We start from the raw sequence: 56,033 nt of genomic DNA, 5'->3' as shown, positions 1-56,033 counted from the left end.
TTTGGGAAGCAGTTTTCTCCACCACGCGCAGCGGACGCAAGGCTCTGTGGATGAGCCACATACCCACCAACGCGATGATGAGCATGACCAACGCCGCGATAATGACCTGGACAATGGCCAGGCCTTTAAGGATGGAGTTCTCCGTCGTCATGTCTTTGGCCACGACGACCACGGAACCATCCGATTTGAGCTTCGCCACGGCCCGCCATTCGGTTTCGCCTTGAACCGAGCGGACACTCGTGGGCTCGCCGCCGACGACCACCGAGCGGGCATCCGGCAACGCCGCCATCGGCCGCGTGGTCACCACGGAACCATCGGGATAGTACGCCAGTGCTACATAGTCCGTCGGGGGTCGGCGGCTTCCGTCCTGCGGGGTATAAAAGGCCGCGTCGAGGTTGCTGGCCCAGGAGCCAATCGCGTCATTGAGCTCAGTGTCCACGCGGGTGTAGAGCACATTGCGCATGATCGACGACACCGCCAGGGAGGACATAGCCAGGCCCAAGCCCGAAACCAGAACCATGAGGACGAGCAGCCACGTGCGCAGGGGCAGCGCTTTAGGACGTTGCATGCGCCGGCGCAGGGCGCTATTCCGCACCAAAGAGGATCCAGAATCCGAGCCCTGAGTGTTCGCGGGGGATTCGCTCATAGTGGATGAGCCTACGTGCGCGGTGTGCGCAGCACATAACCAACGCCGCGGACGGTGTGGATCAGCGGTGTATCGCCGGTATCAATCTTGCGGCGCAGGTAGGAGATGTAGGACTCGACCACGTTGCCATCGCCGCCGAAATCGTAGTGCCAGACGTTGTCCAGAATCTTGGACTTGGACAGCACCACCTCACGGTTTTGCATGAGGTAGCGCAGCAGGTTGAACTCGGTGGGCGAAAGCTCCACGATCTCCCCGGCCTTGGTGACCTCATGGGTGTCATCGTTGAGAGTGAGGTCGGCATAGGTCATGGTGGCGCTGCCATCCTGATCATCCACCGCATTGCCGCGGCGCAGGATCACGCGCAGGCGGGTGATGACCTCCTCCAGGCTGAAGGGTTTGGTGACGTAATCATCCGCACCGATGGTCAAGCCATGGATGCGCTGATCCACGCTGTCCTTAGCGGTGAGGTAGAGGACGGGGCCGTCGAGGCCTTCTGCGCGCAGCTTGCCCAGCAGCTCAAAACCGTCCATGCCCGGCATCATGACGTCCATAATGTAGGCGTCGGGATTGATCTCACGCGCGATGCGCAGAGCCTCGTTGCCGGAGTTGGCGCTGTGTACATCGAAGCCCTGAAACTTCAGGGAGACAGTAAGTAGTTCAACGATATTGGGCTCGTCATCGACGACAAGTACCTTGACGTCCTTTGAATCATCCATGGTCCCGCTTTGGTCCTTTCTCCGCTGTTCCTATACCTAGGTGGCGTGGGGGTTTCTCATTCAAAGTGAGAAGTATTGCACTACGCCTTCCCAGGGTACTGAGCGGAGTCTGGACGTGCGCTGTGAACACATTAGTCCCACACGAGATTATCCAGATCTAGCCCTTCTGCTTGGGCTTGAGCCTCGATCAGCTGGCGCAGGTAGTCGGCGTTGCCACGGTAGGTCTCATCGAAGCGCGGATCCTCGCAATACAGGCGCGCCAGGAGCACTTGCTTGGACCTCGACACCGGGTACCACTGGGCGATGAGGGCACGGTGCTTGTCGACGATCTCCTTCGCCTCCTCGCTGCCTGCCTCAAGTCCCGCTTTCGCGGCCTCCTCTAGCTCGGCCGCAAAGTGTTCATGCTCCACGGAGAATTCCTCCCAGTCCTTCTTTCCCATCGATTCCGCGACGGCCGCACTGGCCGCCCACTCTGTGCTGTCTCCCCACTTCTCGTGGGCTTCTTCCTGCAATTGGGGCCATGCGTCACCCAGGTTGCGCATTTTTTGGCTGGGGCTTAGGTTCTTATCCATTTCAGTCTCCTCAATTAGTCTTTCCACTGCGTACAACATGGCATCGACGTCGGCTCGCCGCTTCTGCAAAGCCTCGTGTTGGGCACGGAGGCGGGCCAGGGTGGCGGAGGAAGGGGCATCGAGAAGCACTGCGATGTCCTTCAGTTCAATTCCCACGCTGCGATAAATCAGGATGTCCATCCCGCGTTGCACGTCATCTTCGGTGTACAGGCGGTGATCACCCCCAGTGCGCCACTGTGGGCTGAGCAGCCCAATGTCATCCCAGTGCCGCAACGTGCGGGTGGTGACTTTGAGGATTTCGGCAACGTCGCCGATGCTGTAGTCGTTACGCATGCCGTTGAGCCTAAAAGTTGACGTCGCGTTAAGTGCAACTCCTGCCACTCAGCACATGTTTTTGCCTACGATAATGAAGCATGACTCACGCCTCGACACGCACTGACCGCCTCACCGTGGCTGCTTGGGCCCTGTGGGATTGGGGTTCGGCAGCTTTCAACGCGGTTCTCGTGACGTTTATTTTCTCGGTCTACCTCACCGACTCGGTGGGCCAGCAGATTGATTCGCAGTTCACACCGGCACAATGGTTGTCGTGGTCCATGACGGTGGCGGGGCTGGTGATTTTTGCGGTCACCCCCGTGATGGGCCAGCGCTCTGACCGGCTGGGCACGCGGCGGCGCGCGCTGGGTTTCTGGTCCCTGCTGACGTTCTTGGTCATGGCTAGCTTATTCTTCATCCGCAATGATGCGCCCGCGTATTTCTGGCTCGGGCTTATCGGCCTGGCGGTAGGTTCGGTGACCATCCAATTCGCCGAAGTCAATTACTTTGCCCAGCTCAATCAAGTGGCCTCCGAGGACAAGGTGGGCCGGGTATCCGGCTTGGGATGGTCGGCGGGCTATTTCGGCGGCATCGCGCTGCTGCTCATCTGCTATTTCGGATTCGTCTCCGGCGAGGGCGGCGCACTAGGGCTAAACACGGAGGGCGGCTGGAATATCCGGCTCGTAGCGTTACTTTCAGCAGCGTGGTTTGGGTTGTCTGCCATTCCTGTGTTGCTGCGTGTGCCGGAGATTGCGCCGTCGGGTGAATCGACGGGTGGTGTGGCGGCGTCTTACCGCGAGCTGTGGCGAACGGTGGTGACGCTGTGGCGGGAGGACCGCAATGCCTTTGCTTTCCTCTTCGCTTCGGCCATTTTCCGCGATGGGCTCTCGGCCGTGTTCAGCTTCGGGGCGGTGCTGGGGGTGTCCGTCTATGGATTGTCTCCCGGTGACGTGCTCATCTTCGGCGTTGCCGCCAACGTTGCGGCCGCGCTCGGCGCGGTGGCGGGCGGGCTGATCGACGACCACGTGGGCCCCAAAGCCATCATCCTCACCTGCCTGGCTATCTTGACGCTCATGGCCGGCATCATGTTCGTGGCGCAGGGGCCGACGGCCTTCTGGATCTGCGGACTCATCTTGTGCCTATGTGTGGGACCAGCCCAGGCTTCCGCCCGCGGTTTCTTGGCGCGCGTTGCCCCGCCAGGGCGCGAAGGCGAGATGTTCGGCCTCTACGCCACGACCGGGCGGGCCGTGGCGTGGTTGACGCCTTTCCTGTTCGGTGTCTTCGTCTCACTGTTGGGCCAAGGCGACCGGGGAGGCGTGCTCGCCATTGGGCTGGTCCTGCTCGTAGGAGCCCTCGTGCTCATCCCGGTCAAAGACCCCGCCAAGGTGTGAGCTCCTTCGACGTAGCCCCCTTTTAATGTGTGGCGCTTAACGCCGGCACATTAAAAGTCCTGCGGGCGCGGGATGTTGCGCAGGTTGGACTTCGCCATGGTGAGCATTTGGCCCACGCCGCCGCCGAAGACGGTGCGGGTTGCCGCCTTGGAGAAGCCGAGCAGCTGCTCAAAGGTCAGTGTGGGTGGCAGGGAGAGGGCGTTGGGGTCGGTGACGACGTCGATAAGCGCAGGCCCGTCGTAGGCCAAGGCCTCCTTGATGAGGCGCGGCGCTTCCTTCGGGTCCTCGATGCGGAAGTGCTTGATGCCCGCGCCCTCCGCAATCTTGGCGTAGTTGACGTGCTCGTGGTCGGTCTCGTGCTCCGGGAGGCCCTGGACCAGCATCTCCAGCTTGACCATGCCGAGGGAAGAGTTATTGAACACGAACATCTTCACCGGCAGGTTGTGCAGCTTCACCGTGAGGAGCTCGCCCATGAGCATGGACAGACCGCCGTCACCAGAGAACGTAATGACCTGGCGGCCCGGGTTCGCCGCCTGCGCGCCGAGGGCCATCGGCAGAGCATTGGCCATGGTGCCGTGGCGGAAGGAACCAATCTGCTCGCGCTTACCATTCGGGGTGATGTAGCGCGCGCCCCAGACATTGCACATGCCGGTATCGACGGTGAAGATGGCGTCCTCATCGGCCTGCTGATCGATGAGATCGGCAATGTACTCCGGGTGGATCGGGGTGTGCTTCTCCACGCCGGAGGTATAGGCCTCGACAACGTGATTCAGCTTGTCGTAGTGCTTCTTGAGCATCTTGTCCAGGAAGGAGCGGTCCTTCTTCTCCTCCACGTGCGGCAGGATGTTCTCGATGGTGGCGGCAACATCACCGGTCACCGGGTACTTGATGCGGGTGCGGCGGCCGATGTGGGAGCCGTCGATGTCAACCTGCGCCACGTTGGCATCCGGCAGGAAGTCGTTGTAGGGGAAATCCGTGCCCAGCAGGATGAGCAGGTCTGCTTCGTGGGTGGCCTCGTGGGCTGCACCATAGCCGAGCAGGCCGGACATGCCGACGTCGAAGGGGTTGTCGTACTGGATGTACATCTTGCCACCCAGGGCGTGGCCGATGGGGGCCTTGATCTTTTCGGCGAGCGCGAGGACCTGCTCGCGGGCGTTCTTCACGCCGGCGCCGACGAAGAGGGCGACGGTCTTGGCCCCATTGATGGCCTGGGTCAATGCGGCGGCCTCGGCAGGATCCGGGAAGACGACCGGGCTGCCGGCGGAAATAACAGAGGAGGTGAAGGTATCATCCTCGGCCTCCTGCGTGGACACATCGCCCGGGATAACGAGGACGGACACTCCTTTGCCCGCCATGGTGCTCTGGATGGCGTGGTGCAAGACCACGGCACCTTGGTCAGCGGAGTTCACCATCTCGCAGTAGCTCGAGCACTCTTGGAAGATGGCCTCCGGGTGGGTCTCCTGGAAGAACTTCGAGCCGATCTGGCGGGAAGGAATGTGGCTGGCCAGGGCGAGGACCTTGGCGCCGTTGCGGTGGGCGTCATAAAGTCCCTGAATAAGGTGCGTATTTCCCGGGCCGCAGGATGCGGCGCACACGGCAAGGTTGCCGGTGGTGAGGGAATCGGCCTCCGCAGCAAACGCTGCGGCCTCCTCGTTGCGAACGTGAACCCATTCGATGGAGGACTTCCGCACTGCGTCCACGATGGGGTTGAGGGAATCGCCGACGAGGCCGTAGATGCGTTTCACACCCTGGGCTTCCAAGGTTTCTACTAATTGTGTGGCGTAATTGCGTGCCATGATTTACCTCTCTAACTTTTGCCGTTAACGGCCCCCAGTGTTCCCCCTTTAAGGCGCGTTTCGCCACCATAAAGCTGACTTCTCACGTCCTAGAAACTTTGTGACTGCGACAACAACTCGACCTTCTAAGCTTTGAAACTGTAACGACCGTTCGCTATAGTTTCGAACCATGTCAGACCTCCACGTGAAAGCCTCCGCCGAATCCCTCCGCGCCTCCGCTACGCGCCGGTGGACCTTTTTTGGCGTCATTTCCCTGGGCCTGCTCATGATCGGCTTAGACAACTCAATCCTCTACACCGCGCTACCGGTGCTCTCCGATCAGCTCCACGCCACCTCGCTGCAGCAGCTGTGGATCATCAACGCCTACGCGCTCATGCTGGCCGGCCTCCTGCTGGGAACCGGCACGTTGGGCGATAAAATCGGGCACCGCCGCATGTTCGTCATCGGCCTGTGGATCTTCGGCATCGCATCACTGGCCGCAGCGCTAGCGCCCGGCGCGTGGGAATTAGCCGCGGCTCGCGCCTTTTTGGGCCTCGGGGCCTCCATCATGATGCCCGCGACCCTCGCTCTCATCCGGTTGACCTTTGAGGATGAGATTGAGCGCAATACAGCCATCGGCATTTGGGGCTCCATCGCCGTCGTGGGTGCGGCGGCCGGCCCCACGGTGGGTGGCTTCTTGCTGGAGCATTTTTGGTGGGGCTCGGTCTTCTTGGTCAACGTGCCCATCGTCATCATCGCGCTCATCCTCACGGCCTTCCTCGCCCCGCCGAATATGGCGAACCCGGCGAAGCACTGGGATTTCCTCTCCTCGCTGTATGCGCTCATCACGCTGGCCTCGCTGATACTCGTCATCAAGTCGGTGGCCAGCGCCCACCTCAACGCCATGCTCATCGGCGGCGCGCTAGCCGCCTGCCTCATCGGTGCCATCCTCTTCACCCGCCGCCAGCACAAGCTGGAGGAACCACTCCTCACCTTCGATATTTTCCGCTCCCCCATCTTCAGCGGCGGCGTCTTGGCTGCGGCGGGCGCCATGTTTGGCATGGCGGGACTAGAGATGACCACAACGCAGAAGCTCCAGCTGGTGGACCTGTATTCCCCGCTTCATGCCGGGCTCATCATTTCCCTCATCGCGCTGGCGGCGCTGCCAATGTCCGCGTTGGGTGGTGCCAACCTCCACCGTTGGGGTTTCTTGCCGATCATCGCCGGTGGCTTCCTCTTCATGGCGGCGGGCATCGGCTGCGTGGTGTGGGGCGGCACGCACAACATCTTCCCCGCATACCTGGCGGGCCTATTCATCACCGGAATCGGCGCGGGGCTTGTCATGTCAGTCTCCTCCACCGCCATCATCGGCGCCGCCCCCGCCTCGCGCTCCGGCATGGCCGCCGGCGTAGAGGAGGTCTCCTATGAATTCGGCACGCTGCTCTCGATTGCGATCACCGGTTCCGTACTCCCCATGGTGTACAAGAGCGGTCTGCCCGAAGACGTCCAAGACCTAGGCATGGAAGCGCTCCACACCCCGGCGCTCGCGGAGGTTGCCGGCCCCGCCTATACCGACGCTTACCTGGCCACCGCCGCAGGACTCGGCGTAGTCATGCTCGTCTTCGCCGCGGTCACCGGCTGGTGCTTCCGCACCAACCCCACGTCAGGAGGTGCCGATGCCTCGCACTAGTAAAAAGGTCGAAGCGCTCGACATGGCGCTCACCATCATCGAGAAGGACGGCGTCCACGCGCTCACTTATGATTCCTTGGCCACGGCCACGGGCATGAGCAAGTCTGGGCTCATCTACCACTTCCCCACCCGGCACCAGCTGCTCATAGACTGCCATTCGTTGTGCGCGGAGCGCTGGGAGGAGGAGCTTATCGCACTCTCCGACGGCAAGACGGCCGAGGAATTAAGCCCGCGCCAGCGCTACCGTGCCGCGTTGGAATCAATGGGCAAGAATGATCCGCTCATTGAGCTGCTGATGTCCATCCACGCGCAGTCCCATCCGGATTTTCAGAAGGTGTGGAGGGATGTCGACGAGCGTTGGCTCCCCGATCCCGCTACGGAGGATGAATCCGTGGCGCTCGCGATGGTGATAGCGAACGGCCTGTGGGTCCATGATCACCTCACCGAGCGCCCCCTGTCACCGCAGCGACGCCGGGCGCTTATCGACGTCGCCCTAGGCCACCTCGCCGACTAAGAAAAATGGGCCTTTAAAAAGGCCCTTTTGAGCTGGAGACGAGACTTGAACTCGCAACCTACGCATTACAAGTGCGTTGCGCTACCAATTGCGCCACTCCAGCACCGCGGCTAATCCGCTAGAGGGAATCGTACCTGAGACCACCCCTCGGAAGGAAAGCCAGGGTGCTTGCGCTGCGAAAAAGCGAGTGCGAGGACCCCGAAAAGCACTGGCAGGTGCATAAATCGGCGGCAGTTACTAAAGTGCTGACTTACCGAACCCAGAAGTGTTGATGAGGTCTTTCTTTTCCGTGTCTGTTCTTTCTTCCTTGCGCCAGCGCCTGCTGTACCGTTCGGCCCCCGTCGCCACCATTGACGCCGCGAAGGCCGCACCACCGCCCTCCCCTCTTGCCCCGGTCGATCTTACCGACCCGGCCCAGGTCACGGGCGTCATGGAGATCGCCGCGCGCGTCGGGGAAATCCTGATTGCGGCTGGCTCCGCCAATACCGACGTCCAGGCGCAGATTCACCTCGTCGCATCCTCTTATGGTCTGCACTACTGTCACGTGTCCATCCTGATGAACACGATCACTATCCACACGGCTATCGGCACGGGCCCGGACCGGCGAAACCTCCACGTCTTCCGCGTGGCGCCGAGCATCGCTGTGGACTTCACCAAGCTGTCCGCCGTCGACCGCCTCATCCGCTCCATCCACTCCGGTGCCACGCCGCCGGCCATGGCGGAGAAGGTCCTGGATGATATCGACGCGATGAAGAACCCCTATTCCACAACCACCATCGTCAGCGCCTGGGGAGCCATGGGTGGGTTTATCGCCGTCATGCTCGGTGGTGATCTCCTCGTCGGCGTCATCACGTTCCTCATTTCGGCGCTCATCATGGGCACGAACATGTTCCTGGCCGGCTACCGCTTGCCGCCCTTCTATCAGAACCTCGTCGGTGGCCTGCTTGCCGTTGTCCCCGCGGCCATTCTCTACAACGTCTTCGCGGGTTTTGGTATCCACATTCTGCCCTCCCAGATCATCGGTTCGGGCATCATCGTGCTGGTGGCGGGACTGACCTTGGTGCAGTGCCTGGTGGACGGCATCACGCGCGCGCCCGTGACCTCCTCCGCCAAGTTCTTCGAGGCCCTCATGTCCACCGGCGCCATCATCGCCGGCGTGGGCCTGGGTATCCAGGTTGCCTCATGGGTGGGCTTTAGCCTGCCGCCGCTGGCGACGCTCGCGCCACCCGTCTATCACCAGATCCCGCTTCTGGTGCTGTGCGGCGGAATCGGCTCCGCCGCCTTCGCGTTGGCCTTGGGGGCTTCGTGGTCGGAGGTCACCATCTCCGGGCTCACGGCGGCCGCCGGTATGGTTTTCTACTACTTCCTCGTCGTCTTTTTCGGCGTTGGCGCTGTCGTCGCCTCCGGATTCTCGGCCGTGGCGGTAGGCCTCGCGGGTGGTCTCCTTTCCCGCCGCTACATGATGCCACCGCTCATCACCATGATCGTGGGCTATACCCCCATGCTGCCGGGCCTGACCTTGTATCGCGGCATGTACGCCATGCTCAACGAACAGCTCATCACCGGCCTGACCAACCTGGCCAGTGCGCTTGCCATTTCCGGCGCGCTCGCCGCCGGCGTGGTCTTCGGTGAGCGCGTCGCCCGCCGCCTGCGCCGCCCGCAGTACTTCCGGCCTTATACCGCCTTCAAGCGCCTGGGAACCTTTTCCTTTTCACGGGCCACCCGTTTGGCGCAGCGAGCACGCATCCCCCGCGTCCCCATGTCCCCCTTCGCACCGCGCCACAACCTGCCGGCCCCGCCGCCGCAGTATGGCCCCAAGCCACCGACGCCCGCGCAGCAGGCGCGCTTCCAGCAGGGTGATGCCGTCACGGACATGTGGCCCGTCACCACGGAGTTTCCAGCGCAGCGCCCCACCTACACGGTGCCCGGCAAAGATGACCCGAGCGCCCCATCGGCGTCGCAATAGCGTAGAATAGCCGGTCTGAAAGCTTTCACACTTCATCCCAGGAGGACTCCGTGCCACCAAAGGTCACAGATACTCAGCCAGCGGCTGACCAGACTCATGCAGTAGAGGAAGAGACCGCCCGCTCCGCGCGCCGCGTCGTTGCCACCTATGCGGAGGATTTCCTTGACGGCGTGACTCTTATGTCGATGCTGGGCGTCGAACCGGAAGGCTTGGTGCACCGCAAGGTCTTGGCCGAGCAAGCCGACGCTGCTCCGAAGAAGTCCAGCAAGAAGTCAACGAAGAAGGCCTCCAAGAAGTCCAGCAAGAAGGCGACCAAGAAGGCTACGAAGAAAGCCTCAAAGAAGGCGACTAAGAAGAGCACCAAGAAGTCGACGAAGAAGGCGTCTAAAAAGTCCGCGAAGAAGGCCTAGCTATGTCCGGGCGCAGCAATAGCTTCGTAGTCGTGGCCAACCGCCTGCCGGTGGACCTCGAGACCTCCGCCGACGGCACCCGTGAATGGAAGGCCTCCCCCGGCGGTCTCGTCACCGCGCTTTCCCCTGTCTTGGAAGAACACCAGGGCTGTTGGGTGGGTTGGCCGGGCGTGGCCGACGAGGCCCCTGAGCCTTTCACCACCGACAACGGCGTCCTGCTTCACCCGGTACGCCTCACGCAAGAGGATTATGAAGCCTTCTACGAGGGCTTTTCCAATGCCACCCTGTGGCCGCTCTACCACGACCTCATCGTCACCCCCGTTTACAACCGCGATTGGTGGGATGCTTACCGCGAGGTCAACCTGCGTTTTGCCAACGAGGTAGCGGCTGTCGCCGCGGAGAATGCCACGGTGTGGGTTCAGGACTATCAGCTGCAGCTCGTGCCCGGCATCCTGCGCCAGCTGCGCCCCGATCTCACCATCGGCTTCTTCCTCCACATCCCTTTCCCCTCCCCGGATCTCTTCCGCCAGCTGCCGTGGCGTGAGGAGTTGGTGCGGGGGCTTCTCGACGCCAACCTGATCGGCTTCCACCTCGAATCCAACGCCCGCAATTTCCTAGAGCTCGCCCGCACCCAGGGCCTGAAGGTCGAAGGTGAAGTGAGCACCCGCGCGGTCACCGCGCGCATCGTGACCAGTAGTGGGCATTCCGTCGGAATCGGTGCCTTTCCCATCTCCATTGCGGCGGGTGAGTTCGCTGAAGGCGGTGATGCGGGGGACATCGCCCAGCTACGTGCGGAGTTGGGTAACCCCACGCACGTCATTTTGGGAGTCGACCGCCTCGACTACACAAAGGGCATCCTGCAGCGTCTTACTGCCTTCGAGGAGCTCCTCGAAACCGGGGCGCTGGACCCAGAAGAGGTGACCTTCGTGCAGCTGGCCACGCCCTCGCGCGAGCGCATCGACCACTACCGCGCCACGCGCTCGAAGGTGGAGGAAGCCGTAGGCCGCATCAATGGGCGCTTCGGGCGCCTCGGTGCGCCGGTGGTGCACTATCAGCACAGCTCCGTTCCGAAGGAGGTCCTGCGCCGCTACTACAGGCTCGCGGACATCATGCTGGTCACGCCATTTAAGGACGGCATGAACCTAGTGGCCAAGGAATACGTGGCCTCCCACGGCGATGGCTCCGGCGCGCTCGTGCTCTCCGAGTTCGCAGGTGCGGCGGCAGAGCTTACTCAAGCTAACCTGTGCAACCCCTTCGACATCGAATCCATCAAGCGCGCCCTGCTCTCCGCGGTCAAGGCGCTGGAGGAATCGCCTGAGACCATGCGCGAGCGCATGACTGCCATGAACGAGCAGGTGCGCCAGCATGATATCGCTTTGTGGTCGCAGTCCTTCCTCGGCGCGTTGGATCAGGAGGAAGCATGATGCGACGCCGCCCCGCCGCAGCGCTCACCGCTGTGCTCACCTCGGCGCTGCTCGCAAGTGGCCTCACCGGGTGCGGCTCCGCGGACGAGGAGCCCACGCCGCGCGGCGATGATCGCATCGTGGGCAAGGATTGGCAGGTCATCAACCTTTATACCTCCCCGGACGCGCCATCCTCCCTCCCAGCCGATACCGCGCAAGTGCCGCACATGAGTTTCGGTGAGCACACTGCCGTGGGCTCGACCGGCTGCGTCCCCTTCACCGCCGAGGTCTCCTTCCACAAAGGGAACAAGGCCTCCACGATCTGGGAGGGTGACGTGATGAGGGTAGAAAAAGCCACCTACGAGAGCCCACCGAACGGTGAAGACTGCGAGGGCTCGGTCAGGTGGGCCGATTCGCTCATGCGCAACCTCATCGCCGAAGGCCATGAATTCGACTTTGCGCTTAACCCCAACAACCAACTCGTATTGACGCTGCGCACCGACAAAGTGGATTCACCGATCATCCGGATGGCTTCGCTGTAGCCCTGAAGTTTTCAGCGCTAGGGTGGGGAGCATGATTGATGCTCTCGCCTCCACTGAACACCTCGCGGTTGTGTCCGATTTTGATGGCACCTTAGCGGGCTTCGCGCGCAACGCGTATGACGTAAAGCCGGAGCAGCGCTCACTCGACGCCCTGGCCACCCTAGCGGAGCTCCCGAACACCACCGCCGCGGTACTCTCCGGTCGGCATCTCGAAGGCTTAAAGCGGGTTTGCCCGCTGCGTGAACCGGTACTTTTGGGCGGCTCGCATGGCGCAGAGTCCTCTTGGGAGGATTCCGCCCTCACTCCGGAGATGGAAGCTCACCTGGCGAAGAAAGAAGCAGAACTCAAAGAAATCATCGCGCGCCACCCCGGCGCGGAACTGGAGGTCAAACCCTTCCAGCGCGTGCTGCACCTGCGGACGCTAGAGTTGCAGGATCCTGACGCGGCGGCCGCGGCCTATGCAGAAGGCGAGGCTCTCAGCGCCGATGGCTTCCCTAAGACTGCGGGCAAGTGCGTCGTCGAATTTTCCGCTACGCAGGCCACGAAAGGCACGTGGCTTGAGAAGCTTCGCCAGCGCGTCGGCGCCACGGCAGTGGTCTTCGTGGGGGACGACACCACCGATGAAGACGGCTTCGCCATGCTCAACCAACCGCCGGACCTCGGCGTCAAGGTCGGTGAGGGCGCAACGCAAGCGGCGCTACGCGTGCCCGATATCGCGGCGGTGACGGAGTTCCTCGAAGAACTCGCCGCCGCCCGCGCGCAGCACAGCGCTTAAGCCCCAGCCGGGGCCACGGTCCGCCCAGGATGGAAGGTGGTCTCCAACAACGCGCGCGGTACGTCGCCGCGCCCATCGATGAGACTGGCCAGCATGCGCCCGGCTGCCGCCCCCTTCTCCTTATTCGGCTGTACGACGGTACTCAGTCCCAGTGCTAGGGCCGGCGCGATGCCGTCGAATCCGGTGACGGAAAGCTGCTCCGGAACAGCAATTCCATGATCGCGGGCATAAGCTATCACGCCGAGCGCCATCGAGTCCGTCGTGCACAGCACCGCGGTGAGTTCGGGGTGGGCGCTCAGCAACTCTTCGGCTGCCGCATAGGCGGTACGCGAATCGTTGATATGGCGTGTCACCACGGGGATATCTGAAGGATCGAGACCCGCCCGCGCGAAGACGTCCAGCGCACCCAACACGCGCGAGCGCTGGACGTGCATGTCCGCCGCGGCGAGCTGTTCGGTCGTCACTTCGCCGTCGAGGCGCTCACGGTGCAGACGGATGGTGAGGATGCCGATGCGGGTATGGGAGGCGTCGACAAGCGCCTGCGCCGCCGGGGCAATCGCGGCGCGGTCATCGATGCCCACGAAGGGCAGGCCCGAATCCGTGGGCTGGTCGCACACCACCACCGGCAAGCCGCGGCGGCGCACGGCCTCCAGATAAGCATCGCCCGCCGCCACGGAATAGACCACGAAGCCGTCAACCGCCGCCGACCCTACGAGTTGCGCCGCCTGGGCATCGTTGGGGGCGCCCACGGTATCCGGGCCGGCGGGGATCAAGGTAAGGGTCGTGCTCGCCCCCGCTGAAGCCTCCGCCATGCCGGCCAGGAAATCCACGGAAGCCATGTCCTCGAAGGCATAGGACAGGTGCTCAGTCAGCAACACCCCCAGCGACCCCTGGCGGCGCGTGCGCAGGCTGCGCGCGGTGGGATCCGGGCCGGTGTAGCCGCGCTCAGCCGCGGCAGCGAGGATGCGCTCGCGGGTGGCAGGCGCCAGCTGGTCCGGGCGGTTATACGCGTTGGACACCGTGGTGGGCGAAACCCCGAGTTCGGCAGCCAGGGAGGCCAGCGTCGTGCTGCGTTTGGACATGACGGTAACACTACCCGTTTTCAACTCATTATCATTTGACAACAATTTTCACTAAAGCGTAGAAATAGGGACATGACCACTTCCCACTCACGCCGTGCTTTCCGACGTCCCACCGCCCTCCTCTTCGCCGCCACCCTGGGTGCCGCAGCGCTGAGTGCCTGCTCCTCCGGTGATGACAACGCCGCCGGCGGCTCGGATGCCGGCTCCGACAAGGAGACCATCCACGTCGTGGCCTCGACCTCCATCTGGGCCGACGTTGCCCAGGCCGTCGTCGATACCGCACAGACCGACGTCAACATCGACGTCCGCCCGATCGTGAGTGGCAATGGCGTGGACCCCCATCACTTCGAGCCCACCGCGGCTGACATCGCGCGCGCTAACGACGCCGACGTCATCATCGCCGGTGGCGGCGGCTACGACGCATGGCTCTACCAGGCAGTCAAGAACCAGGATGAGATCATCCACGCCCTGCCGCTGACCGCGCATGACCATGGCGATCATGATCATGACGAGCACGATCATGGAGAAGAACACGACCATGCGCACGAGGAACACGCGCATGACCACGACGAACATGGTCATGACGAGCATGACCATGGAGAAGGTCATGATCATGACCACGCTCACGAAGGCGAAACCGTGACCATGGACGAGGCCAAGAAGATCGCCGCCGAGCACCCCGAGCAGATCACCAACATCGATGGCAACGAGCACGTGTGGTACGACGCCGCGGCCATCGAAAAGGTGGCGACCGACGTAGCCAATCTCGTCAACGAGGCCAACCCGGAGGCCAAGGCCACCGCCGATCCTCTGGTCGAGCGCGTGGAGGGCCTGAAGGCACGCATCGAGAAGCTGCCTCAGCACAACTACGCGCAGACCGAGCCCATCGCGGACTACATCTTCAAATACACCGAGAGCACCGACGCCACCCCGGAGGGCTACCGCAAGGCCACCGTTGCTGAGGGCGAGCCCACCGCCGCCGACCTGGCGCACTTCCTCGAGGACATCAAGCAGGACAAGATCGACCTGCTCATCTTTAACCCGCAGACCGAAACCGACATGACCAAGCGCATTCGCACCGCCGCCGAGGACAAGAACATCCCGGTCGTCGAAATCGGTGAAACCCCGCCGGAGAAGACCAACTTCCTTGACTACTATGAAGAAGTCGTCAGCGCACTCGAGGCCGCATAAGTGCTCATTTCCTTTAAGAATGCCGCAGTAGAACCACTGTGGTCGGATATGAACCTCGCCGTAGACCGCGGCGAGTTCATCGCCGTTTTAGGCCCCAATGGCGTGGGCAAGTCCACGCTGCTGGGAACTATCCTGGGTACCCGCCAGCTCACCGCGGGCAGCGTGGACGTCGCGTGCCGCGTGGGCTTTATCCCACAGCAAAGAATGTTCCCCCAGGACCTGCCCCTGCGCGCCCGGGATCTGGTGTCACTGTCCCTCGCCCACGGCACCCTGCGCAACCGACGGCCTGCTCGGGGCCGCGTCGACGAGCTCCTCGCCGAGGTCGGCGCCACCGGAATTGCCAACCGCCGCGTGGGCCAGCTCTCCGGCGGCCAGCAGCAGCTCATCCGCCAGGCGCAAGCCCTCGCCAACGACCCAGAACTCATCCTTGCCGATGAGCCGCTGCTGTCGCTGGACCCGGGAAGGCAGCAGGCGACCGTCGAGAAGCTCAATGCGTGGCGTCACGAACGCGGCACCTCCATCCTCTTCGTCACCCACGGCATCAATCCCGTGCTGGGTGTGGTGGACAAGGTGCTCTACCTCGCGCCCAACGGGCACATGTTCGGCACGGTGGATGAGGTCATGCGCTCGGAGGTGCTCTCGGAGCTGTACGGCTCGTCCGTGAAGGTCCTCAACGTCGATGGGAGGCTCATCGTTGTCTAAGTTCCTCGAGGACACCCAGTACCTGCTGGGCGTCGATTTCGTACAGGATGCACTGGTTGCTTGTGCGCTGCTGGGCATCCTGTCCGGAGTGATGACCTCGCTCATCGTGCTGCGCCAGATGTCTTTTTCCGTGCATGCCACCTCGGAGCTCGCGCTCATGGGTGCGGCCGCAGCGCTGTTGTTCGGACTGAACATCGGCTTCGGCGCGATTGCCGGCGCCATCGTCGCCGCCATCATCCTGGCGGTGCTGGGCTTGAAAGGCCAACAAGACAGCGCCATCGGCGTGGTCATGAGCTTCGGCCTGGGCCTCTCGGTGCTCTTTTTGCACCTCTACCCCGGCAACGCCAAGACCGCGATGACGCTCCTGACGGGACAAATCGTCGGCGTCTCCTCCGCTTCGGTGTGGTTACTCGCCGCCACGACCGCCATCATCGTCGCCGTAGTGGCGCTGTTCTGGCGCCCGCTGCTCTTCGCCTCTGCGGATCCCGTCATGGCCCAAGCCGCCGGCGTGCCGGTGAAGTCCCTAGCGGTCTGCTTCGCCATCCTCGTTGGTCTGACGGCCGCGCAGTCCGTACAGATCGTCGGTTCCCTACTCGTCATGGCGCTGCTCATCACCCCGGGCGCAGCGGCGGTACAGATTACCTCCTCCCCGCTGCGCGCGGTGGTGTGGTCCACCATCTTCGCGGAGGTCTCCGCCGTGGGCGGCCTGGTCCTCTCCCTGGCGCCGGGCCTGCCCGTCTCGGTCTTCGTCACGAGCATCTCTTTTGTTATTTACCTGGTCTGCCGCGGCATCGGCTGGGCTCGCAGCCGCAAGGCCGTCCGCGACGACGTCGCCGCCCGCCGCGCCTCCCAGGAACACTTCCGCGCCGCCACCGATCGCGCCGACGCCGAGACACACCACACCTCGACGCACGATGAGCACTGCGCGCATCAGGATTAGGCTAGATGCGTGACTTTGGAACGCCGTAGCCTCGAATTACAAGACCGCACCCGCACGTACCTCGTGTACCGCCCGAATGATGACGTCGAGCGCCAGAGAGACCTCCTCCTGTTCTTCCACGGCTCCCTGCAATCCGCGAACGTCATCCGCCGCTTCACTAACGGCACGTTCGATGACCTCGCCACCCGCCACGGCATGCTTGCGGTCTACCCCACCGGCGTGGAACAGCACTTTAACGATGCCCGCGCCACCCTGCCCGTCGCCGCGCGCGAGCTGGGCATCGATGACGTCGCCTTCACGCGCGCCATCCTCGACGAGCTGCGCGCGGAGCAGGAGATTAGCCGCGTGTTCCTCTGCGGCTTCTCCAACGGCGGGCAGATGGTTATCCGCTTGCTCTTCGACGCCCCCGGGCTTGCCGATGCCGCCTGCATCTTCGCCTCCACTCTCGGCGCCGGCGCCAACCATGCGCCCACCAATCCGGACTCGGCGTACCAACCCACCCCGGTCATGTTCGTCCACGGCACGGGCGACCGGCTCGCGCCCTATACGGGCGGAACGGCGGGCATTGACCCGAAGCGCACCCGCGGTGCCGTCACCGGCGCGCAGGAGAACGCCGCACGCTTCGCGGAGCTCAACCATGCCGCCGGCCCAGAGCGCACCCACCTTTTCCCCGACACCGTTGTCGACCGCTGGGAGCCGGCAGACGCCACCGGCGCGCCGGTCGAGCTCGTGAGCGTCGAGGGCATGGGCCACGTCATCCCGTCGGGCAACGAGCTGGACCCACGCCTGGGTAAAAACACGGATTCCTTCATCGCTGCCGAGCTCGTGGAGGAATTCTTCGGGCTCTAGACTGCACGTGCGCCCCATCGTGTCTCACTCCACTCAGCCCCAACCTCGGGTCGAGGCCGTTCGTAGGTGAGCGTCGAGAAGCAATAATTGTGGATTACCGACCAGTGCTTTGGCGATTCCTAGACGCTGTTTCATACCGAGCGAAGCATGCTCGCAGGAAACACTGTGGTGCAATGAAAGGCCTACAAGGGATAAAAGATCCTTCAGTTCATCATTCAGTGAACCTTGTTGTAGTGGTCGGCAATGTCGTTGACGATCGCGTAGAGGTCGCGTTCCATCGCGTAGGTTTTCTTTTCTCGCGTACTGACTAATCACACTTGCGACCCGTTGTTATCTAGAGAATTATTACGTCCCAGCGTGATGTTGCACACGTCTGTGCATGTATGTACTCTCGATGTCACGGTTTGCTGGCGAAGATTCTTCAAGTTACCCGCAGCTGAATCTGTACAAGGTGAAAACGGCAGGCAAAGGACCGAGTTGTCCTCGTCTCTAAGCCGTGGAACCCCAATCCTCCAGAACCTTGTATTCGGCACACGCACGCAATCTGAATGTTCAAGATGTGAAGTACTGGCCAGCAACCAAGAAGTAAAGATCGCCATCCAGCTTTCTCGGCCCTGAATCTAGCATCCGGAGGCGTAGAGAAACTCACGCAACGACTGAAACGCCAGCGTCTGTGTCACGTCGCGCAGCTCAAGGAAGAACCCATCTTCTGTAATTTCAACAATCCGCGCACCGGGGATGGCTGCCACAATCGGTGAGTGCGTCACCACGATGAACTGCGCACCCGCCTCCGCGGCGCGATGGATTTCCGCCATGAGCGTCATCTGCCGCACGAGCGAAAGCCCAGATTCCGGCTCGTCGAGGATGTAGAGCCCGCGCCCATCAAAGGAACGCTGCACGACGTCCATGACGGACTCGCCATGCGACATCGCGGTCGAACCAACGTTGTAGTGCGCCTCCGCTCGCAGGAAGTAGCCGTCCTTGGGCGCGGTACCTAGCCGCAGGCTCGCCCACCTCCGGAGGGGATTGATGGGACCGGCGGAGCGCTGCACACCCCATATCCCACCGCGCTCAGGAAAGCCGTACTCGAAGGCAATGCCCTCGGCGAGCGTCGACTTTCCTACCCCGTTGTCCCCGGTCAGCACGGTCACCGGCGCACGCAGGTCCAGTCCTTGGCGTCGCAGCGCCACGAAACCAGGAACGGAGGACACCCACTCAGGTCCGTGGCCGCCGTCCAGCGCGGCATAGGCGTCGACATAGAAGTCTCTCATTCGCCCTCCCCAATAAGAAACGCGGCGGTTCCCAATGGATCGGCAAGGAACTCGCGCGCGGCGTGGACAGCTTCCGTCGCTTCGGGAGCGACGGGCGCAATCCCCTTGTCGCCGAACGCGTAGACGGTCGCGCCTTGCATGCTGAGGAAGACTGGCGAGTGCGTCGCGAGGATGACCTGCGCGCCCTGGGCGGCGAGGCGCTCGAGCTGCGTGACAACCTCGACCTGCCGGGGATAGGACAAGCCGTCTTCCGGCTCGTCGAGAATGATCATTCCGTCAGAATGGAAGCGTCTCTCGACGAGGGCGAGCAGACCCTGGCCGTGGCTGAGAAACGGCAGGTCACTGAGCGGATCGGGATTCTCCGGGCTGTGGATCTGGTGGTGATACTCGCTCAAGTTGAGGAAGGTCTCGCCGCGCAAGAAGTACACGTCGCGCGGGTTGTGCGCCCGCGAGCAGATGAGCCACTCGGGATAGTCCTCGTCGCCGGTGGCAAACCGGGCGTGGCGCGAGCCGCCCTCGGGATTGACGCCAAGCCCCACGGCGATGGCCTCGAGCAGCGTGGATTTTCCGGCGCCGTTATCCCCCACGACGACGGTCACGGGCGTAGGCAAACGCAAGGCGCCGCCGGGCAGCGCTGCGATGAGCACGCCCAGGCGGCGCATGTGTTCCGGCACGCCGGGCAGTCCTTCCCCAATAAGCTCCGGGGCGGGACGCACACTCGTGAGGAACATGGCGACGAAAGCGTGAGCCTACTTCTGGGCCGCGCGGCGCTGGCGGGCGAACTCGGAAAGCACCGCACCTGCCGCCACGGAGGCGTTGAGGGATTCAACCCAGTCGGTCATGGGGATGGACATGATGGCATCGCAGTTCTCGCGGACGAGGCGCGAAATGCCTTTGCCCTCAGAGCCGATGACGATGACAACGGGGTCGGTGCCACCGTTGTAAGTATCGAGGGTGTGCTCGCCTCCCGCATCCAGGCCAACAACCTGGTAGCCGGCCTTCTGGAAGTCCTGGACCGTGCGGGTCACGTTGGTCACGCGAGCCACCGGCAGGCGCGCGGCAGTGCCCGCCGAGGTACGCCAGGCCACCGCGGTAACGGAGGCCGAGCGACGCTCCGGAATGATGACGCCATGGCCGCCAAAAGCGGCAACGGAGCGGATGACCGCGCCGAGGTTGCGGGGGTCGGTGATGTTATCGAGGATGACGAACATGCCCGGTTCCTGGGCATCGCGTGCGCGATCCATCAGGTCATGGACGTCGGCATACTTATATGGCGGGATCTGCAGACCAATGCCCTGATGCATGCCGTTGCCGGTCATGCGGTCCATCTCGTGGCGCTGGACCTCAAGAATCGGGATGTTGCGGGTATTGCACATGGCTACGGCCTCAGACAGGCGGGCGTCGTTGCGCGTTCCCTGCACAATGTAGAGCGACGTTGCCGGAACCTTAGCGTGGAGGCACTCGATGACCGGGTTGCGGCCGACGACCATCTCCGCGGTCTCCTTGTGGTGGCGGCCCGAGTTGCGGCGTTCGCGCTCCAGCTTCGCCTTGTGCTTGGCGTGGTAGACGCGGTCCTCCGCCTTCGGCGTGGGCCCCTTGCCGGCTAGGCCCTTGCGGCGCTGACCGCCAGAGCCCTTCGTGGCGCCCTTCTTATTCGTCTTGCGAATACCTGCGCCGCCGCGGCCATGGGTACGTGCCATAGTTCTTCTCCTTATTTTGTCCTCGGCCTATGCAGAGGACGTTAATCCGCCAGGGACCAGGTGGGGCCGTCGGCGGTGTCGGTGATGCTAATACCCGCGGCTGCAAGGCGGTCGCGCACGGCGTCCGCAGTAGCCCAATCCTTTTCTGCGCGGGCGGTGGTGCGGCGCTCAAGTTCGGCCTGAACCAGGATGTCCAGGGCCGCATCAGCGCCGCTCGTTTCGCCACTATCTTTCCACTGTTCATCCAAGGGATCAAAGCCAAGCACTGCGGCCATGGCGCGCACGGCACCGGCAAGGCGCTCGGCTTCCTCCCGGTTGCCTTCTCCCAGCGCCTTATTGCCCGCGCGCACGGTGGTGTGGATTTCCGCCAGCGCCTTCGGCACAGCGATGTCATCATTCATCACCTCTTCGAAGGCCGGGGTCCACTGGCCCTTCTCGATGCCTTCGAACTTGCCCACGAAATCCTCGATGCGACGGTAGCCCGCGGCGGCCTCGGTCAGCGCCGCTTCGGAGTATTCCAGCACCGAGCGGTAGTGCGCGGAACCCAGGTAGTAACGCAACTCCACCGGGCGGACGATCTCCAGCATGTTGGCGATGGAAAGCACGTTGCCTAAGGACTTCGACATCTTCTCACCGGCCATGGTGACCCAGTGGTTGTGCATCCAGTAGTTGGCAAACTTGTCACCCGCCGCATGCGACTGCGCAATCTCGTTCTCGTGGTGCGGGAACTGCAGGTCCAAGCCACCGCAGTGGATATCGAACTCGCCGCCTAGGTAGTAAGTCGACATGGCCGAGCACTCAAGGTGCCAGCCCGGGCGGCCCTTGCCCCACGGGGTGGGCCAAGAAGGCTCGCCCAGCTTAGCCGCCTTCCACAGCGCGAAGTCCTGCGGGCTGCGCTTGCCCACGGCATCGGACTCACCCTGCTCCATATCCTCGACGCGGTTGCCAGATAACGCGCCATAGTCCGAGCCTTCCGTGGCATTCCACGCGGCGACATCAAAGTAGACGGAACCAGCACCGTCCTCGCCAGGCACGGCATATGCGAAGCCGGCGTCGATAAGCCGTTGCATGTACTCCACCATCTGCGTCACAAAGCCCGTCGCGCGCGGCTCCACGGAGGGCTGCAAAACGCCCAGGGTGTTATAAGCCTTGGTGAACTCGCGCTCATAGGTGGATACCCACTCCCACCAAGGGCGCTTATTCTCGGCTGCCTTGGTCAGGATCTTGTCATCGATATCGGTGACGTTGCGCACCAAGGCCACGTCATAGCCCTGCGCAAGCAGCCAGCGACGCAGGATGTCAAAGGCAACGCCGGAGCGCAGGTGCCCAATGTGCGGCTGGGACTGCGGGGTGGCACCACACAGGTAGATCGACGCATGGCCGGGACGAACCGGCTCGAACTCACGTTGGCTGCGGGTGGCGGTATCAAAAATGCGCAAAGTACTCACCCGGCCCAGTCTAATTGACCCCTTGATAGGATTTCACCACGGCCGATAGTCACACGGAGCAGGACTGGGCGCAGTGCCTGTCCATTCAACCCGATTTAGGTCGCGGATGGATGAGCAACGTCATTTTTAACACTGATACCTGGCGGCTTACAGCAGCGTGATGGGATTGTTCCGCACTCAATTGACCTAAGACAGGAAGGCGTCCCGTAAAAGGCATCTGTCACAAGGCATCTTTGGGTCCAAACGCCATCTGTAACGAATAAATGGCGTTTTCAGCCGTGAAAACGCCATTTGATTGATGCCTTTTGTCAGACGCCCTTTGCCAGATGCCTCCAGCACGTCGACGGAGGCACGCAACTGTTCACGGAGCTAACGGTAAAGCATAAGCTCGACGCGTCGGAGCTCGTCATATAAAGCGCGTTCTGCTTCCGAAAAGCGACCGGAGTCTGCAAGCATCCGCATATCTTCAGAGCTAAGGTTTTCACCAACCGCAGCTTCCAAGGCGTGCAGGAGTTCGTCGTGCCGAGCACGAAGTGCCTCGGTATTGGTAATTCGCATTGTCAAAGCCACAGCGTCCTCCTTTTCTGATGACTTTACGTTAGGAATTGGGAGCGCGCCAGACCACGGCGGTGGCCACGGCTGCGCGGCCTTCCTTGCGTCCGGTGAAGCCAAGGTGATCCGTCGTCGTGGCCGAAACAGACACAGGGGCGCCGAGGATGTCGCTCAGCACGGACTCGGCCTCTTTCCGCCGCGGGCCCATCTTGGGGCTCTGCCCAACCAACTGTGCGGCGGCGTTGCCGATAATGAAGCCTTCCTTCTCTAGCAGCTCGCGGCACTCGCGCAGCAACTGGGCACCGGAGACCCCGTCGTACTCTGGCCGGCCCACGCCGACGAAGGAGCCGAGGTCGCCGAGGTTGGAGGCGGAGAGCAAGGCGTCGACAAGCGCGTGGCTCACCACGTCACCATCGGAGTGGCCCTCGCAGCCATCCACGTCCTCGAAGAGGAGACCTGCGATCCAGCAGGGTTTTCCGGACTCGATCTGGTGGGCGTCGGTGGCGATTCCCACGCGCGGGATAATCGGGTTAGTCACTAGGCACCTCGAAGATGGTCGGTTCGGCCTCATCCGTCACGGCCTTGGCCAGGACGAGGTCAATGGGGGTGGTGATCTTGAAGGCGAAGGTATCTCCCTGCACGGTCTCCACGCGCTCGCCGTGCCATTCCATGAGGCTGGCGTCATCGGTGGCGACGAAGTCAGGGTCCTGCGCCCAATAGTCTAGGTTGGCGCGGCGCAGCGCGGCCAAGTTAAAACCCTGCGGCGTTTGCACGGCGCGCAGACGGGAACGGTCTGGGGTGGACAGGACCGTCTGGCCCTCCACCTCTTTGATGGTGTCTGCCACGGGAAGGACCGGGATGACTGCGGTGGCGCCGTCGAGCACGCGCTTGGCGACGCGCGCGATCATCCCCGGCGGCGTCAATGCCCGGGCGGCGTCGTGGATGAGCACCACGGCGTCCTCCTCCGGGATTGCTTGCAGTCCCGCCCAGACGGAATCGGCGCGCTCGCCCCCGCCGTGGACGATGCGAATGGGTACGTCAGAATCGATGCGGCCGAGGATGCTGGAGGCATAATCTTCCATGGCCGGGCTGACCAGCACGATGATCTCATCAACGAATTCGGAGGTGATCATCGCCCGAACGGAGCGCTCCAAGAGGGTGCGCCCGCGTAGCTCCACGTAGGCCTTGGGAACGTCTGCGCCGAGGCGTGTGCCCTGCCCGGCAGCCGCGACGAGAGCAATGACGCGGGGGGTGGGCTGGTCCTTAGTCTTCGTCGTCGAAGGAGAGGTCATCGAGATCGACGTCATTGTCAATGTCGGTGGTAATGGACTTGTCATCCACCAGGCCAGCGGCGCGGTGACGCTCGATGGTGGCGTTGATTTCCTCCATCATGGTGTCAGCCTTCTTCTCATCAACCGGCTTGGCCAGGGAGAGCTCACCGACCAGAATCTGGCGGGCCTTGGCCAGCATGCGCTTCTCACCAGCGGACAGGCCGCGGTCCTGGTCGCGGCGCCACAGGTCACGCACAACCTCGGCCACCTTGTTGATGTCGCCGGAGGCGAGGCGCTCCTGGTTGGCCTTGTAGCGGCGGGACCAGTTGCCGGCTTCCTCAACGTCTACTTCGCGCAGAACGGAAAAGACCTTCTCGAGGCCTTCCTTGCCCACGACATCACGCACGCCGACCATCTCAACGTTCTTGGAAGGCACGCGGACCACGAGGTCGGACTGGTTGATTTGGAGAACGAGGTATTCGAGCTCCTCGCCGCCCATCTCCCGGGTTTCAATCGCCGTAATCTTGGCGGCGCCGTGGTGGGGGTAGACGACGACCTCTCCGACCTTAAATTCCATTGCCACTCCTTGTGAAGCCTTTGAGACGGTGCCCATCGTGTGCTCTCGGCGTACTCTCGGTGGGCCGCATATACAGGGAATCTATTCTAGCACGCAGCCATCGTGCCCCGCTCCCCCGCCCGGGTACCGCCTGCCCGCCGCTTTACACCACGGTGACGCCCCATAGAAAGCTCGGCTACCCCCGGTCTACCCAAGGGGTTTGCTGGAAACTGTGTGCTTTCTCCCCAGAGGTACTAGGCTAAAGCGTTGATAAGCTTTGTGATCGCAATTCAATGGAGGACACTCACAGTGCAGTCCCTGAAGTCCGCCGCTCGCTGCGGTGCCATCATGTCAGTTACCGCCCTCTCCGCGCTGGCCTTGGCGTCCTGCTCGGCCGGTCATGTTGCTCAGACCGCGGAAAAGGTGATTGCTGTCGACGGCGCATCCGCAAGCTCCGAAGATGGAAAGGTGGCCGTGCGTGACGTCACCATTCAGGTTGAGCCGGACACCGGTGAGACCTCCCTCAAGTTCGTCGCCGTCAACCAGGGCTACAAGGTCAACGACGTCGTCCTCGAGTCTGTCAGCGTCGACGGCCAGGATGTTCCTCTGGAGGGCGTCGAGCCGCTCCCCCGCGATCATTCCCTCTTTGCTGATTCCCAGACGAACCTGGACCGCCTCCCCAAGGACGGCAAGGATAAGAACATCACTTACGTGACCACCTCCCTGGAGAACGAGGACTACGCCTTCGGCGGCTCCCGCCCGGTGACCTTCACCTTCAACACCGGCACCATTGAGGTTGATGCCACCGTGTCCGCCTCCCCGCTGCAGTCCGGTGACTTCGACCGCGACCCGCAGTCCACCGAAGGCTACGCCGAGAACAAGTAGGCCTTCTCCTCAAAGCACAACCGCCCCAGCTGCCAAAGTTTTCCCGGATCTTCGAATCAGGGGATTCAACTCCGTCAGTTGGGGCGGTTGCGTTTCGTATTAGTGCTTCCGTAGATGCACAAAGGCCACCGCATGAGATACACGCGGTGGCCTTTTCTACAGCGCCAGTGAGGTGCTTAGGCCTGAGAAGAGGTCATAGCCAGCACAACGATGGAGTTCACGATGCCCAGGGAGGACAGAGCAGCCGGAACCAGAAGAAGGTTCGGCGCCTGCGGGCCACCGACCTTAACCATCTGATCCATAACCTGGTTCAGCGGCTCCGGGTAGGTAGCAGCAGAAGCGGCCGGGGTGCCTGCAACGGCCAGAGAGGTAGCAGCGGCCAGGGCAACGAGGGTGCGACGAATCTTCATTTTGTCTCCTTGAATAGTGAGGTTTGTGTGTGAGAGGTCTGGACTAGGACAGCAGGTTCGACAGGAAGCCCAAGGAGGACAGGGCAGCCGGGACGAGGATGATGTTCTGAGCCTCGTAGCCAGCGGTGTTAGCAATCTGGGTCAGAACGGAAGCCAGCGGCTCCGGCGCCTGCGCTGCGGAAGCAGCCGGGGTACCAGCAAAAGCGATGGCAACAGCAGCGCCAGCGGCAACGAGAGTGCGACGAATCTTCATGAGAATTACCTTCTTACTAGAGAATCGGACAGATATGAAGAGGGACAGGCACACACATTGGAGTAACCTGCTTAACACTGTAACGCCTTCATGAGTAGCGCGCGCGGTAAGTGAAAGAAAGACCTACTTCATTTCACGAGCACACTGGATGTCCACGCGGCTTACTAGAGTGTGAGACATGGCAAAAAAGGTTCGTCCCGTCCACACGTGTTCTGAGTGTGGCTTCGTCTCCCCCAAGTGGCTTGGCCGCTGCCCTGAGTGCGGCTCGTGGGGGACGCTGCAGGAAACCGCGGCGGCTCAAAGCAGTACCGCCGCCCAAGCCGCCGTGTCTGGGCGGCGCCCCACAGGCTTGACTCCGACGAGCCCGGCGGTGCCGATAACAAAGGTCGGCGCATCAGCGACGAAGGCCATCAATACCGGCATCGGGGAGCTCGACCGCGTTCTCGGCCGCGGCATCGTCCCTGGTTCGGTCGTGCTCATGGCGGGAGAGCCGGGAGTCGGCAAATCCACCCTGCTGCTGGAGGTAGCCTCCCGCTGGGCACAGTTGGGCCGCACCGCCCTGTACGCCACCGCGGAGGAATCCGCCGGGCAGGTCCGCGCCCGCGCGGAGCGCACCGGCGCACTGCATGAGACGCTCTACCTTGCGGCCGAGTCAAACCTGGACGTCGTCTTTGGCCATGTAGAGCAGCTTAAGCCCAGCCTGCTCATCGTGGACTCCGTCCAAACCATGCACGCCGCCGGGGTCGAAGGAGTAGCCGGTGGTGTAGCGCAGTCACGCGCTGTGACCGCAGCGCTGACCACGCTAGCCAAAACCACCGGCATCCCTATCCTCCTCGTCGGGCACGTGACCAAGGATGGCAACGTCGCCGGACCACGCGTGCTCGAGCACCTCGTGGACGTTGTCTTGAACTTTGAAGGTGACCGCCAATCCTCACTGCGGCTGCTTCGCGGCCTGAAGAACCGCTTTGGCGCTACCGATGAGATGGGCTGCTTCGAGCAGACAGCGGCCGGAATCAGGGAGGTCGCGGATCCTTCCGGCCTCTTTCTCTCCCACCGCGGCAGCACCCCGGATGGCTCCGCGGTGACCGTCGCCATGGATGGTGTGCGCCCCATCTTGGCCGAGGTACAAGCGTTGACCGTCGATCCCGTGGCCAAGAACCCGCGGCGCGTGGTGACGGGGCTCGACGCCAACCGCGTCCCCATGGTGCTCGCGGTGCTGCAGGCCCGCGCGGGCGAGCGCACCAACGATAAGGACGCCTACGTGGCCACGGTGGGAGGAATGAAGATTCAGGAACCAGCCACGGATCTTGCCGTAGCACTCGCCACGTGGTCCTCCTTGCATGAGCAACCACTTCCGCCGAAGACCGTTGTCATCGGGGAAGTCGGCCTCGCCGGCGAGGTGCGCCGTGTGCCGAACCTAGACCGCCGCTTGTCGGAAGCTGCCCGCTTGGGCTACCGCCACGCCATCGTCCCGCCCGGAAATGTGGAAACCAGCGGCGGCATGCAAGTGCGCCAAGCGGCAACGCTGAGCGAGGCTATCGCCGCTGTTAAAGCAGGTTGAACGGGAGCGCTGGGGAGTAATTCTCACCGATGACGGAGTGCAAGAAATAAGCACCCGGCTCGGCTTCCTCACGCTCGGTGCACTTGCCCGGTTCGGAGCGCTTGCGGGACCAATCCGCCTGGAAGTAGCGGGTCTCACCGGACTTGAAGGTCTGCTTGCCGGTTTCTACAGAGGCATAGCAGTCAGTATCGGCCCACACGCGCTCGTTAGAGCCCATCTTGTAAACCTCAAAGCGCAGCTGCTCTTCATCGAGGTCGATGGAGCAATCCTTTGTCGTCGGGTTAAAAACCTCCAAATAGAAGGTCGGCATCTTGCCGGCCGGGACGCTGTCCTCGTTGGTCTTGGCTAGTACCTTGAGGTCCTGGAGTGAACACTCCGTCTTGGACGGGTCCACGGTCAGCTCATCCGGCTTCGCCTCTGAGGTTGGTTCTTCCTTGCCGGACTCGCCCGCCTCGGATTTAGCCGGTTCCGTCGAACCCGTCGCTTCAGTGGATTCCTTGGCTGAGGTGGACTCCGCCGTTTCCGTAGCGGAGGTTGTATTCTCCGAGGGGGCCAAAGTATCCGAAGCCGCTGCCTGCTGCGACTCGGCCGCCGAGTCCTCCTTCGAGCCGCCAAAGAGCGCGGTGGCAGCGAAGATAAGAACAACCACGAGTACCAAGATCGCCACGAGTGCGGCGACGCGACGACGCACGTAGATCTCTCGCGGCAGCTGCTTCGGGGTACGGGATGGCTCAGTCACAGGTTTTAGTTTAAGGGGACTTAAGCCCAACCCGGGCCAGCCCAAAGCCGCGTGTCTTGAGCAGCGGCTTCTACGCGCTTGGGGCCCGCCCAGCGCTCGGGGCTAATGAACTCCGTGCAGGACGACGGTTTCCACGCTGGAATCCTCAAGGAGGTAGCGCAGGCCGACGATGCCGAGCGTTCCGGCGTCGAGAAGCCGGCGTGCAGCCGGAATATCGGAGATGATCTGGGAAACCACCTGCGCGGTGTTTTCGCGCTCGAAGTCAGCGCGATCTTCGCGGCCATCACGCTTGGCCACCATCGAGGCCGCGGCAACTTGCTCGATGATCGGGCGCTGCAGGCCCGTGGGCAATTCGCCACCATCCAGGAAGTCCTTAGCCGCGCCCACTGCGCCGCAGGACTGATGCCCCATGACAACGAGCAGGTTGGCGTGGAGGTTTTCTAAGGCATAATCCAGCGAGGCCATCACCGCGCTGTCCAAAATGTGGCCCGCGGTACGGATGACGAAGGCATCGCCGAAACCAATGTTGAACACGTGCTCGATCGGCGCGCGGGAGTCCGAGCAGGCCAATACGATGACGCGCGGATCCTGGCCCTGGGTCAGGCCAGCGCGCAGCTTCGCGTCCTGGTTAACGGCGATGAGGTTGCCCGTAACGAGGCGTTGATTACCTTGCTGGAGGGCTTCCCACACTTTCTGTGGATTTTGAGGAACTTTTGCTAAAGGCATGTTTCTTAGCTTAGACCTCAGCGCCCTACACTGAGGTGCCTATGGATACCCAAGCTGTCGTGGAATGGTTCGATGCCCATGAGCGCCCCCTGCCGTGGCGCCGACCGGGTACCTCAGCGTGGGGTGTGCTCTTAAGCGAGGTCATGAGCCAACAGACCCCCGTCGCACGCGTGGCCCCACAGTGGGAGGAGTGGATGCGCCGCTGGCCCACCCCACACGACCTCGCGGCGGCATCCAAAGCGGATGTACTGCGCGCCTGGGGAAAGCTGGGCTACCCGCGCCGCGCGCTGCGCTTGTGGGAGTGCGCGAAGGAGATTGGTGAGGGGGCGGTTCCGGGGGACGTCGACAAGCTCTTGGCGTTGCCCGGGATCGGTGAGTACACCGCGCGCGCCGTGGCGTGCTTCCATTTTGGCTACAACGTCCCGGTGGTGGATACCAACGTGCGCCGCGTCTATGCCCGCGCCGAGGAGGGCCGCTTCCTCGCGCCGCCTCCCACAAAACGCGAGCTGGCACAGGTGGAAGCACTGCTTCCGGAGGAGAATGGGCCACGTTTTTCCGCCGCGCTCATGGAGCTCGGTGCACTGGTGTGCACAGCCAAGAACCCCGACTGCGCCGCCTGCCCCATCAAAGCCTCGTGCGCGTGGCAGCTCGCGGGCTGTCCGGAACCCAGCGAAGAGGAGGCAGCGCGGGCAAAGAAGCGCGTGCAGAAGTTCACCGGCACGGACCGCCAGGTGCGCGGGCTGCTTCTCGACGTCCTCCGAGGCTCACCCCACCCAGTTCCCCAAGCCGACCTGGATGCGGTGTGGCCGGACGCGACGCAGCGCTCGCGGGCGCAGGCCTCGCTTATCGAGGATGGCCTAATGGACATCAACGAGCAGGGCCTGTTTCACCTGCCGCACTAGGCACGTGCGAGAAATCGATGAGGTGACCGAAGGTCCAATCGCGGTCAGTTAGCAGGCGGGCGAGGATAAGCCCGCAGCCAATGGCCGCCACGGCCATCGAGGCGGTAGCGAAGTTGCTCAAGGCTTGGTCCATGTTCCCCACGTTGAGGTGATAAACGGTGCGGAACATGGAGGTTCCCGGGATCATGATGACGGACGCGGGCACCGTCGTGGTGATGCGCGGTAGGTGTGCGCGTTTGGAGGCAACCGCGCCCAAGAGTCCGACGATGAGACCGCCGGCGAACGCGCCGACGTAACTTGTGGCCCCGACCCCAATAAGGATAAGGCGAACGAGGTTTGCCACCGTGCCCACCGCGGCCGCCACGAGCACCATGCGGCGCGAGGAATTAAAGAGGAACGCGAATCCGGAAATGCCCAAGAAGCTGGCCGCCGCGGCGGCGAGGTACCACACCGGCGCATAGTCGGGGGTGCCTGGTTCCGGGGTGAGCTCCGTGGTCCAGCTGACCAACGCCACGGTAAAGGTCGCGGCGGTGATCACCGTCAGCGCGTAGGTCAGGCGGGAAAGCCCGGCCTCGAAGTCGAAGCGCGCGAGGTCAATGAGCGCGGAGAACAACGGGAAGCCGGGAATGAGGAAGAGCACCGCGGCCACGTAGCCCGAGGAAAACTCTGACGGGTCCGCCACCCCGGCGGCGGCCACGGCCTCGGTGGTGAAGAAGTACACGAGACTGGCCACCGTTCCGGCTGCCACGATGCACCCCAGTTGGTGGACGTGCTTGCTGTGCAGAACCGCGCGGGTGAGCTGACCACAAAAGGCAGCGAGGGCCACCAGCAGAATCGCCAGCGGCGTAAAGAAGTTCAGGACCGCGAAAGAGGCGCACGCAATGGACGCCGCCGCAGCTAGGAGCCAGCGGTTCCACCGCTTCACCACGTTGGCCTCGATGACGTCGAGCATCTCCGTGAGATCTTCGGCCGTAATGCCCGCGTACAGCCGGTGGTGGGTCAGGTCCTCAAGGGCTTCGATCCGGGAAGCATCGACAGCCGGTGAATGCTGCTGGGCCACCACGGTGCGAAACTCGCGGCCACGATGAAACGTGCATGTTATCTGGGTGACGCCAACGTTGGCGTCGAGCCGATCAAAGCCGAGCGCGCGGGCGGCACGTTTCATGCCGCGCAGCACGCGGTAGCCGGACGTTCCCGCCCCCATGAGCATCATGCCTAGGCGCAAGACGACGTCGGCCTCGTACCCCATACGGACATAGTCACTGTTGGGGTGGGAAGTCATTAGCGCCAGCGCCCCCGGAAATTCAGTCCACCTGGAAGATTGACCCACATGCCGCCGCGGGAGTTAAAGGTCACGGGACCGACTTTTGTCGACATCGAGGCACCGGAGCCGGAAACGTTGATCCAGCTATTCTTTCCGGTCTTCTTGCGCTTACGAAAATAGATTCCCATGCGCGCTAGCTTAGCGCAGCGAGGTTTAAGCACAGCGAAGTCGCTGCGCACCGGCGAAAGAACGATTACTCTTACGGCATGAATCTAATCTCTCCTCGCGCACTCGTGGCGGCCCTCGCGCTCGCGGCCACGGCACTGCTGCCCGTCACGGCATTGGCCACACCCGGCACGCCGACCTCCGCCCATCCGATTGACCACCTCGCAGGCGTCTCCGGCGTCACTGCGGAGAAGATCTCCTATGAGTCCACGCTCATGGACGGCTCCCCCACCACCGTCACCGGCGTCATCTACGAGCCTTCCGCGGCGTGGAACGGCCCGGGTGAGCGCCCCACCATCGTCTTCGCACCCGGCACCCGCGGTGCGGGCGATCAGTGCGCGCCGTCTAATGCCGCACAGTCGGTGGGCAACGTCGCGCTTGGTCCGGCCAACCAGGTCACTCTCAATATGAACTACGAGTACGCGCTGTACCAATACGCCGCGCAGCAGGGCGTGCGCGTGGTCACGACCGACCTGGTTGGACTCGGCACACCAGGTCACCACACCTATGTCAACCACATCGAGGAAGCACACGCGGTTCTCGACGCCGCCCGCGCCACCCTCCGCCACGCGAACGCGCCGATAGATGCCCCCGTGGGTTTTGCCGGCTATTCCCAAGGAGGCGGTGCTGCCGCGGCCGCAGCCGAGTACGCGGCTACCTATGCGCCCGAGCTCAACGTCAAGGGCACGTACGCCGGTGCCCCACCGGCCGATCTTTTCGAGGTTATGAACGCGGTCGATGGCTCCTCCATCGTTCACGTGTTGGGCTATGCCATCAACGGCTATGCGGAGCGCAGCCCCGCGTTTTACAACGAGATCGTCACCGAAATGAACCCGCGCGGCATGCATTTCCTTGCCAGCGCCGCCCACGCCTGCATTGGTGATTCTATCGCTAACTGGGGCTTTACCCGCACCAGCCAGCTGACCAAGACGGGTGAATCCTTCGGCGAGCTCGTCCGACGCAAGCCAGCCGCCGCCCAGATGCTCGCGGAGCAAAGGCTAGGCCAGCATGCCCTCAACGCCCCGATGCTGGTCATGAACTCCCCCACCGATGACCTCATCCCCTACGAGCAGTCCCGCACGATGGCGAGCAACTACTGCTCACTCGGCGGCACCGTCCAGTTTGACGCCGCGAACCCCGTCGATATTCTTCCCCGCTCCGGGGCTAACCACGCCGTTGGAATTGTGAACTCGGCTCCACGCGGCGTGGACTATCTGATCGACCGCTTCAAGGATGTCCCTGCACCCTCTAACTGCCAAGCTTCCTAAGGGCTTAGTGCAGGGGCTCTAGTGCAAACCACCCAAGGACGAGAATGGCTCCTCGGCCTGGATGTCGTGCAAGGGCACGCGCACCCAAGGCGAATCATTGTGTGCGAGCAGCTCGGTGATCCGTTGCGATTGATCCTTCATCGCAGCGGTGACGTCGGGCTCACCATCACTCGCCCAGATCATTCGACCCCACCAGAAACTTGCGGCTACGTCAGCCCACGACACGAAGTAGCGCTGCAGCGCCGCCACGGCCTTGTCTGAAATCTGAAGGAACTCTTCTGGAGAGATCCACCCCAGCTCCGTTGCCGGGCCACCAACGGCGTGAACACGGATTATGTCCCATGCGCGAGTAGTGGCGGGCAGTGCCGGGGCCGCTGCTTTGGCAAAGCCCTCCGAGCGCAACATCCTTACGAGATAGCGGAACTTATGTTCTCCACGACGCGGATCCGCGCCTTGGGCAATAAAGAAGTCTTTGAGGAACTCGACCTTTTCCTCCACTTCCGCGTCTAGCTCGCGCTCGGGGACGTCCTTCATGGCGTATGCGAGGGGTAAAACCAGGTCATTTTCCACGTGCTGGCCACCTTCGAGCAGAGCATCAATAACCTGATACGCTTCCTGTGCACCAGTGACCCCCCAGTTTTGCTCGAGAGATGTTTTGTAGTATTTGGCCGCCCTTGCGTTGATGGCCTCAACCCCTAGCGGGGTCGCAAACGCCTTATTGCTCTTGTACGTCATTCCCCAAGAGTGTCGGCGCACCTCATCTTTGCTCGGCGCCGGTTCCGGCCACGGGAACTTTGTAAGGCGGTAGATCCAAGTATCATCAAACTTTGCTGGCGTGAACGTTGAGCTCATACCCACACAACGTACCGAGGTTTCTGGCACGGTTCCGTGGTGCCCCATCCATCACCCCTATGCTGGGGGTGATCTACACCATAATTCAGCGCACCCAGTCACAGTTTTTGATGTGTTGTTAGTCTCGTGTGCATGACAGGACCCCAAATTGCATTGACAGACCGGCCAGATCTCGGTGCTGCGCTTAAACGTGCTGGTGATTCCGAGATTGTGCACGCTGCCGCCGCAGCCGTTGTAGAAGGCCTTGGTGTCGACGAGATTGTGCTGGAAGCCGCCGCTACGAAAGCTAGCGGGGTGGATGGTGCCGCGTTTGTCACCAACCGAAGGATCCTCGTGACCGCCGATAAGAAGGATCCATCTCATTTTGAGTTCCTTGAACTTGACAACCTGGGCAACGTCACAGTTCTGCCCTACCAGGATGGCTGGGCCGTCGTGGCTCAACTCTACACCACATACAAAGTGTGGAGCGGGTTCACGGAAAAGGCCGCGCGTCGCGTGCAGTTTGCCGCCCAGTGGGCCCTGACCGCAGGCCGGGAGGCACGAACGGAGGCCTCGCGCGCGGTGTCTTCGGAGGAGCTTTTTAAGCGGTGGAAAGAAAACAAGCACCGTCTCAATCGCAATAGCTTTGAAGAGCACGTTGAGTCGATGCGCTCCCTGTATTCCGATATTGATTCACGGTGGTGGACTGAATAATGAGCCGACTTGCATACCCGGGTTCGCCCGATCACCTTAACGGGGCGGAAGACACATCACACATCAAAGAAGGCCAGACAGTTGCGGATAATGGCTACCGCCATTTCATCAAGCATGGCGAACTACTAGACCCAGGCGCAGCTTCGAAGAATGCATCAGGCACCGCCTCCACGTCGAACCCCACCGCAGGCACGACAGGTTCCCATACCGATGCCCCGAAGCAAGGCCTCAGTGTAAAGAAGCAGCTGTTGCTCCTTCCGCTAGTAATCGCGGTCATCGTGGTGGTAGCGATTGGTTACGTCGCAGCTAAAGATGCCCTCTTTGGTGACAAGTCTGAGGATTCCGCCGCGCCTGCGCAGCCCGCCGCTGAAGCACCTGCCGATTCCGGGGCTTCCAACGGTGACACCGCCGGCGAGACCGGTGGCGATACTGCTGGCGACGCTCAAAGCGGCCTCACTCCTACCGACCATGCGCCCGAGCCGATTGCTGACTTCGTGGAAGTGTGCACAGATTATGAAGTGATGTTCAGCTACTACGGCGCGGATAACTCCCCTGCCCCAGAAGCGAAGGGCACCAACTGTTCCGTGGATACTACGAAGGCGCCTGAGGTTGGTTATGTAGTCTTCACCGATGATCCTGCTGCCACCGCCGCCGTTCGTGACGGCAAGCCCGTCTTGGACGCCGCTGAGATTCCGGCAGAATCAACGCGCGGTTCCACATTCAAGGCACAGCGATTGGAGGCCATCTTCACTGTTCAGGAGATCCTCGCGGATGATAAGGGAATCGTTGAGTACATGATCAAGAGTGATGACCCTGAAGTAGCAAAGAAAGCTCTGGTAGACCTCGGCGTGGCCAAGTAGAGCTAGAACGCACACTTTTGCCCGCCGCCATACGTTTTCATTTTATTGTCAATAAGCGTTGGTGGTGATAGGCTGAGTGCATGGCACACGAGCACCACGACCATGATCACTCCAGCACGCCGCTGCGCGCGCTCCTGATTGCGCTCAGTATTACCGGCATTGTCTTCTTCGCGGAGCTAATCGGCGGATGGTTGGCGGGCTCGATGGCACTGATGGCGGATGCGATGCACATGCTTTCCGACGCCGCGGGACTCATCATTGCGGTGATCGCAGTGTTGGTTGGGCGGCGCCAAGCATCAGCCCAGGCCACCTACGGCTACCGGCGAGTAGAGGTACTTGCGGCGCTAGCCAACGCAGTAATGGTGCTGGCAATCTCAGTGTGGATTGTCGTCGAGGCGGTGCGCCGCCTGCAGAGCCCGGCCGAGGTACAGGGCAAGGCGATGCTGATCATCGCGGTGATCGGCCTGGTAGCCAATGCGCTCTCGGCGTGGGTGCTGCACCGGCACCGCGAGTCCTCGATCAACGTGGAAGGCGCGTTCTTACACGTACTGGTGGACTTGCTCGGCTCGGTCGCGGTGATCGTAGCGGGCATCGTGGTGCTGACCACGGGATTTGTGGCGGCGGACGTGATCGCCTCTTTAGTCATCGCGGCGATGGTGCTCCCACGCGCGTGGCAGCTCATGCGGTTGTCGGCAAGCGTTCTGCTCGAGCAGGTTCCGGCGGGCTTCGACGCCAGCGTGATCGAACCCGTGCTGCGTCGGGTCGAAGGCGTTGCCGACATCCATGACCTGCACCTGTGGAGCCTGGACGGAGTCAACGTTCTCACGACCGTGCACATCGTGCGCGACGGCACCGTCGACACCGGTCCGCTGTTAGATGCCGCCCAGCACGTTCTGCGCGAACATGGCATCGAGCACTCCACCATCCAAATCGAGCCCCCAGAACACGAATCCCACGAGACAGTGTGCTGATTCTGTTCTAGTTGTGGGCACGCCGCCCACCGGGCCGTCCCGCCCACCGGTCACGCAAAGAAAGCCCCGAACCGCACGGAGTGTCACTCGCATGCGGTTCGGGGCTAATCCTTATAGGCCCAGCGCGGGGCCCAAGTCAGCGCTTAGAGCGGCTGGCCAGCACCGGCACCAGCCGGCGGCGGATTGCCGTCATCACCATCGTTGTTGTGGGATTCCTCGGCGGAGTCGCTACCAGACTCATCGAGGACATCCGGGGTGACGGTGTCAGGACCATCGGAATTCGGACCGTGGGATCCCTCATCGATCTCGGTGGCTAGTTCCTCATCGGCCTCGCGCACGGCGGTTTCCTCGAGCTCCTTGTCGAAGGTGTCCTCCGGCAGCGGGCGCGGACGCGGGGTGAAGGTAAAGGTTGCGGAAGAGTTGTCCTTGGACTCACCATCCCAGCCTTCAACATCCACGGTGATGATCTCACCGGCGCCAATTTCACCGAAGAGGATCTTCTCGGAGAGCTGGTCCTCAATCTCGCGCTGGATGGTGCGGCGCAACGGGCGAGCGCCCAAGACCGGATCGAAGCCACGCTTGGCAAGAAGATCCTTGGCCTTCTGGGTGAGCTCGATGCCCATGTCACGCTCGGAAAGCTGCTTCTCGACGCGTCCGATGAGCAGCTCCACCATCTCGACGATCTGCTCCTGGGTGAGCTGGTGGAAGACCACAATCTCATCGATACGGTTGAGGAACTCAGGGCGGAAGTGCTTCTTCAGCTCGTCGTTGACCTTGTTCTTCATGCGCTCATACTGCGCATCCGAATCATTCTCCGAGGAGCCGGTGAAGCCCAAGCCCACGGCCTTCGAGATGTCCTGGGTGCCCAGGTTGGAGGTGAAGATGAGCACCGTATTCTTGAAGTCCACGATGCGGCCCTGGCCATCGGTCAGGCGGCCGTCCTCCAGCACCTGCAGCAAGGTGTTGTAGATCTCCTTGTGGGCCTTCTCGATCTCGTCGAAGAGGACCACGGAGAACGGCTTACGGCGGACCTTCTCCGTCAGCTGGCCGCCTTCCTCGTAGCCGACGTATCCCGGAGGAGCACCGAAGAGACGGGAGGCGGTGAAGCGGTCGTGGAACTCACCCATATCGATCTGGATAAGGTCATCATCCGAACCGAAGAGGAAGTTAGCCAAGGACTTCGACAACTCCGTCTTACCCACACCGGACGGGCCGGCGAAGATGAAGGAACCGGAAGGACGGCGCGGATCCTTCAGACCAGCACGGGTGCGGCGAATGGCGCGGGACACAGCCTTGACGGCTTCGTCCTGGCCAATGATGCGCTTGTGCAGCTCCTCCTCCATGTTGAGGAGGCGGTTGGATTCCTTCTCCGTGAGCTTGAGAACCGGAATGCCAGTCCAGTGAGCCAGGACCTCTGCGATCTGTTCCTCACCGACCTCAGCGATCTCCTCTAGGTCACCGGAACGCCACTGCCTTTCCTTCTCCGCGCGCTCTTCACCCAGCTTGCGCTCCTTATCGCGCAAGCCAGCGGCCTTCTCAAAGTCCTGGGCGTCGATCGCAGCTTCCTTCTCCTTGCGGACCTCAGCGATGCGGTCATCGACCTCGCGCAGGCCCTCCGGAGCGGTCATGCGCTTGATACGCATGCGGGCACCGGCCTCATCGAGGAGGTCCACGGCCTTATCCGGCAGGAAGCGGTCGTTGATGTAGCGGTCAGACAGGGAGGCCGCCGCCTTCAGTGCCTCGTCGGTATAGGAGACACGGTGGTGTGCCTCGTACTTATCGCGCAGGCCTTTGAGGATGAGGATGGTGTCATCGAGAGAAGGCTCTTCCACCTTGACCGGCTGGAAGCGGCGCTCGAGAGCGGCGTCCTTCTCAATGTGCTTGCGGTACTCATCCAGCGTGGTGGCACCGATGGTCTGCAGCTCGCCACGGGCCAGCTTCGGCTTCAGCAGCGACGCGGCGTCGATAGCGCCCTCGGCGGCACCGGCGCCGACCAAGGTGTGGATCTCATCGATGAAGAGGATGATGTCACCGCGCTGGTTAATCTCCTTGAGCACCTTCTTCAGGCGTTCCTCAAAGTCACCGCGGTAGCGCGAACCGGCCACCAGGGAGCCCAGGTCCAGCGAGTAGAGCTGCTTATCCTTGAGGGTCTCCGGGACCTTGCCGTTGACGATATCGAGAGCCAAGCCTTCGACCACGGCGGTTTTACCCACGCCGGGCTCACCGATGAGCACCGGGTTATTCTTCGTGCGGCGGGACAGCACCTGCATAATGCGCTCGATCTCGGAATCGCGGCCCACCACTGGGTCCAGCTTGCCATCGCGCGCAGCCTGGGTGAGGTTGCGGCCGAACTGGTCCAGCACCAGAGAGTTGGAACGCTCACCGGAGCCGCCCGAGCCGCCACGGCCGCCCTGGCCAGCGCCAGCACCAGCGCCAACCGGGCCGGCACCGCCCTGGGACTGGTTGCCTTCGCCCTCGTTGCCCTCATATCCGGAGAGCAGCTGGATAACCTGCTGGCGAACGCGCGGCAAGTCAGCACCCAGCTTGGTCAGCACCTGCGCAGCTACACCATCACCCTCACGGATGAGGCCGAGGAGCAGGAACTCGGTGCCAATGTACTTGTGCCCCATCTGGAGGCCCTCACGCAGCGAGAGCTCGAGGACTTTCTTGGCGCGCGGGGTAAATGGGATGTGGCCTGTGTGCGGCTGAGAACCTTGACCAATGATCTCTTCCACCTCACGGCGGACATCCTCCAGCGAGATGCCCATGGACTCCAAGGCCTTGGCTGCTACACCTTCACCTTCATGGATAAGCCCCAGGAGGATGTGCTCGGTGCCGATGTAATTGTGGTTGAGCATGCGTGCTTCCTCCTGCGCCAAAACAATGACGCGGCGAGCACGGTCAGTAAACCTCTCGAACATTACCTCTTACCTTTCGCTTTAAATGTGTCATCCACTCTAACGCGCGGGGCGGACACTCCATTCACGATTTTTCTCCCCACTTCCCCTAAATCCCCGTTTCCGCAGGCAACGGCACTGTACGCCGGTAGCGAACAGGCGGTAGAAAGCCCGCATCACGCACCAGCCTGCCATGGAGGCCTCATCCCCTTAGAATGAAGAGGATTCTATAAATCTCATCGTCGACTCTCCGCGAAGGATTTCCTCTCACCGTGTCTATGCTCCCAGAATTTTTCACCACCCAGCACCAGCTGCGCCAAAAGGCAGTCTTGGACCAAGGAGCTGACTCCGCGCTCTTTCTCGTGGAAGATCCCTCACACGATGAGATGCTCGTGGAAATCTACGCCCCAGAGCACCGCGGCGTGCTCCGCCAGTCCGGCATTGTAGGACAGCTACAGCACAGCGCCATTGCACCCATCGTGGGCACAGGCACGATGAATAGCGGTCAGGAATTCTTTGTGCGCCGCAGTCTGCCAGGCGAGCAGCTTTCTAACTTCACTTCCTCCGGCGTTGGCGCGCACCACCTGTCCCGGGAGGAAGCCCTCGCCGTCTTTGTTCCCTTGGCAGACGCTACTGACTTTCTGCTCAACAAGGGCCGCGCCAACTACGCCATCCGCGCGCTCAATCCGCGTCGCATCATCCTGACCGATAACCGCTCAAATGCCTTCTTCGCTGCGGTCGGACCAGCCTCAAATAACGAAGCCCCCAACGCAACAGCGAAAGAAGCAATCGACCACCTCGCGCGCATCGTCGCCGCCGCCTACCCTTCCTTCCGCGCAGCTGCCGCTTATCCCTCGGCTGCTGCCGTCGTTGACTCGCTGCGTAGCGCGGGCACGACCAGCGCCAACACGGCTAGCGCAAATACCGCTGGCGCGAACACCGCCGCAACGGGCACACCGCCGTGGCAACCAGAACAGCCTTACGCCCCCGCCCCGCAGGAGGGGTGGGGAACGCAGCCTCAACCGCAGGTCGCAGCTTCCGCTCCCGCGAAGGGCTCCACCAAGCGCAAGTCGACCTCGAAGAAGAAGGTCTTCACCGGGCTCGGCGTGGGGCTTCTCCTCTTAGCCCTGATCGGCGGCCTACTGTGGTTCTTCTTGGGACGGCCGGCGTGGTCCGAGGCGGAGCAGGCGCTTGTCGACGATCACCCGGGACTCATCAGCTCCCGTCCCGGCGGGGAAGGCTTCAGCGGTGCCACCTGTGATGCCCGCGAACCGGAAGATGGTCAGGATGCGAAGATCACCTGCGTTGGTGACGGTGTGGGCTACTCCGTGGCGCGGTACGGGGACGTCGCCAAGCGCGATGCAGCCGCCCCGACGCAGGATGCACAGGAACTGTCCAACGGCCAGTGCACCGTGCGCAGCTACGACGTTTCCGACACCGAGCCGGTGTTCTACATGGGCGCCGAGGACTCCGCCGACGCCGTCCTCGTGTGGGGTGAGGACGCAGAGGAGCTACGCCTGAACATGCCGCTGTGCTAATTCACGCGCTTGAGCAGCGGCGCAATCACCGCAATGGCGGTGCCGGCCACGCCGGCGAAGAGGAAAGCCCAGTGCGTTCCCTGTGACGTCGCTGCGGCCGGGCCCATCCCCGCCGCGACGCCGGCCTGGGTGCCGCGCGTGAGGAAGACAACGAGGAAGGCCGTTCCCATCGCACCCGCCAGTTGCTGGAAGGTGTTCATGATGGCCGACCCGTGCGAATACAGCTTCTCCGGAAGCGAGGACAGCGCTGTTGTCATCAACGGCGTCATCATCAAGCACATGCCGAAGGATAAGAGAACGTGCATGCCCACAACCATCCACACGGCTGAGTTCTCGCCCAAGGTGGCCAAGAGCCACAGGCTGGCCACCATAAACAGCGAGCCAGGAATCATGAGCGGACGCGGGCCATAGGAATCGAAGAGTCGGCCCACAATCGGGGAAAGAAATGCTTGGAGAATTCCACCCGGCATCACCGCCAAACCCGTGGCAAAGGCGGTGACGCCCAGGGTGGTCTGCAGGTAGATGGGCAAGACCGTAACCATTCCCAGCATCAGGCCGAAGGACAATACCAGGATGAGCACCGCGAGCGTGAAGTTGCGAACGCGGAAGGGGCGCATATCCATTAGTGCACGATCCTCGAGCGCCAGACGCCGCTGCCGGCGGATGAAGACAATGAGCGCGATGACACCCACCACGGTGACGGCGATGTCTACCCAGGCACCACCCTGCAGCATTTTTTCAATCGAGGACAAACCATAGACCAGACCGCCAAATGCACAAGCAGAAAGGAGTACGGAGGGACCGTCGAGTGGGGTATCGCGGTTCTCACCCACATCACTCAGGCGCCAGAGACCAGCCACCAGGATGAGAGCGATGAGCGGCACCATGGCCCAAAAAATGACGTGCCAGGTGAAGCGGTTGAGGATTGCCCCGCCGACCGTGGGGCCCAGCGCCGGGGCGACGGAAATAACCACAGAAATAATGCCCATCACCGTGCCGCGGCGCTGCGGTGGGACCAGAGTCATGGCCACGGTCATGAGAGTGGGGATCATCAACGCAGTCCCGCCTGCTTGCAGGACGCGCCCGAGGAGCAGAGCGACGAAGCTCGGCGCAAGGGCCGCCACCACGGTGCCTGCCAGGAAGAACCCGGCAGAGGCGAAGAAAATCTGGCGCGTGGTGAGCCTCTCCAGCAGGTAACCGGTGGTCGGAATGACGACGGCCATGGTGAGCATGAATCCCGTCAACAACCACTGTGCGCTCGTGGCGGGGATGCCATAGTCCGCCATGATGGCTGGTAGTGCGACGGACAGCGAGGTCTCGTTGAGAATCATGACCATCGCTCCCAGCACCAGGATGCTGAGGTTGATGACTACCTTGGAGGGAATCTCAGCGGACATGCGGCCAGCCACACCTTTCTTTTCTCTGCTCTGGGGATACTCGCGCCAACGCTTCCGATGTCAGCGCGCAAGGAGTTTAGAGTACTCGCAAGCTAGCCGGGGATGCCACATGAGCCAGGGCAGCGAGGTTTCCTCGCTCCCCGGCAGGTGGTGGGGTTTTAAGGAATCGTTTCCATGTTGCGGGACGTGATGACCACGACGCTGCCACCGCTATCCAGGCTGCAGCCCAGCAGCCGGTTTTCTGGGGTATCCTCCCACAGTTTCGGCGCACCGTATGCACAGTGTCCTAGGTCAGTCTCGAGGTGGCCACGGCTTCCGCCCTCGCCAGCCTGCCAATCATGGTTGGCGTATTCATCCAACAATTCCATGGCGTCATTGCAATTCGTGCCGTCCTCTTGCACGTAGACCAAACCGGTGTCTTCACCACGCGTGCCGCTCTCACCACACACCGCACCGGTGTTGGCAATGCCATCCGCGTCCGGTTTCGCCGGGAAGGTATCGGAGTAGTACTGTCCATCATCCTTGACGGTGAAGTGGTGCCCGTTCGACTTGACCACGAACTCATTGCCGCTGTGCGCCTCAAAGGTTCCACCGTCAAAGCTCACGGTCTCGCCCTCGTTGAGCGTTTCAACCTCGGTGGGCCTATAGAACTCGATGGCCCACACAGGGAAGAAGCCACGGTCACTGCGGTAGCTCACCGCGTTTGACCTCCAGCTTTGCATGACTGGCCCCGGATAGATTGGCGGATCAGCAAACTCCACCTTGCAGTTTGGGCCGTCAGTCTCTTCGTGAATGAGGCAGAGGACGCGCCCATCAGGGCTCTTGACGGCCGGGATGGGGTTCGGAATACTCGCCCGATCACCGCCGGCCATAAAGTCCTTCGGATCGCGTTCCTTCAATCCGCCGGGTTTGTCTTTATCGGGCTTGGCGCTGCTCGACGCCGCGGCCTCAGTAGAGCTACTGGAGGCAGACTCAGAGCTAGTGGAGCTGGCTGAGTTCTGTTGAAACTGTGGCTCATCGCCCGCCGGTTCGCTCGTGGAAGAACACGAAGCCACGGCGCAGGCCATGAGGGAGGCAGAAAGGATAGAGAGAAGCTTCTTCATAACAATCATCGTCCCACGAATTAGTGCTGCGCTAGTAGTTATATGTGTATTTCGGAACATCTGGGTGTACAGCGTCGAGAAGAATGACCCGACCATTACCGGACAAATCACCGCAGTGCAGACGGCGTGCATCCGGATCCGGCATGTCAATGTACTCCGGTTCTCGGTAGGAGCACTTCCAGCCGTCAAGCTCCAGAATTCCGCGAGAGTTCATTTCTTTGATGTCCCACTCGTAGTTGAAGTACTTGTTCACGATGTCCATTGCAGTCGTGCAATTCGTCCCGTCTGTCTGCACAAAGACTTTCTTGCGGCCAAAATTGGTGTCGACCTCGCCGCAGACTGTGCCCACGGGCGCATAGCCATTGGAGTCTGGCTCCAGCGGATAGGTATCCGCCGAAAACTGGCCGCCGTCCTTCACGGTGAAATGGTGTCCTTTGACCTGAACGGTGAATTCATCTGCGCTGGGGGCTTCAAAAATCACGCCGTTGATATCGACTTTCTCGCCTTCCCCCAGCTGCTGCGATGGAACCTGGTCCCCGGCATCCACCACGCCCTTGGGGAAGAAACCAGCACCTTCTTTATAACTAACCATGTTCGCTTCCCACTGCGGGTTCTCGGGGTCAGGCAAAACTGGCGGGTTTTCAAACCCAACGAAGCACCACGGCCCTTGAGATCCCTCAGTCAGAGAACACGACACCCTGCCGTCTGGGCTCCTCACTCCCCAAGCAACCGTGGTCTCATACCTGAACCCAGTGGCGCGGAAGTCCTCGGCATCGCGTTCTTTAAGCCCGGAAGATTGAGAGCCAAACTCCGGCTCGCGATCTGTGGAATCGCTTTCTTCGGCGCTTTCAGAGCTTTGCGCACTGCTTTGAGAACCGGAGGACTCCACAACTTCGAATCGATGGGTTTCCTCGGTTCCTTCATCAGAAGAACACGCAACCAAGCCAGCCGTTACAAGCGGCAGTGTGAGAAGAGAGAGTAGCTTTTTCATGCTTTGTATTTTTCCACGCAGGCAGGCTTCTCGCTGAGTGATGTGCGCTGCGGCGACAAACTGGAGGCTGCAAAACAACAACGCACAAGCCTTCAGCTGTGGGGCTGGTGGCTTGTGCGTTGCGCGCGGAATGTGCCGCGGGGTGAGCTCGGTGCGAGTTGGCCTCGGACCTACTTCTCCGGCTTCACAATCGGGAAGAGCACGGTCTCACGGATGCCCAGGCCGGTCAGGGCCATGAGCAGGCGGTCGATGCCCATGCCCGTGCCGGCTGTCGGCGGCATTCCCTGCTCCATGGCGGCGAGGAAGTCCTCATCCAAGACCATGGCTTCCTCATCACCGCCGGCGGCCAAGCGCGCCTGATCCTCAAAGCGCTCGCGCTGGATAACGGGATCCACCAGCTCCGAGTATCCGGTAGCCAGCTCGAAGCCGCGCACGTAGAGATCCCACTTCTCGGTCACACCCGGCAGGGAGCGGTGCTGGCGGGTCAGCGGAGAGGTCTCGACCGGGAAGTTCTTCACAAAGATCGGGCCCTCGAGCTGGTCCTCGCAGAGCACCTCCCAGATCTCTTCCACCAGTTTGCCGTGGCCCCAGCCGCCGTCCTTCGGGACGTCGAGCCCGATGACGTCGGCAAGCGCCTTCAGCTCCTCGACGGTGGAGTCGATGGTGACCTCCGGCTGGCCCGGGAACTTGCGTTGCAGAGCCTCGTTGAGTGAGGGGTACATTTCAATCTCCGGCCACTCTTCACCACCGAAGTCATACTCAGTGCCATCCGCCAAGGTGACGGTGGTGGAACCGAGGACCGCACGTGCCACCGACTGGATGGACTCACGGGTGGTACGGGCGCAATCGTTGTAGTCGCCCCACGCGGCGTAGGTCTCCAGCATGGCGAATTCCGGGGAGTGGGAGCGGTCGACGCCCTCGTTGCGGAAGTTGCGGTTGATCTCAAAGACGCGATCGATGCCGCCGACGACGGCGCGCTTAAGGAAGAGCTCCGGCGCGATGCGCAGGTACAGGTCAATGTCCAAAGCATTGGAGTGCGTTACGAACGGGCGGGCTGCTGCACCGCCGTGGAGGGTCTGCAGCATCGGGGTTTCGATCTCTACGAAGCCCTCATCCTCCAGGTAGTTGCGCAGTGCACGCATGACCTTGACGCGGGTCATGGCATTCTTGCGGGCTTCCTCGCGCACGATGAGGTCGTTGTAGCGCTGGCGCACGCGGGTTTCCTCATTCATGTCAGCGAAGGACACCGGAAGCGGGCGCAAGGACTTCGCCGCCATGGTCCATTCGCTAGCCATGACGGAGAGCTCGCCGCGGCGCGAGGCAATTACTCGGCCGTGCACGGAGATGAAATCACCCAAGTCAACGTCGGACTTCCACGCGGCTAGGCGCTCCTCCCCTACCTCTGCAAGGGACAGCATGGCCTGCACCTGGGTACCGTCGCCATCCTGCAGGGTGGCGAAGCACAGCTTGCCGGTATTGCGCATGAAGATGAGGCGGCCGGCGATGGCCGCCTCAACGTCAGTCTCCTCACCAGCGCTGAGGTAGGTAACGCCCTCTTCCGCGGCCGGTTCCTCGCCTTCGGCCACTACCTGGAACTGCTGGCGAAGATCCCGCAGAGAGATCGTGCGGTCTACGGTCACCGGATAGGGCTCGGTGCCGGACTCCAACAGTCGGGCACGCTTCTCGCGGCGAATGCGCAGCTGCTCGGGGACGTCAGTAACTTCAGTATTCTTCTTCTCGCTCACGGTTGTCTAGGGTAGTCGATCCCTATACGCTGGCGCGATCCCGGTTCACAGAGTGTTCATCTAGCGGTTAGACAGGATCAACCGCGCGGTCATCTCAACCGTATTAACTCATGACGTCCGTTGCGACACTTCGTTGCGACATCCCCTTGCGCAACCAACGATTTTCGATTTTTGGAGCATAACTTTCATGGCACTCAACGGCCGTAATCTCTTGGCTAACATGTTCACCTCGTCTCGTTCTTCTCTTACCTGCACCTACAAGTGCGGTAATGCCTGTTTCGGCGAATGCGAGAACACCTCCGACAACCCTTACTTCGGCGACCAGTTCTCCCGCCGTACCGCCCTGCGCGCCGGTGGCTTGGCTGTCGTCGCCGTTGGTGGTTCCTCTGCGCTGGCTGCATGCGCTGCTCCGGATGACAACGGGTCTGCGGCTGGCGGATCCTCCAACAAGACCAGCGAGGTAAAGGGTTCTGACATCGAGCTCACCTCCGCCGAGGGCATGCACTTTGAAGCCGTTGAGGCCAATACCAAGGATGAGGTCGTCATCCCCAAGGGCTACGAGCAGTCCGTCCTGATTGCCTGGGGTGACCCGGTCATCGAGGGCGCTCCGGAATTCGACGTCAACAACCAGACCGCCGAAGCGGCGGAGAAGCAGTTCGGCTTCAACAATGACTTCGCCGGCCTCATCGAGCACCCGGATGACAAGAACCGCATGATCTACATGTGCTCGCACGAGTACACCACCGAGCCGATGATGTTCCCGGACTACGATCCGGAGAACCCCACCGAGGAACAGGTGAAGATCGGCTGGGCCGGTCACGGCCACACTATCCTCGAGGTGTCCAAGGTCAAGGGCTCCGGCGAGCTCAAGCGTGAGTTCGGCCCGCTCAACCGCCGCATCACCGCCACCACCCCGTTCACCCTGGTGGGCCCAGCTAAGGGCACTGACCTGGTGAAGACCTCCGCCGACCCGAAGGGTGAGAAGGTCCTGGGTACCCTCAACAACTGCTCCGGCGGCGTGACCCCGTGGAACACCATGCTCTCCGGCGAAGAGAACTTCGACCAATACTTCGCCGGCGGCGACATCAAGGATAAGAAGGCTGCTGAATCCCTCAAGCGGTTCGGCATCAAGGAGGGCCCGTCCGACCGTAAGTGGGAAAAGTACGATGACCGCTTCGATGTAACCAAGGAGCCGAACGAGCCGAACCGCTTTGGCTGGCTCGTGGAGATCAACCCGCTGGACCCGAACTCCACCCCGGTCAAGCACACCGCTGTGGGCCGCTACAAGCACGAGGCCGGCAACATCCACATCACCAAGGATGGCACCGTGGTCTGCTACTCCGGCGATGACTCCCGCTTCGAGTACGTCTACAAGTTCGTCTCCACCAAGAAGTACAAGGAAGGCGATCTCGAGCACAACATGACCATCCTGGACCACGGCACCTTGTACGTGGCCAAGATGGAGGGCAACTCCCCGGAGAAGGAAATCGACGGCTCTGGTGTCCTGCCGGAGGACGGCGCTTTCGACGGCAGCGGCGAGTGGGTCAAGCTGCTGACCTCCGATACTGAGAACAACAAGTTCGAGTCTCACGTGGACGGCATGTCCGCCGAAGAGGTCGCCGTCTTTACTCGTGAGGCCGCCGACAAGGTGGGCGCCACCAAGATGGACCGCCCGGAAGACGTCCAGGTTCACCCGGAGACCGAGAAGGTCTACATCGCGCTGACCAACAATAAGTACCGCGGCGCCACCGGCGAGAACGCTAAGAAGAACAAGGAAGACGCCAAGGAATGGGCACCGGTCAAGGAGAACAAGAACGGCCTGGTCATGGAACTCGAGGATGACCACGCCGGTGAGAAGTTCACCTGGAACCTCTTCCTGGTCTGCGGTGACCCGCGTGAGGCCAGCACCTACTTCGGCGGCTTCGATAAGGAGAAGGTCTCCCCGATTTCCTGCCCGGATAACCTGGCCTTCGATAACCACGGCAACCTGTGGATCTCCACTGACGGCAACGCACTGGACTCTAACGACGGCCTCTACGCCGTGACCACCGAGGGCGAGACCCGCGGCGAGCTCAAGTGCTTCCTCACCGTCCCGGCAGGCGCGGAGACCTGTGGCCCGATCGTCGACGATGACCGCGTCATGGTCAACGTTCAGCACCCGGGCGAGTCTGATGACGCCACCTTCGACAAGGCCACCTCCCACTGGCCTGATGGCGGTAAGTCCACCCCGCGCCCGGCCGTGGTTGTGGTGTGGAAGAAGGGCGGCAAGATCGGTACCGAATAAGGCACCGACGCTGCGTAGCGCGCACTCTTAGGCGGTGCGCAGCTGCGCCTCCAGCACCTCCTGTGCGAAGTCCCACAACGGGGTTGCAACCCCAGCTTTGACGCCCATGCGTCGGATCGCTCCGACCTGGGCGTCTAATTCGTTGGGCAATCCTTCCTTGATGTCGCGCTGCATTGAGGACGTGCTGTCCGGGTGCTGCTGGCGGGCAAACTCCATGGTCTGTTCCACCACGTTCTCTGGTAGCTCCACGCCGAGTGCGCGCCCGACGGCCTCGACTTCCCGCATGAAGGCCTCGAGCTGGCCGGGGATTTCCTGGCAGAGGTAACCGATCGGTTTATCCACCAAGGCGCCCAGAGTGCCTGTCGGGGTGACGAACATGGCTTTCGACCAGACGTCGACAAGCGCGGCGTCGTGGAACTTGCTGGAAGCCCCCGCCTCCTTCAGCGCGGCCGCCAGCTCCTCGCCCGTACGGCGCAGGGACTCCGGGGCGTTGGCACTCAGCGGACCAAAAGCCAAAGCCAAGGGCCCTGGGTTGCGCTTGATCTGCGCCGGCTCCAGGCGAGTGGCATAGACGCGAGCGACACCGGCGAGGATGTTTTCTTCCCCGAATTCCTCGGCCGCCAGGTACGGAATCTCGACCGAGTTGTGCGTGGTCACCACCGGGATTCCCTGCAGGGCCTCGCGGTCCTCCGCGCTGCCAAAGGTCTCGTTGCCCGGCAGCGCCTTCGAGGCAATAATTGCCACATCCAGCCCACCCAAGAGTTCTTTGACCTCAGCAAAGGTGTGCGCAGCCGGGACCTTTATAACTTCGGTGGTTGTGGGTTCTGTGTGGGCGTCGATCAGCGTCACGCCCGTCTCCCCCAGAACCCGCAAGGTCTCACCGCGAGCGACGAAGGCGACGTCGTGGCCCGCTGCTTTCAGTTTTCCGCCAAAGTATCCGCCGATAGCGCCGGCTCCCAGAATTCCAATCTTCATGTCTCCAACCTAACTGGTGGAGACCTGCGCCACAGACTTTTATCCGCACTGCTCTAGATTACGGAAGCCAATTCCCAACGGCACACCTGCATTATCGATGAGCCGCACCCCACCCACGGTAGCGGCGATAAAGAGGCGGGCATCGCCCTCTGCGGGGGCCTCGCCCAGGTCGCGTCCGCGCAGCTCGACGTACTCCGGCTCCACGTTTGCTGCGGCCAACACTTCACGTGCCACGCGCACAACCTCTTCGGCTCCGGACTCCGCCGCGTACGCACCGGCGGTGAGTGCCGCCGACAGCGCGCTGGCTTGCTCGCGGGCCTCCGGTGCGACGTCCGCGTTGCGCAGGCTCATCACCACTCCATCCGGCATGCGTACCGAGGGCACGCCCTGCACACGCGCCGCGATGTGGAGGTCCGTAAAGGCCTGCTGGGTGGCCACGAGCAGCTCGTAATCCTTCTCCCCCATGAGCACATCGCTAGGACCCAAAGCACAGGTCAGCGCCACAATGCGGGTTAGCTCCGTACTCACGTCCTCCATGCCGTGATCGGGCGCGAGGATCCGCGTGCGCTGACTCTGCTCGCCGTAGCGCCACACCACGTCAACCCCGTCGAGGGCAGAGACGTCCGTCTCTGGGTCCACAGCCACGACCACGATGCCACCGCGCACGCGCTGCGCCGCCTGCACCAGAACCAAGTGACCCGCATGGATATCGCGGCCTAGCGGCACGAGCACCACGCGCTTGCCCGTCTTGCGGTAGGCGCTGCCGACCATGCGGATGCGCTCGATATCCTCCACTAGGAGTTGTTCTGCCACGGCGCTTCCTTTCTGACTGCCCACAGTTCCAATTCTTCAATCCGCTCCTGCTCGCCCACCATCCGGGCGACGTCGCGGTAGTTGCGCGCCATGCCCAGCTCCACGGCGGCAGAATAAGCATCGATGATGTCCCCGGCGTCGAGGTCGAAGGCGCCGCCCATAAAGTTTTCGATAATCCCCGCCTTTATCGCCGCCCACACGCTGAGTGCACCGAGCATCTCCGCGTAGTACAACCGTGCGGCACGTTCGGCGCGCTGCTCCTCCGGCACCGTTTCTGCGGACTGGGAAATCTCCGATAGCAGCAGACCAATGACGGTTTCCGCTACCTCATCGGGCGTGCTCACCGCATAGGAGTCAGCCAATGGTGCTGCGGCAATCGTCACACAGCCTCGTATTTCCAGCTCATCGAGTGCTTCTACCCCAACCAGCAACGAGGTATGAATAATAATCTGCCTAGGGCGCACGTGCTTGGCCACATCCCCAACAGCCGCCTCCAGCTCTCTCGCCGTTGCAGCGATAATCAGTGCATCGAAGCGGTCCAACTCGGAGGGGTCCTCAAGGCTCTCGATGGTGTGGCCGGCCCACTCGAGGCGCCGTGCGAAGTTAAGGCCGGCCCGGGAGTTACCCCAGACCGCCACCCGCATGCGTGGTGCCTTCATCTACTTCTTGTCGCCCTTGTTCTGCTGTTCCTGCTGACGCTTGCGGCGTGCCATGAGCTCCGCCACGGAGACCGCGCCCTCGCGGTGCTCATCGCTGCGGCGGCGGCCACGGGTGCTGGTCTGTGCGGTGTCTGCCTCCGGCTTGCGGTGGCGGTGGTGCGGCTGGGCCGGGGCAGAGTTCTCCTTGATGTGCTGCCCGCCCGCAGCACCCTGGTTCCACTGCACGGCCTGGAAACTATCGGTCTTAAACTCCGGCGCCTTCTGCTGCGGCTTCGGCTGTGGCTGGGGTTTCTCGGCCTTCGGCTTCGGTTGCGGCTTCTGCTGCGCCGCCTGCGGCTTAGGCTGCGTTTCGGTCATTGGGCGAAATGCCGGGGGACGGTTCTGAGAAGGCTGCGGCGCGCCGAAGGGCGATGGGGCTGGGCGGGCGCCCTGCTGTTCTGCGGATTTCCCGGCGGGCTTCGCGGCGGGCTGCTCGGCTGGCTTCGGAGTGGGTTGCTGAGCAGGCTTCGCGCCTGGCTCCGCAGCCGGCTGCTGGGCGTTAGCACGGGCATTATCCGCCAACAGGTTGTCCAGCGGGTTGCTCACCGGGTGGGTCGGCTGCGAGCCGAGGCGGCCTGCCACGGCGTCGGCAGACGGCGCGCCGCCGGACTTCTGGGTGAAGTTCACGGTGGGCGCATCGCCGCGCTCATCCACGCTCGCGCCACCGGCCTTGCGCTCCAGCTCCTGGATACGGCGGGCCTCCGCGTACAGGGCGGCAGGTTCGTAGACCCACTCGCGCCCCGAGATCTCCTCGATTTGGGCGCGGATGGCCTCCAGCTCAGAACGGATCTCCGCCAGGACCTGGCTGTTGTCTGCTGTGGAAGATCCGGAGGCGGTCAGCGAGGAAGCGGCATGGGCGCGCTCCACCGCCAGAAGCTCGTTGGCTTCATGGGCCTGACGGCGGTAGCGCACCACCAGGAAGAAGCCCAGAACCGCGGCCCACAGGGAGGCGAGCAAGGCGATCTTCAGCGCATTCGCCGAGCCCGAAATCAGCATGACCAGGCTGGCAATGACCGCGAGAATGACCAAGACGATGAGTCCGATGGAACCGGCGTCCGTCTTCGAACCGGACTGGGAAGACTCCACCGACGTTGGCGGCTGGGAGTCCGGCTGTACAGAAAACTGGGTCGTCGGGCGATCATCCGGGGCCGACTCGTGCTGGGGCTCAGGGGCGTGGTTCGGACTCGTCATGCCCACTAACTTACCGCTTGTGCACCATCAGATGGAGGTGGCACCTCGCAGTGTCGCTCCAACACCACTCCGGCAACGCACATCGCGGCACCACCCAGCGCTGAGGTCACCACCCCGGCCAGGTCACCGGCCGCAGCAACGAGCTCGCCGGCGCGCGGCACGACATAGACCGCCATTCCCGCATAGGCCCCGCCCACGATGGCGCCGGTCCACGCGGAGGCTTTACCGACGAGCAGGAATTGTGCGATGGTCATGGGATTCAGCTGCGAGCTATCCAGGCCGATGCCATGCTCATCGTCCTTGGCGCCGCGCACCTTGAGGGTCAACAGCACGCAGACCAGCGCCATGGCCCACAGGGAAATTGACACCGTCGCCGGAATGGCCAGCATTGAGCCATAAAAGCGGGTGGTGAGGATGGCGGCCGCTGCGGCCACGAAGAGGGCCACGCCGACGAGCGCGCTGATCGACGTCCTCTTCATCGCCTACCCCACTTCCTTCACCGCTGCGACCTCGTCCTCATCGAGACCCGCGATGAGCTCGCGCACCGGGGTGCCGTTGAGCTGTGCATGCTCATCCGCAGCCAACCACGGCACGAGCACGAAGGCGCGCTCGTGCGCATAGGGGTGCGGGAGGGTGAGCTCCGGATCATCGGAGGTCACGCCGTCTACCTGCACGATGTCCACGTCCAAGGTGCGCGGACCCCAGTGCCGCACGCGTACGCGCTCGGCGGTCTCCTCCAACTTCTGGCCGCGGCGCAGCAGCTTCAGCGGAGTGCAGTCCACGTCCACGATAAGCACTGCGTTGAGGAATTCATCTTGGTCGGTCACGCCCCACGGCGGGGTGGCATAGACCGGGGAGGCCGCAACGGTCTCGGCGGCGAATTCATCGAAAACGGTCTGTAGGAGCGCGCGGCGGTCCTCCATGTTGGAGCCGATGGACAAGACAGCGCGCATTAGCCTGCCATCCGCTTCCGGGAGCGGCGCGCTACGACGGCGACGTCTGCAAAGGTGCGCGGGATGGGTGCCTTCGGCTTGTGGATCGTCACCTCGATGGCGTGGAGGATCTCGAAGCGCTTCATCGCGGTCTCGGCGACTTCAGCGGCCACCGTTTCGATGAGATCGCGGGAGGGGCCTTCGACGATGTTTGCGGCGACGTCGGCAAGCTCGGCGTAATTCACCGTACGGGACAGGTCATCCTCGATGCCCGCGGTGTCCAACCAACATGTGACGTCCACGATGAAGGGCTGCCCCGTCTTCTTCTCTTCCTCGAAGACTCCGTGGTAGCCAAAGCATTCCAGACCGGTGAGCTCGATGCGATCCGCCATGGGCTTAAGCCCTCCCCAGCGAAGTCGAGACCACGGTTCCTCCATCGGCGCCGTTGGCATAGCTGCCGGAGGCATGCTCGCCGCCGGTATACGCCGCGCCCGCATTCCAGGCGGCGGCCACATCCACAGCATCGCGGGAGACGTCGACCTCGTGCACGCGCACGCCCCACGCTCCCATCTGCGCGGAGATGGCGGTCACGGCCGCGGTGGCCGGATCCGCGAGCAGCGGGCTGGACTCGGCACCGCGATCCTCCCGGATGGCGGCGAGGAAGCGCTTGCGGGAAGCGCCCACGAGCAGCGGGAACTCGCCCTGCAGGAACTCCGGCAGCGCCTTGAGCAAAGCCCAGTTATCCTGCGGGGACTTGGCAAAGCCCAGGCCCGGATCCACGACGATATTGTCGTGGCTGACACCTGCCTGCAGGGCGTTATCGGCGAGCTTCGCCAGGGACTCGTGGACATCGCGCACGACGTCCCCGCCGTGGTCGGCCACTCCGGCCGCGCTGCCGAACTGGACGGTGCGCCAGTGCATGAGGCACACCGGCAGGCCGGTGGCGGCCATGGTGCGGTACATGTCCGGGTCGGCCGCACCGCCGGAGACGTCGTTGATCATGTCGACACCGGCCTCCGCGGCCGCTGTGGCAACCGAGGCTCGCATCGTGTCCACCGAGGTCTTGATCCCCTCCTCGTGCAGCGCCTTGATGACGGGCACGACGCGGCGCTCTTCCTCTTCGGCCGCGACACGCACCGCACCTGGGCGGGTGGACTCGCCGCCCACATCGATCATGTCCGCGCCGGAGGCCACCAAGTGCCGGGCGTGCGCGATGGCGTCGTCGACATTAATCCAGCGTCCGCCGTCGGAGAAGGAATCTTCCGTGACGTTGACGATGCCCATGACCAGCGTGCGGCCGGGAACGGTAAGGTTGCTGACTGCCATGGAAACTAGCTCCTAATGAGGCTCATGACCTCCGCACGGGAGGCCGCATTCTTCTTGAAACCGCCGCGGACTGCGGACGTCGTCGTCGTGGCCCCTGGCTTGCGGATGCCGCGCATGGCCATGCACAGGTGCTCGCACTCGATGACCACGATGACGGACTGTGCGTGGAGGACGTCCACGAGGGCGTCTGCAATCTGAGAGGTCAGGCGTTCCTGGACCTGCGGGCGCTTGGCGTACATATCCGCCAGGCGGGCCAGCTTAGACAGTCCGGTGACGTGGCCGTCGGGGCCCGGGATGTAGCCGATGTGTGCCTTGCCGTAGAAGGGCACAAGGTGGTGCTCGCACGTGGAGTAGATGGGGATATCGCGCACGAGGACGAGTTCCTGGTGCTCCTCCGCGAAGGTCTTGTGGAGGACCTCGGTCGGGTCCTGGTGGAGACCGGCAAAGACCTCCGCGTAGGCGCGGGCCACGCGGGCCGGGGTTTCGCGCAGGCCCTCGCGGTCGGGGTCCTCGCCCACGGCGATGAGAAGCTCGCGGACAGCGGCTTCGGCGCGCTCGTGATCGAACTCGCGCTGCGCCGGGATGTTATCGCTCATTATTCTCGCCGTCCTTGTACGGGTTGTTGCGGTATTCGTTGTCTCCCCAGCCGGGCGCGCCCCAGGCGTGATCCTCCGGCTTGGCGTGGCGGCCGCGGCGCTCTTGCTCGCGTTCGCGTGGCTGTGCTTGAGGCTGTGCCTGTGCTTGCGGTTGCGATTCCGGCTGTGCTTGTTGCTGCGGTGCAGCGGACTCCGGCACGCGCGGAATCTCCTGGGTGACCTCGTTGCTGGGGCCCTTCTGCTCTTCAGCCGGTTGCTCCGCAGCCGGCTGGGCCTGCTCTGGGGCCACGGTCTCATCGTGTGCTCCATCGCTTTCGGCACGGTCCTCGCTGAGCTCGCGGCCGGTAGGTTCGGTGATCTCGGATTCACCGAAGAAGGTGTTGCCCTTCTCCGGATCCACGTAGTCACCTGCGTGCTGGCCAAAGCTGAAGCCGATCTCCTTGACCGGCGCCGCCGTCCCGGCGGCGTCAGCGGGCTCTCCGCCGTTTTCCTTTGCTCGCTCCAGCTCCGCGTGGCGGCGCTCGCGGGCGGCACGGGAGGCGTCGAGAAGCGTCATGCGTTTCGGCAGCTCCTCACCGCGCTCCTGGGCCAGCTCCACCGGGGTCTTCACCGGCTCGCGGCCAGCCTGGCGCGGGAAGCGGGCGTCCTCGTTCGGGAAGACGTCGAAGGCCTCGCGCGGCTCGATGCCCTCGAAGATGCCCTCGAGGTCCGGGCGGCGCAGGGTTTCCTTCTCCAGCAGCATCTCGGCGAGCTTATCCAGGTAGTCGCGGTGCTCGGACAGGATGTCATAGGCCTGCTGGTGCGCGCGGTCCAAGAGGTACGCCATCTGCTCATCGATCTTGGTGGCCACGGAATCCGAGTAGTCGATGGTTCCACCGCCGCCGGCATAGCTGAAGGGATCGCCCTGTTCCTGGCCGTACTTGACGGTGCCCAGGTCCGGGCTGAAGCCGTATTCGGTCAGCATGGAACGCGCGATCTTGGTGGCGTGCTCGATATCGGAGGAGGCACCGGTGGTCGGTGCGCCGAACACGAGCTCTTCCGCGGCACGCCCGCCCATGGCGAAGACGAGGCGAGCGAAAAGCTCGTCGCGGGTGTACATGCCCTTGTCGTCTTCCTGCGCGGTCATGGCGTGGCCGCCGGTGCGGCCGCGGGCCAGGATGGTCACCTTGTAGACGCGCTCAATGTCCTTGAGCGCCCACGCCGACAAGGTATGGCCGCCCTCGTGGTAGGCGGTGACCTTCTTCTCATGCTCAGAGATGATCTTGCTCTGGCGGCGCGGGCCGCCGACGACGCGGTCGGTGGCCTCCTCCAGCGCGTCGTAGGTAATGACGTTGCCGCCAATGCGCGCGGTGAGCAGGGCAGCCTCGTTGAGAACGTTGGCCAGGTCCGCACCGGACATGCCGGCGGTGCGCTTGGCCAGCTGCGCCACGTCCACTTCCTTGGCCAGCGGCTTGTCCTTAGCGTGCACGCGCAGAATCTGCTCGCGGCCGGCCAGGTCCGGATTGGTCACCGGGATCTGGCGGTCGAAGCGGCCCGGGCGCAGAAGCGCCGGGTCCAAGATGTCGGGACGGTTGGTGGCGGCGATGAGGATGACGCCCTCACGGTCACCGAAGCCATCCATCTCCACGAGCAACTGGTTCAGCGTCTGCTCGCGCTCATCGTGG

The 56,033-nt window shown here is 62.7% G+C and carries 57 protein-coding genes and 1 tRNA gene (2 of these 58 running past the window's edge); 21 read left to right on the top strand and 37 right to left on the bottom strand.

Annotation, left to right across the window (positions count from 1 at the left end; genetic code table 11):
• The 3 genes from QP999_RS04065 to QP999_RS04055 form a co-directional block, all read right to left on the bottom strand.
• Positions 1–646 carry the start of a sensor histidine kinase gene (locus tag QP999_RS04065; RefSeq protein ID WP_284847730.1) on the bottom strand. Its footprint begins 806 nt before the window's first position, so 646 of the gene's 1,452 nt are visible here — the first part of the coding sequence; the start codon lies at positions 644–646; its stop codon lies off the left edge, out of view.
• Between the two features lie 11 nt (positions 647–657).
• Complete coding sequence (locus QP999_RS04060) at positions 658–1,362, bottom strand: response regulator transcription factor (RefSeq protein ID WP_070522860.1); 705 nt, start codon at positions 1,360–1,362, stop codon at positions 658–660.
• Positions 1,363–1,493: 131 nt separating this feature from the next.
• Complete coding sequence (locus tag QP999_RS04055; RefSeq protein WP_144268913.1) at positions 1,494–2,267, bottom strand: MerR family transcriptional regulator; 774 nt, start codon at positions 2,265–2,267, stop codon at positions 1,494–1,496.
• 80 nt (positions 2,268–2,347) lie between these two features.
• Here QP999_RS04055 and QP999_RS04050 point away from each other — a divergent pair, with 80 nt between their 5' ends.
• Positions 2,348–3,637, top strand: a complete 1,290-nt coding sequence (locus QP999_RS04050; RefSeq protein ID WP_070532335.1) for an MFS transporter — start codon at positions 2,348–2,350, stop codon at positions 3,635–3,637.
• A 50-nt stretch (positions 3,638–3,687) separates the two neighbouring features.
• On the opposite strand, the gene QP999_RS04045 is transcribed toward QP999_RS04050, so the two are convergent.
• A complete protein-coding gene (locus QP999_RS04045) occupies positions 3,688–5,433 on the bottom strand; it encodes a pyruvate dehydrogenase (RefSeq protein ID WP_070522852.1) in 1,746 nt (581 codons plus the stop codon).
• Between the two features lie 169 nt (positions 5,434–5,602).
• On the opposite strand from QP999_RS04045, the gene QP999_RS04040 reads away from it, so the two are divergent.
• A complete protein-coding gene (locus tag QP999_RS04040) occupies positions 5,603–7,102 on the top strand; it encodes an MFS transporter (protein WP_284847729.1) in 1,500 nt (499 codons plus the stop codon).
• Positions 7,089–7,616 (top strand): TetR/AcrR family transcriptional regulator, encoded by a 528-nt coding sequence (locus QP999_RS04035; protein WP_070684868.1) that lies wholly within the window; start codon positions 7,089–7,091, stop codon positions 7,614–7,616. Before QP999_RS04040 ends, QP999_RS04035 begins: the two co-directional genes overlap by 14 nt.
• A 30-nt stretch (positions 7,617–7,646) precedes the next feature.
• Here QP999_RS04035 and QP999_RS04030 read toward each other — a convergent pair.
• A tRNA-Thr gene (locus QP999_RS04030) sits at positions 7,647–7,719 on the bottom strand.
• A 186-nt stretch (positions 7,720–7,905) separates the two neighbouring features.
• Here QP999_RS04030 and thrE point away from each other — a divergent pair.
• From thrE to otsB, 5 genes are read left to right on the top strand one after another with little or no spacing between them, the layout of a single operon-like run.
• Positions 7,906–9,582, top strand: coding sequence for a threonine/serine exporter ThrE (gene thrE, locus QP999_RS04025; RefSeq protein ID WP_070684905.1), 1,677 nt, complete (start codon positions 7,906–7,908; stop codon positions 9,580–9,582).
• Between the two features lie 50 nt (positions 9,583–9,632).
• Complete coding sequence (locus QP999_RS04020; RefSeq protein WP_070522844.1) at positions 9,633–9,992, top strand: hypothetical protein; 360 nt, start codon at positions 9,633–9,635, stop codon at positions 9,990–9,992.
• A 2-nt stretch (positions 9,993–9,994) separates the two neighbouring features.
• Positions 9,995–11,416: an alpha,alpha-trehalose-phosphate synthase (UDP-forming) gene (locus QP999_RS04015; protein ID WP_144268909.1), complete on the top strand. Its 1,422-nt coding sequence runs from the start codon at positions 9,995–9,997 to the stop codon at positions 11,414–11,416.
• Positions 11,413–11,937, top strand: a complete 525-nt coding sequence (locus tag QP999_RS04010; protein ID WP_070522838.1) for a hypothetical protein — start codon at positions 11,413–11,415, stop codon at positions 11,935–11,937. Before QP999_RS04015 ends, QP999_RS04010 begins: the two co-directional genes overlap by 4 nt.
• Positions 11,938–11,968: 31 nt before the next feature.
• Positions 11,969–12,712 (top strand): trehalose-phosphatase, encoded by a 744-nt coding sequence (gene otsB, locus QP999_RS04005; protein WP_070522835.1) that lies wholly within the window; start codon positions 11,969–11,971, stop codon positions 12,710–12,712.
• On the opposite strand, the gene QP999_RS04000 is transcribed toward otsB, so the two are convergent.
• On the bottom strand, positions 12,709–13,794 hold the full coding sequence (locus tag QP999_RS04000) for a LacI family DNA-binding transcriptional regulator (RefSeq protein WP_284847728.1): 1,086 nt from the start codon (positions 13,792–13,794) through the stop codon (positions 12,709–12,711). The two genes, otsB and QP999_RS04000, sit on opposite strands and share 4 nt — an antisense overlap.
• Before the next feature lie 72 nt (positions 13,795–13,866).
• Between QP999_RS04000 and QP999_RS03995 the strand changes: the two genes are divergently transcribed.
• From QP999_RS03995 to QP999_RS03980, 4 genes are read left to right on the top strand one after another with little or no spacing between them, the layout of a single operon-like run.
• Positions 13,867–14,985, top strand: a complete 1,119-nt coding sequence (locus QP999_RS03995; RefSeq protein ID WP_284847727.1) for a metal ABC transporter solute-binding protein, Zn/Mn family — start codon at positions 13,867–13,869, stop codon at positions 14,983–14,985.
• Positions 14,986–15,687: a metal ABC transporter ATP-binding protein gene (locus tag QP999_RS03990; protein WP_070522825.1), complete on the top strand. Its 702-nt coding sequence runs from the start codon at positions 14,986–14,988 to the stop codon at positions 15,685–15,687.
• On the top strand, positions 15,665–16,627 hold the full coding sequence (locus QP999_RS03985; RefSeq protein WP_185963225.1) for a metal ABC transporter permease: 963 nt from the start codon (positions 15,665–15,667) through the stop codon (positions 16,625–16,627). Before QP999_RS03990 ends, QP999_RS03985 begins: the two co-directional genes overlap by 23 nt.
• Before the next feature lie 9 nt (positions 16,628–16,636).
• A complete protein-coding gene (locus QP999_RS03980; protein ID WP_070522820.1) occupies positions 16,637–17,476 on the top strand; it encodes a CE1 family esterase in 840 nt (279 codons plus the stop codon).
• 33 nt (positions 17,477–17,509) lie between these two features.
• On the opposite strand, the gene QP999_RS03975 is transcribed toward QP999_RS03980, so the two are convergent.
• The 9 genes from QP999_RS03975 to QP999_RS03935 all read right to left on the bottom strand — a co-directional run bounded on the left by QP999_RS03975 (position 17,510) and on the right by QP999_RS03935 (position 24,295).
• Positions 17,510–17,791, bottom strand: a complete 282-nt coding sequence (locus tag QP999_RS03975) for an ATP-binding cassette domain-containing protein (protein WP_080550367.1) — start codon at positions 17,789–17,791, stop codon at positions 17,510–17,512.
• A gap of 305 nt (positions 17,792–18,096) precedes the next feature.
• Complete coding sequence (locus tag QP999_RS03970; protein WP_010188886.1) at positions 18,097–18,747, bottom strand: AAA family ATPase; 651 nt, start codon at positions 18,745–18,747, stop codon at positions 18,097–18,099.
• Positions 18,744–19,478: an AAA family ATPase gene (locus QP999_RS03965; RefSeq protein WP_010188884.1), complete on the bottom strand. Its 735-nt coding sequence runs from the start codon at positions 19,476–19,478 to the stop codon at positions 18,744–18,746. The genes QP999_RS03970 and QP999_RS03965 overlap by 4 nt, the downstream gene beginning before the upstream one ends.
• Before the next feature lie 18 nt (positions 19,479–19,496).
• A complete protein-coding gene (gene rlmB / locus QP999_RS03960) occupies positions 19,497–20,447 on the bottom strand; it encodes a 23S rRNA (guanosine(2251)-2'-O)-methyltransferase RlmB (RefSeq protein ID WP_250224374.1) in 951 nt (316 codons plus the stop codon).
• A 41-nt stretch (positions 20,448–20,488) separates the two neighbouring features.
• Positions 20,489–21,895, bottom strand: coding sequence for a cysteine--tRNA ligase (gene cysS / locus QP999_RS03955; protein WP_284847726.1), 1,407 nt, complete (start codon positions 21,893–21,895; stop codon positions 20,489–20,491).
• Between the two features lie 369 nt (positions 21,896–22,264).
• Positions 22,265–22,465 carry a hypothetical protein gene (locus QP999_RS03950; RefSeq protein WP_141748942.1) on the bottom strand — a complete coding sequence of 67 codons (201 nt, stop codon included), beginning with the start codon at positions 22,463–22,465 and terminating at the stop codon, positions 22,265–22,267.
• 28 nt (positions 22,466–22,493) lie between these two features.
• Complete coding sequence (gene ispF / locus QP999_RS03945; RefSeq protein WP_070564059.1) at positions 22,494–22,985, bottom strand: 2-C-methyl-D-erythritol 2,4-cyclodiphosphate synthase; 492 nt, start codon at positions 22,983–22,985, stop codon at positions 22,494–22,496.
• Positions 22,978–23,739 (bottom strand): 2-C-methyl-D-erythritol 4-phosphate cytidylyltransferase, encoded by a 762-nt coding sequence (gene ispD / locus QP999_RS03940; RefSeq protein WP_070522801.1) that lies wholly within the window; start codon positions 23,737–23,739, stop codon positions 22,978–22,980. The genes ispF and ispD overlap by 8 nt, the downstream gene beginning before the upstream one ends.
• Positions 23,711–24,295 (bottom strand): CarD family transcriptional regulator, encoded by a 585-nt coding sequence (locus QP999_RS03935; RefSeq protein WP_070522798.1) that lies wholly within the window; start codon positions 24,293–24,295, stop codon positions 23,711–23,713. Before QP999_RS03935 ends, ispD begins: the two co-directional genes overlap by 29 nt.
• 288 nt (positions 24,296–24,583) lie before the next feature.
• On the opposite strand from QP999_RS03935, the gene QP999_RS03930 reads away from it, so the two are divergent.
• On the top strand, positions 24,584–25,159 hold the full coding sequence (locus QP999_RS03930) for a hypothetical protein (protein WP_070564066.1): 576 nt from the start codon (positions 24,584–24,586) through the stop codon (positions 25,157–25,159).
• A gap of 176 nt (positions 25,160–25,335) precedes the next feature.
• Here QP999_RS03930 and QP999_RS03925 read toward each other — a convergent pair whose 3' ends face one another.
• Positions 25,336–25,569, bottom strand: coding sequence for a hypothetical protein (locus tag QP999_RS03925; RefSeq protein ID WP_070564069.1), 234 nt, complete (start codon positions 25,567–25,569; stop codon positions 25,336–25,338).
• Positions 25,570–25,612: 43 nt separating this feature from the next.
• Positions 25,613–25,822 (bottom strand): hypothetical protein, encoded by a 210-nt coding sequence (locus QP999_RS03920; protein ID WP_070532290.1) that lies wholly within the window; start codon positions 25,820–25,822, stop codon positions 25,613–25,615.
• 178 nt (positions 25,823–26,000) lie between these two features.
• On the opposite strand from QP999_RS03920, the gene radA reads away from it, so the two are divergent.
• Positions 26,001–27,383 (top strand): DNA repair protein RadA, encoded by a 1,383-nt coding sequence (gene radA, locus QP999_RS03915; RefSeq protein WP_070562323.1) that lies wholly within the window; start codon positions 26,001–26,003, stop codon positions 27,381–27,383.
• Here the strand turns inward: radA and QP999_RS03910 are convergent.
• Together QP999_RS03910 and QP999_RS03905 are read right to left on the bottom strand one after the other, a co-directional pair.
• Positions 27,370–28,122 carry a hypothetical protein gene (locus tag QP999_RS03910; protein WP_284847725.1) on the bottom strand — a complete coding sequence of 251 codons (753 nt, stop codon included), beginning with the start codon at positions 28,120–28,122 and terminating at the stop codon, positions 27,370–27,372. The two genes, radA and QP999_RS03910, sit on opposite strands and share 14 nt — an antisense overlap.
• 102 nt (positions 28,123–28,224) lie before the next feature.
• Positions 28,225–28,848, bottom strand: a complete 624-nt coding sequence (locus QP999_RS03905) for a carbonic anhydrase (protein ID WP_070562329.1) — start codon at positions 28,846–28,848, stop codon at positions 28,225–28,227.
• Positions 28,849–28,889: 41 nt separating this feature from the next.
• Between QP999_RS03905 and QP999_RS03900 the strand changes: the two genes are divergently transcribed.
• On the top strand, positions 28,890–29,750 hold the full coding sequence (locus tag QP999_RS03900) for an HhH-GPD family protein (RefSeq protein ID WP_070522778.1): 861 nt from the start codon (positions 28,890–28,892) through the stop codon (positions 29,748–29,750).
• On the opposite strand, the gene QP999_RS03895 is transcribed toward QP999_RS03900, so the two are convergent.
• Both QP999_RS03895 and QP999_RS03890 read right to left on the bottom strand, forming a co-directional pair.
• Complete coding sequence (locus QP999_RS03895; RefSeq protein WP_284847724.1) at positions 29,716–31,032, bottom strand: threonine/serine exporter family protein; 1,317 nt, start codon at positions 31,030–31,032, stop codon at positions 29,716–29,718. The genes QP999_RS03900 and QP999_RS03895 overlap by 35 nt on opposite strands.
• Positions 31,032–31,202, bottom strand: coding sequence for a DUF4236 domain-containing protein (locus QP999_RS03890; RefSeq protein WP_010188861.1), 171 nt, complete (start codon positions 31,200–31,202; stop codon positions 31,032–31,034). The genes QP999_RS03895 and QP999_RS03890 overlap by 1 nt, the downstream gene beginning before the upstream one ends.
• A 78-nt stretch (positions 31,203–31,280) precedes the next feature.
• Here QP999_RS03890 and QP999_RS03885 point away from each other — a divergent pair, with 78 nt between their 5' ends.
• Positions 31,281–32,507: a lipase family protein gene (locus tag QP999_RS03885; RefSeq protein WP_284847723.1), complete on the top strand. Its 1,227-nt coding sequence runs from the start codon at positions 31,281–31,283 to the stop codon at positions 32,505–32,507.
• An 18-nt stretch (positions 32,508–32,525) separates the two neighbouring features.
• Here QP999_RS03885 and QP999_RS03880 read toward each other — a convergent pair whose 3' ends face one another.
• Positions 32,526–33,242 carry a DUF1266 domain-containing protein gene (locus QP999_RS03880; protein ID WP_284847722.1) on the bottom strand — a complete coding sequence of 239 codons (717 nt, stop codon included), beginning with the start codon at positions 33,240–33,242 and terminating at the stop codon, positions 32,526–32,528.
• A 249-nt stretch (positions 33,243–33,491) separates the two neighbouring features.
• Between QP999_RS03880 and QP999_RS03875 the strand changes: the two genes are divergently transcribed.
• From QP999_RS03875 to QP999_RS03865, 3 genes are all read left to right on the top strand, one after another.
• On the top strand, positions 33,492–34,052 hold the full coding sequence (locus QP999_RS03875) for a hypothetical protein (RefSeq protein WP_284847721.1): 561 nt from the start codon (positions 33,492–33,494) through the stop codon (positions 34,050–34,052).
• Positions 34,052–34,912 (top strand): hypothetical protein, encoded by an 861-nt coding sequence (locus tag QP999_RS03870; RefSeq protein ID WP_070522763.1) that lies wholly within the window; start codon positions 34,052–34,054, stop codon positions 34,910–34,912. Before QP999_RS03875 ends, QP999_RS03870 begins: the two co-directional genes overlap by 1 nt.
• 80 nt (positions 34,913–34,992) lie before the next feature.
• A complete protein-coding gene (locus QP999_RS03865) occupies positions 34,993–35,883 on the top strand; it encodes a cation diffusion facilitator family transporter (RefSeq protein ID WP_070522760.1) in 891 nt (296 codons plus the stop codon).
• A gap of 143 nt (positions 35,884–36,026) precedes the next feature.
• Here the strand turns inward: QP999_RS03865 and QP999_RS03860 are convergent, their stop codons facing one another.
• Positions 36,027–38,804 carry an ATP-dependent Clp protease ATP-binding subunit gene (locus QP999_RS03860; protein ID WP_284847720.1) on the bottom strand — a complete coding sequence of 926 codons (2,778 nt, stop codon included), beginning with the start codon at positions 38,802–38,804 and terminating at the stop codon, positions 36,027–36,029.
• A gap of 254 nt (positions 38,805–39,058) precedes the next feature.
• Between QP999_RS03860 and QP999_RS03855 the strand changes: the two genes are divergently transcribed.
• Positions 39,059–40,318 carry a serine/threonine protein kinase gene (locus QP999_RS03855; RefSeq protein WP_284847740.1) on the top strand — a complete coding sequence of 420 codons (1,260 nt, stop codon included), beginning with the start codon at positions 39,059–39,061 and terminating at the stop codon, positions 40,316–40,318.
• On the opposite strand, the gene QP999_RS03850 is transcribed toward QP999_RS03855, so the two are convergent.
• The 4 genes from QP999_RS03850 to lysS all read right to left on the bottom strand — a co-directional run bounded on the left by QP999_RS03850 (position 40,315) and on the right by lysS (position 45,554).
• Positions 40,315–41,715 (bottom strand): MDR family MFS transporter, encoded by a 1,401-nt coding sequence (locus tag QP999_RS03850; protein WP_284847719.1) that lies wholly within the window; start codon positions 41,713–41,715, stop codon positions 40,315–40,317. The two genes, QP999_RS03855 and QP999_RS03850, sit on opposite strands and share 4 nt — an antisense overlap.
• 158 nt (positions 41,716–41,873) lie before the next feature.
• Positions 41,874–42,818 carry a hypothetical protein gene (locus QP999_RS03845; RefSeq protein ID WP_070532269.1) on the bottom strand — a complete coding sequence of 315 codons (945 nt, stop codon included), beginning with the start codon at positions 42,816–42,818 and terminating at the stop codon, positions 41,874–41,876.
• 31 nt (positions 42,819–42,849) lie between these two features.
• Positions 42,850–43,809: a hypothetical protein gene (locus tag QP999_RS03840; RefSeq protein WP_284847718.1), complete on the bottom strand. Its 960-nt coding sequence runs from the start codon at positions 43,807–43,809 to the stop codon at positions 42,850–42,852.
• 170 nt (positions 43,810–43,979) lie between these two features.
• Positions 43,980–45,554 (bottom strand): lysine--tRNA ligase, encoded by a 1,575-nt coding sequence (gene lysS, locus QP999_RS03835; RefSeq protein ID WP_284847717.1) that lies wholly within the window; start codon positions 45,552–45,554, stop codon positions 43,980–43,982.
• A 187-nt stretch (positions 45,555–45,741) separates the two neighbouring features.
• Between lysS and QP999_RS03830 the strand changes: the two genes are divergently transcribed.
• A complete protein-coding gene (locus QP999_RS03830; protein WP_284847716.1) occupies positions 45,742–47,838 on the top strand; it encodes a PhoX family protein in 2,097 nt (698 codons plus the stop codon).
• Positions 47,839–47,865: 27 nt separating this feature from the next.
• On the opposite strand, the gene QP999_RS03825 is transcribed toward QP999_RS03830, so the two are convergent.
• The 10 genes in view from QP999_RS03825 to ftsH are tightly spaced (at most 39 nt apart) and all read right to left on the bottom strand, a layout consistent with a single transcriptional unit that may run on beyond the window.
• A complete protein-coding gene (locus QP999_RS03825; protein WP_193629562.1) occupies positions 47,866–48,813 on the bottom strand; it encodes a 2-dehydropantoate 2-reductase in 948 nt (315 codons plus the stop codon).
• Between the two features lie 39 nt (positions 48,814–48,852).
• Positions 48,853–49,584, bottom strand: coding sequence for a pantoate--beta-alanine ligase (locus QP999_RS03820; RefSeq protein ID WP_284847739.1), 732 nt, complete (start codon positions 49,582–49,584; stop codon positions 48,853–48,855).
• A gap of 23 nt (positions 49,585–49,607) precedes the next feature.
• A complete protein-coding gene (locus QP999_RS03815) occupies positions 49,608–50,285 on the bottom strand; it encodes a Rossmann-fold NAD(P)-binding domain-containing protein (protein ID WP_193634668.1) in 678 nt (225 codons plus the stop codon).
• Positions 50,286–51,515, bottom strand: a complete 1,230-nt coding sequence (locus QP999_RS03810; RefSeq protein WP_284847715.1) for a DUF6779 domain-containing protein — start codon at positions 51,513–51,515, stop codon at positions 50,286–50,288.
• Positions 51,516–51,520: 5 nt separating this feature from the next.
• Positions 51,521–51,994, bottom strand: coding sequence for a DUF3180 domain-containing protein (locus QP999_RS03805; protein WP_070522739.1), 474 nt, complete (start codon positions 51,992–51,994; stop codon positions 51,521–51,523).
• A gap of 3 nt (positions 51,995–51,997) precedes the next feature.
• Positions 51,998–52,468 carry a 2-amino-4-hydroxy-6-hydroxymethyldihydropteridine diphosphokinase gene (gene folK, locus QP999_RS03800; RefSeq protein ID WP_070522736.1) on the bottom strand — a complete coding sequence of 157 codons (471 nt, stop codon included), beginning with the start codon at positions 52,466–52,468 and terminating at the stop codon, positions 51,998–52,000.
• Entirely contained in the window at positions 52,468–52,839 is a 372-nt protein-coding gene (gene folB / locus QP999_RS03795; protein ID WP_070522732.1) for a dihydroneopterin aldolase, read from the bottom strand. The genes folK and folB overlap by 1 nt, the downstream gene beginning before the upstream one ends.
• A gap of 4 nt (positions 52,840–52,843) precedes the next feature.
• On the bottom strand, positions 52,844–53,773 hold the full coding sequence (gene folP / locus QP999_RS03790; RefSeq protein WP_070522729.1) for a dihydropteroate synthase: 930 nt from the start codon (positions 53,771–53,773) through the stop codon (positions 52,844–52,846).
• A gap of 5 nt (positions 53,774–53,778) precedes the next feature.
• Positions 53,779–54,369, bottom strand: a complete 591-nt coding sequence (folE, locus tag QP999_RS03785) for a GTP cyclohydrolase I FolE (protein WP_070522726.1) — start codon at positions 54,367–54,369, stop codon at positions 53,779–53,781.
• A protein-coding gene (ftsH, locus tag QP999_RS03780; protein ID WP_284847714.1) for an ATP-dependent zinc metalloprotease FtsH crosses the window boundary here: on the bottom strand, positions 54,359–56,033 show its 3' portion. Its footprint extends 845 nt past the window's final position; the window shows 1,675 of its 2,520 coding nt (coding positions 846–2,520); its start codon lies off the right edge, out of view; the stop codon is at positions 54,359–54,361. The genes folE and ftsH overlap by 11 nt, the downstream gene beginning before the upstream one ends.

The organism is Corynebacterium sp. MSK004, assembly GCF_030232515.1.
Classification (GTDB): Bacteria; Actinomycetota; Actinomycetes; order Mycobacteriales; family Mycobacteriaceae; genus Corynebacterium; species Corynebacterium hesseae.
The sequence above is the reverse complement of the archived record's forward strand: the minus strand, read 5'-3'. Positions and strand labels throughout refer to the sequence as shown.

Bases quoted from the DNA above. Each gene is read 5' to 3' on its own strand.
- folE (WP_070522726.1), bottom strand. From the start codon at position 54,369: ATGAGCGATAACATCCCGGCGCAGCGCGAGTTCGATCACGAGCGCGCC.
- QP999_RS04045 (WP_070522852.1), bottom strand. From the start codon at position 5,433: ATGGCACGCAATTACGCCACACAATTAGTAGAAACCTTGGAAGCCCAG.
- QP999_RS03870 (WP_070522763.1), top strand. From the start codon at position 34,052: ATGAGCCGACTTGCATACCCGGGTTCGCCCGATCACCTTAACGGGGCG.
- QP999_RS03850 (WP_284847719.1), bottom strand. From the start codon at position 41,715: ATGTCCGCTGAGATTCCCTCCAAGGTAGTCATCAACCTCAGCATCCTG.
- QP999_RS03805 (WP_070522739.1), bottom strand. From the start codon at position 51,994: ATGAAGAGGACGTCGATCAGCGCGCTCGTCGGCGTGGCCCTCTTCGTG.
- QP999_RS03900 (WP_070522778.1), top strand. From the start codon at position 28,890: ATGGATACCCAAGCTGTCGTGGAATGGTTCGATGCCCATGAGCGCCCC.
- QP999_RS03965 (WP_010188884.1), bottom strand. From the start codon at position 19,478: ATGTTCCTCACGAGTGTGCGTCCCGCCCCGGAGCTTATTGGGGAAGGA.
- ispD (WP_070522801.1), bottom strand. From the start codon at position 23,739: ATGACCTCTCCTTCGACGACGAAGACTAAGGACCAGCCCACCCCCCGC.
- QP999_RS04035 (WP_070684868.1), top strand. From the start codon at position 7,089: ATGCCTCGCACTAGTAAAAAGGTCGAAGCGCTCGACATGGCGCTCACC.
- QP999_RS03935 (WP_070522798.1), bottom strand. From the start codon at position 24,295: ATGGAATTTAAGGTCGGAGAGGTCGTCGTCTACCCCCACCACGGCGCC.
- QP999_RS03820 (WP_284847739.1), bottom strand. From the start codon at position 49,584: ATGGTCGGCAGCGCCTACCGCAAGACGGGCAAGCGCGTGGTGCTCGTG.
- QP999_RS03865 (WP_070522760.1), top strand. From the start codon at position 34,993: ATGGCACACGAGCACCACGACCATGATCACTCCAGCACGCCGCTGCGC.
- QP999_RS03840 (WP_284847718.1), bottom strand. From the start codon at position 43,809: ATGAAAAAGCTACTCTCTCTTCTCACACTGCCGCTTGTAACGGCTGGC.
- QP999_RS03890 (WP_010188861.1), bottom strand. From the start codon at position 31,202: ATGGGAATCTATTTTCGTAAGCGCAAGAAGACCGGAAAGAATAGCTGG.
- QP999_RS03895 (WP_284847724.1), bottom strand. From the start codon at position 31,032: ATGACTTCCCACCCCAACAGTGACTATGTCCGTATGGGGTACGAGGCC.
- QP999_RS03830 (WP_284847716.1), top strand. From the start codon at position 45,742: ATGGCACTCAACGGCCGTAATCTCTTGGCTAACATGTTCACCTCGTCT.
- otsB (WP_070522835.1), top strand. From the start codon at position 11,969: ATGATTGATGCTCTCGCCTCCACTGAACACCTCGCGGTTGTGTCCGAT.
- QP999_RS03880 (WP_284847722.1), bottom strand. From the start codon at position 33,242: ATGACGTACAAGAGCAATAAGGCGTTTGCGACCCCGCTAGGGGTTGAG.
- QP999_RS03925 (WP_070564069.1), bottom strand. From the start codon at position 25,569: ATGAAGATTCGTCGCACCCTCGTTGCCCTGGCCGCTGCTACCTCTCTG.
- QP999_RS04050 (WP_070532335.1), top strand. From the start codon at position 2,348: ATGACTCACGCCTCGACACGCACTGACCGCCTCACCGTGGCTGCTTGG.
- folB (WP_070522732.1), bottom strand. From the start codon at position 52,839: ATGGCGGATCGCATCGAGCTCACCGGTCTGGAATGCTTTGGCTACCAC.
- QP999_RS03885 (WP_284847723.1), top strand. From the start codon at position 31,281: ATGAATCTAATCTCTCCTCGCGCACTCGTGGCGGCCCTCGCGCTCGCG.
- folK (WP_070522736.1), bottom strand. From the start codon at position 52,468: ATGCGCGCTGTCTTGTCCATCGGCTCCAACATGGAGGACCGCCGCGCG.
- QP999_RS03815 (WP_193634668.1), bottom strand. From the start codon at position 50,285: ATGAAGGCACCACGCATGCGGGTGGCGGTCTGGGGTAACTCCCGGGCC.
- QP999_RS03920 (WP_070532290.1), bottom strand. From the start codon at position 25,822: ATGAAGATTCGTCGCACTCTCGTTGCCGCTGGCGCTGCTGTTGCCATC.
- QP999_RS04040 (WP_284847729.1), top strand. From the start codon at position 5,603: ATGTCAGACCTCCACGTGAAAGCCTCCGCCGAATCCCTCCGCGCCTCC.
- QP999_RS04060 (WP_070522860.1), bottom strand. From the start codon at position 1,362: ATGGATGATTCAAAGGACGTCAAGGTACTTGTCGTCGATGACGAGCCC.
- QP999_RS04000 (WP_284847728.1), bottom strand. From the start codon at position 13,794: ATGTCCAAACGCAGCACGACGCTGGCCTCCCTGGCTGCCGAACTCGGG.
- QP999_RS04055 (WP_144268913.1), bottom strand. From the start codon at position 2,267: ATGCGTAACGACTACAGCATCGGCGACGTTGCCGAAATCCTCAAAGTC.
- QP999_RS03970 (WP_010188886.1), bottom strand. From the start codon at position 18,747: ATGAGAGACTTCTATGTCGACGCCTATGCCGCGCTGGACGGCGGCCAC.
- radA (WP_070562323.1), top strand. From the start codon at position 26,001: ATGGCAAAAAAGGTTCGTCCCGTCCACACGTGTTCTGAGTGTGGCTTC.
- QP999_RS03985 (WP_185963225.1), top strand. From the start codon at position 15,665: ATGGGAGGCTCATCGTTGTCTAAGTTCCTCGAGGACACCCAGTACCTG.
- QP999_RS03810 (WP_284847715.1), bottom strand. From the start codon at position 51,515: ATGACGAGTCCGAACCACGCCCCTGAGCCCCAGCACGAGTCGGCCCCG.
- QP999_RS03845 (WP_070532269.1), bottom strand. From the start codon at position 42,818: ATGAAGAAGCTTCTCTCTATCCTTTCTGCCTCCCTCATGGCCTGCGCC.
- QP999_RS04015 (WP_144268909.1), top strand. From the start codon at position 9,995: ATGTCCGGGCGCAGCAATAGCTTCGTAGTCGTGGCCAACCGCCTGCCG.
- QP999_RS03995 (WP_284847727.1), top strand. From the start codon at position 13,867: ATGACCACTTCCCACTCACGCCGTGCTTTCCGACGTCCCACCGCCCTC.
- QP999_RS03860 (WP_284847720.1), bottom strand. From the start codon at position 38,804: ATGTTCGAGAGGTTTACTGACCGTGCTCGCCGCGTCATTGTTTTGGCG.
- QP999_RS03825 (WP_193629562.1), bottom strand. From the start codon at position 48,813: ATGAAGATTGGAATTCTGGGAGCCGGCGCTATCGGCGGATACTTTGGC.
- QP999_RS04010 (WP_070522838.1), top strand. From the start codon at position 11,413: ATGATGCGACGCCGCCCCGCCGCAGCGCTCACCGCTGTGCTCACCTCG.
- QP999_RS03855 (WP_284847740.1), top strand. From the start codon at position 39,059: ATGCTCCCAGAATTTTTCACCACCCAGCACCAGCTGCGCCAAAAGGCA.
- rlmB (WP_250224374.1), bottom strand. From the start codon at position 20,447: ATGGCACGTACCCATGGCCGCGGCGGCGCAGGTATTCGCAAGACGAAT.
- folP (WP_070522729.1), bottom strand. From the start codon at position 53,773: ATGGCAGTCAGCAACCTTACCGTTCCCGGCCGCACGCTGGTCATGGGC.
- QP999_RS03875 (WP_284847721.1), top strand. From the start codon at position 33,492: ATGACAGGACCCCAAATTGCATTGACAGACCGGCCAGATCTCGGTGCT.
- QP999_RS03905 (WP_070562329.1), bottom strand. From the start codon at position 28,848: ATGCCTTTAGCAAAAGTTCCTCAAAATCCACAGAAAGTGTGGGAAGCC.